The sequence below is a fragment of the Streptomyces sp. P6-2-1 genome (assembly GCF_050613165.1).
In the GTDB taxonomy this organism is placed as follows: Bacteria; Actinomycetota; Actinomycetes; order Streptomycetales; family Streptomycetaceae; genus Streptomyces.
This window is the reverse complement of the sequence record NZ_CP192513.1, coordinates 5,733,012-5,789,288: the sequence shown is the minus strand read 5'-3', so window position 1 is coordinate 5,789,288 and position 56,277 is coordinate 5,733,012. Positions and strand designations below refer to the sequence as shown.

Here is a 56,277-nt window from a genome sequence, read left to right as displayed (position 1 = left end):
GCGGCTGGACGGCCTTCGCCCTGCTCGGCGACTCCTGGTGGCAGCTCGCCGTGGCCGCTTTCCTCGCCCTCGTCTTCGGTCAGATCGCCCTGGTCGCGCATGATTTGGCGCACCGTCAGGTCTTCCGCACCCGGCGTCCCAGCGAGATCGGGGGGCGGCTCTTCGGGAATCTCGGCATCGGCATGAGCTACGGCTGGTGGATGAACAAGCACACCCGCCACCACGCCAATCCGAACCACGAGGAGCTGGACCCCGACGTGGCCCCTGACATCCTCGTGTGGTCGAAGGAGCAGGCCCGGCACAGCAGGGGCATCGCCCGGCTGATCGGCGGGCACCAGGCGCAGTTGTTCTTCCCGCTGCTGACCCTGGAGGGCTTCAACCTCCACGTGTCGAGCCTGCGGGCGCTGCGCAGGCCGGAGATGAAGCAGCGGGTCCTGGAAGGGGTGCTGCTCTTCGCGCACCTGGCGGGATATCTCGCCGCGCTCTTCCTCGTCCTGTCGCCCGGCAAGGCGCTCGCCTTCCTCTTCGTGCACCAGGCCCTCTTCGGCATCTACCTCGGCTCCACCTTCGCGCCCAACCACAAGGGGATGCCGACGCTGAGCGGGAACGAGCGGCCCGACTTCCTGCGCCGCCAGGTCCTCACCTCGCGCAACGTGCGCGGCGGGCTCGTCACCGACATCGCGCTCGGCGGTCTCAACTACCAGATCGAGCACCACCTCTTCCCGAGCATGCCGACCCCGCACCTGCGCAGGGCCCAGCCCCTCGTCCGCGCCTACTGCGCCGAACTCGGCATCCCGTACCACGAGACGGGGCTGCTCCGCTCGTACAAGGAGGCGCTGACGCACCTGCACCGGGTGGGCGAGCCCATCAGGCGCGGCGTCGTGGCCCCGGCGGCGACCGAGGACTGAGCGAGGACGGGACCCGGCGGGGCGCGGGTACGGGCCCCGGCGAGGCGCGGGTACGGGACCCGGCGAGGTGCGAGCGCGGGTACCGGGCCGGGCGGAGTCCGGACGGAGCGGGCGGGCCCTGCGGAAGACGGGCCCCCGGAAGGCGGGCCGGCCTTCCGGGGGCCCGCTCAGGCGTGCTCGGCGAGGGGGTGCTCGGGCTCGGTCGCGGCGCGCGCGGCGCGCTCCAGGAGGCCGGGGTCGCCCCGCCGTCCGTACAGCGCGGGGAGGACGAGGCGCCACCACTCGTAGAGCCGCTCGCCGACGATCTGCCCGCGCCGCCTCCCCACCCCTGCGCCCGCGCCGAAGCCCTCGTCCCCCGCGAGCGGCGCGGTGAGGACGGAGACGCCGTAGAAGGCCCGGACCAGTGCGGGAGCGGTCCGGGCCGGGCTCACGCCCGGGCTGAGCGTGCCGCCGTGACGGGCCCTGGCGAGCAGCCGGGTCGCGGCGAAGGTCCAGGCGCCGAAGGGGTCGGGGAGCGGGGCGGCGATCGTGGCGCGCTCGGCCCACAGGCGCGCCCCCGCGCGGGCCACCGGGTCGTCGGCGAGGCTCCCCGCGATGGTGAAGCTGAGTGCCACGAGGTTCTCCAGGGGGCACACGTCACGCGCCGTATACCTGGAGCGCAGGTGCCCCCAGTCGGCGAAGCGGTCTCTGACGACGGCGAGGGCCACACCCTCCTTGTTCGTGTAGTGGAAGTAGACGGCGCCACTGGTCCGGCCGGACCTGGCGCTTATGTCGTTGATGCTCGTCGCGGCGTAACCGCGCGTGGCGAAGAGGCCGGCGGCCGCTTCCAGCACCTTTCTCCGGGTCGCCTGCGCCCTCTCCTGCAATGTGCTGTCCACCTTCGCTCAACATGGTTGTGACACCCGGGAAATCTAATGCGCCCGCGTACGCCGGGAATACGAACCGACCGCTCGCGCCCGGAAATTGTTCCTTTCTTTCGGGCATGCACGCTTCCGGGTGATTGCGCGCGGCTTCCCGCCCGCTCCCCCGCAGCTTCCCGATCACCTCGCCGAGGGGGCGCGTTCGAGGCCAACTCGGCTGCGCTGGCCCCTCGTTGACGCCTTTCACGGAATACCCGAAAGCCCTTCGCCACTTCCCCCGGACGAGCGCTTCGCACACACAACCGCAACTCCGGGCGATTGCGGGGGATTCACGGGCGGAAATAACGTAGTGCGCATGATGTTTTGCACGAGAGCCGCCTGAATCGCGCCCACCCAGCGCGAGCGCCCACGCCTCGTCGTCCGTCCGGAGACGCGCCGTTCACGGCACCGGGACCCCGGGTCCCGGCCACGCGCCTTCCCCGTCATCACCGCCTGACTCCCCCGCACCCGCGCCTCGCGACCGCCGTGCGACTCCCCCCGCTCCCGTGCACCCTTTTCCTCCCGCTTTCTCCCCGTTCGCGCGAGTCCTCGCGCACCGTCCCCTCCCCGAAAGCGCACCACCATGAACGACTTCACGCACCCCCTGCTCTCCTGGACCCCCGAGGCCGCCGTGCTCGACTGCGACGGCACCCTCGTCGACTCCGAGCGGCACTGGCACGAGGCCAGGGTCGCCACACTCGCCACGCTCGGCCTGCGCCCGAGCCCCGGATTCGCCGCCCGCGCGCTCGGGCTCCACTACGCCGACTGCGGGCGGCTCATGGCCGAGGAGGCGGGAAAGCCGGAACTCACCGAGGAACTGACGGCCGAACTCCTGCGCCGCTTCACCGCGCTCGCCGCGGCCGACCCCGTCCTCATGCCGGGCGCCGCCGCCTTCGTGCGCGCGCTCGCCGAACGGATGCCGCTCGCCGTGGCGAGCAACTGCCCCCGCGAGGTCGTCGAGACCTCGCTCGGACGCGCCGGGCTGCTCGGCCACTTCCGGCACGTCGTGGTGCCCGACGCGGAGGTACGGGCGAAACCGGAGCCCGACGTGTACCGGACGGGCGCCGCCCTGCTCGGGGTCGATCCCGGCCAGGCCCTCGCCGTCGAGGACACCCTCACCGGCGTGGAGGCGGCGCGCGCCGCCGGGCTGCGGGTGCTCGGCGTGGGGGCGAGGCCGGCGGAGGCGGAGCGGGCGCACCTGTGGGTGCCCGCCTTGGACGCGCCCGTGCTGATGGCGTGGGTACGGGCGCATGTGACCGGGGACGGCGCGGGGTCGCGGCCCTGACCCGCGCGGGGCTCCGCCCCGCGCCCGGGGCCCGCCGCTCACAGCAGCGGCGCCAGCTCCCGTACCTCTCCCCCCGCCGAGGCGAAGAACAGCGCCACGCCCACCGCTCCCGGGTCCGGGACCCCCGTGGCCCTGTCGCCGAGGTAGCTGGAGCGGCCCATGCGGGCGCGGAGGCCCGCCGTGCGGTGGACCCCGGCCCAGCCGGCCTCGGCGGCCGCCGCCAGGGCGGAGCCCGGGGTCCTTGCGGGGTCGTCCGCCGAGGCCTTCAGGGACTCGGCCGCCGGGTGGAGGGCGTCGACCAGGGTCTTGTCGCCCGGGGCAGCGCCGCCCACGCGGCGGATCGCGGCGAGGCCCTCGCCGACGCCGCCGGAGAGCGCGGCGACCGTCCAGCCCCCGTCCCGCACCGACTCCGCCATCGCCTGGAGCAGCAGCCCGAAGAGCGGGCCGCTCGTGCCGCCGACCTCGTCGAGGAACGCCTCGGCGAAGTGCTCCAGCGTGTCCGTTCCCGGGTCGGCGTCGGCGCGGCGCAGCGCCGCGCCGACGCCCGCGCTCAGGTTCGTACCGAAGTCGCCGTCCCCGACCCGCTGGTCGAGCGCGGTCAGTTCGGTCTCGGTGGCCTGCGCGGAGGCCGCGAAGCGGCGCATCCAGCCGTCCGCGTCCGGCTCGGGCCCCGTCCAGGTCCTGGCTCGCTCCGTCACGACACCACTCCCTCTCCTCGTGGCCGCGAGGCGGCCGCGGCCCACGTCACCACCGCAGCGCGGCCGTCCGCACCGGGGCGTCCCAGCGGCGCAGGGTCTCCTCGTCGGCGAGCAGCAGGCTCACCGAGAATCCGCGCATGTCGAGTGCCGTCACGTAGTTCCCGACGAGGCTGCGGGCCGGGCGCACCCCCTGCGCGTCGAGGTGGCGCGCGACCTCGCCGTACACCCCGTACAGCTCCAGCGGGGTCGTCGCGCCGAGCCCGTTGACGAGGACGATCGCCTCGCTGCGGGCGCCCGGGTCGAGTGCGGTCAGCAGTTCACCCGTCATCCGCTCGACGAGCGGGGCGAGAGCGCCGCGCGGCACGGTGCGGCCCGCGCGCTCGCCGTGGATGCCGACCCCGTACTCCAGCTCGCCCTCGCCCAGTTCGAAGGCGCCCTCGCCCGTCGTGGGCGAGGTGTGCGCGGCCGAGGCGACGGCGAGGGAGCGGCAGCGGGCCGCGAGGGCGGCGCCGAGCGTCGCGAGGTCGTCGAGGCCCAGACCCTCGTCCGCCGCGGCGCCGAGCACCTTCTCCAGGAGCACGGTGCCGCCGGTGCCGCGCCGTCCCGCGGCGATCTCCTCGGAGTCCGAGGCGAGGTCGTCGTCGATGAGGACGCGCGCGCAGGCGATGTCGTCGTGGGCGAGGCGTTCCGCGGCGATACCGAAGTTGATGCGGTCGCCCGTGTAGTTCTTCACGAGGTGCAGGACGCCGTCCGCGCGTGCAGCGGCCCGCGAGGCCCCGTACACCTGCCGGTTGTGCGGCGAGGCGAAGACACGCCCCGGCACGGCGACATCGAGCATCCCCTGCCCCACGAAGCCCGCGTGCAGCGGCTCGTGCCCCGATCCGCCACCGGAGAGCAGGCCGACCCTGCGCCCCGGCGCCGTGTCGCGCGCGAGCAGGAAGCCGTGCTCGGGGTCGAGCGAGAGGAGGTCCGCGTGGGCGCGCGCGAAGCCGTTCAGCGCGTCCGGTACGAGGCGGTCACCGTTGTTCTCGAAGTAGGGGGCCATCGGGTCCTCCAGTGTCGAAAGCCGGCGCTCCGGGTGCGGCTCGCCCGTTCGCCTCGCGCCAGGGTTTCCATGCTGCGGCGGGAGGTGGGGATCGGCAACCGGCGCACCACCCGTACGGACCGGCGTGCGCGGCCCGCGTACCGCGCGTTCCGCACCGCGCACGCCCCTGTGCGCGCGGCGTGTTCCGTATCGCGCACGCCCCCGCGGCCCACTGGTCACCCGCGTCCCTTCGCGTGCCGCACATACGAACACATGTTCCGTTCAGCGAACAGTTCCGGTCCTTACCGAAGCTTTCGCGCCACGCTGCCGCTCACGCACCGGAGCCGCTTGACTGCCCCTCGGCGACCTCCCCATATGGACATAGCCCGCGCACAGGGTCACCTCCTGGCACCTCAGGGCAATTCACCGCCTTCCCGGCGTCGCCCCAAGGCCCCCGCGGCCCCGAGGCCCCAAGGACCCGCCATGAACATCGCCCTGCTGATCCACAACGCCTACGGGATCGGCGGCACCGTGCGCGCCGTCGCGAACCTCTCCGCGGCCCTCGCCGGGCGCGGGCACGCCGTCGAGGTCGTGAGCGTGCACCGGCCGGCGGACCACCCCGCCCTCGCCTTCGACCCGCGCGTACGGCTGCGTGCGCTGCTCGACATGCGCGAGGACGCCCCCGGCCACGCGGGCGCCGACCCGCTCACCGAGCGGCCCAACACGGTCTTCCCCGACGCGGGCGTCGACTTCGGCAGGCTGCGCTACACGGCACTGCACGACGCGCGCGTCGCCGCCTGGCTCGACGGCACGGACGCCGACGCGGTCATCGCGACGCGCCCCATCCTCAACGGCTACCTCGCCCGCCACGGCCGCCCCGGGCTCGTCCGCGTCGGCCAGGAGCACCTCGCGATGGACGCGCACAGCCCGCAACTGCGCACCGACCAGAACGCGACGCTCGACGGGCTCGACGCCTTCGTCACCGTCTCGGAGGCCGATGCCGCGCAGTACCGGGCAGCGCTCCCCGGCGTCCGCGCCGAGATCCTGTGCGTCCCCAACGCCGTCCCGGCCCCCGCCGTCGCGCCCGCCACGCTCGCATCCCCCGTGATCGTCGCGGCGGGGCGGCTCGTCGCCGTCAAGCGCTACGACCGCCTCCTGCGCGCCTTCGCCGAGGTCGCGCCCTCCTTCCCCGAGTGGAGCCTGCGGCTGTACGGGCGCGGCCCCGACAAGGCGCGGCTGCACGGCATCGTCGACTCCCTCGGCATCTACGAGCGGGCCCGCCTCATGGGACCGGCCTCGCCCCTGGAGACCGAGTGGGTCAAGGGCTCGATCGCCGCGGTGTCGTCGGACCGCGAGTCCTTCGGGCTCACCCTCGTCGAGGCGATGCACTGCGGCGTGCCCGTCCTCGCGACCGACTGCCCCCACGGCCCCGGCGAGATCATCAGCCACCGCGACACCGGAGTGCTCGTCCCGCTCGAAGGCGAGGAGGACACCGACGTCGCCGCCTACGCGACGGCGCTGCGCGACCTCATGGGCGACCCGGGACTGCGCGCCAAGCTCGGCGCGCGCGGCCGCGAGCGCGCGGCGCGCTACGCGCCCGAGCGGATCGCGCGCGAGTACGAGGAGCTGCTCACGCGCCTCGGAGCGGGCCGTCGCCGCCGCGGCCCGCTCGCCGCGCTCCGCTCGCTCCTGCGTCCCCCCGCCCCCGCCGCGCCCGCGCCGCCCGCCCGGCCACCGCACGCGGTGGCCGTCGCGCTCCCCGGCGGCGCGCTCGCCTTCACGCTGGAGCCCGACGGTCTCCCCGAGGGCCCGCTCGACCTGCTGGTACGCCTGCGCAAGGACCCGGATCGGCGGTCCGTACGCGTGCCGCTCGACGGCACGGGAGCCGTGCTCACCGCCGCCGCGCACCCGCTCGCCGAGGGCCGCTGGGACTGCTTCGTGGTGCCGCGCGGGGCGGCCGAGTACGCGCGCACCCGGCTGCGGGCCGTCCGCGCCGAGCAGGCCGCGCTGCTGGGCGCGCCACCGCTCGTGGACGCCGAAGGGCTGCGCACGCGGGTCCCTTACGCGACGAGTGACGGCTTCCTCGCGGTACGGGCGTGGGCGCGGCCCCGGCACGCGGAGGTCACCCGCGTGCGGGTGGGCGCGGAGCACGTCGAGGTCGACGCCAGGTTCCTCGCCCCCGCCGGGGCGACTCCCGACGGCGCCGTGGTGCGGGCGCGCGCCCGCGGCTGCGGGCGGTCCTTCGACGTCCCCGTGGTTCGCGACACCACCGGGGACGGCGCCTTCGGCTTCGTCCTCCCGCTCCCGCGCGCGGGAGACGTACCGCTGGCGGGCGAGGAGGCGCCGAAGGAGGTGTGGGACCTGGAGTTGCGTACACCGGGAGCGGACGGGGCGCCGGTCACGCTCGGCCGGGTCACGGGCGACGGCACCGACCGCAAGCGCACCGACCGCTACCCGGGCGTCGCCGTCCCGCACCCCGAGCACGGCACGGCGACGGTCCGCCCCTTCTTCACCTCGGCGCACGACCTCGCGCTGATCGTGCGGCCCCCGGCGGCGGCGAGGGGCTGAGCACGGGCGGGGCCCGGGTGGCCTGGTCCTGGCCAGGGCGTCCTGAGCCGGACGGGTCACCCGGATTGCGGAGCCCGCGCGGGCCGCCAAGCGTGGAGGCAACGCGCCGCCGCCACGGGGGCGCGGCTTCGCGCGAGAGGAGCCCGCGATGACGCACGGCGAGGGCGGACCGTACGGGGGCGGGCCCCACGGGGGCGGACCGTACGGGGGCGGGCCGTACGGGGGCGGGCCCCACGGAGGCGGGCCGTACGGAGGCGGCGGGCCCTGGGGGCAGGCGGGGGCCGCCGCCCCGTACCCGCCGGAGAGCGCCTTCGAGCGGCTGCCCGCGCTCGACCTGCCCGGGCCCGGACGCCAGCGGCGGTGGACCGTCCTGCTGCGGCTGCTGCTCCTCGTGCCGCACGCCGTCGTGCTGTTCCTCCTCGCCGTCGGCGCCTTCTTCGCCGCGCTCGCGGGGTGGTTCGCCGCGCTCGCCCTGGGGCGGCTGCCCGCCCCGGTCTTCCGCTACCTCGCCGCGTATCTCGCGTACGAGGCCCGCGTGGGCGCCTCGGCGATGCTGCTCGTGGACCGCTACCCGCCCTTCGCGTTCCTCCGCGACCCCGGCCACGAGGGCCACGAGGTGCGCTTCGCGAACCGGCCCACGCGCCTCAACCGGCTCGCGGTGCTCTTCCGGATCATCCTGATCATCCCGGCGTGGATCATCGCCTCGCTCGTGATGAGCGGCTGGTGGACACTCGGCCTCGTCTGGTGGCTCATCACGCTCGTGCTCGGCCGCATGCCCGGCCCGCTGTACGGGGCGAGCGCCGCCGCGCTCCGCTACCACCTGCGGACCTCCGCGTACTGGCTGCTGCTCACGCCCGCGTACCCGAAGCGGTTCTTCGGCGACGAGCCCGGCGTGACCGACCCCGTGGAGCGGTACTCGGCCACGCGCCCGCTGCTCGTGTCGACGGGCGGGAAGTGGCTGCTCGTGCTCTTCCTGGTGGCAGGGGTCGTCGGCGGCGGCCGGGGCAGTACGTACACCTCGCCGCATCAGGAGACGGACACGGCGCGGACCGGGAGCACGGCAGGGCACTGAGGCGAGGGCGGCCGGGCGCGGGGGTGGGTGGCGAGGGGACGCGGGGGCTGGGTGGCGAGGGGACGCGGGGCGGAGTGACGAGGGGGAGCGAGGAGGCGCGGGGGCCGGGCGACGCGGTTTCGCGCGCGGCTTCGTATGGTGGAGAGAGACGTCCCCCCGGGCACCCCCCTGCGCCCGCGTCCCCCGCACCACCCGAAACGGAACCCCGTCGTGCCGGATACCGCCGCCATACGCTCATGGCACCGCACGCTGCCGCACAGCCCGCAGGCCGTCCCGCTCGCCCGTGCCCTCGTCCGCGAGGCCCTCGCGGGCCTCGACCAGGACACCGCCGAACTGCTCACCGCCGAGCTGGTCGCCAACGCCGTCGAGCACACCGCGGGACGCGAGCCGATCGAGCTGTACGTGGAGCTGCTCGCGAGCCACTGCCAGGTGGAGGTACTGGACAGCGACCCCGCGCCTCCCGGCGGTCTCAGCTCCCCCGCTCCGCTGGAAGCCCCCGACCCGCTCGCCGAGGGCGGCCGCGGTCTCCTCCTCATCCGGGCCCTCGCCGCCGCCTGCGGGCACCGCCCCACGGAGTCGGGCAAGGCGGTGTGGTTCAGGGTGGCGGCACACGCGAGGGTGCCGGTGCAGCGGCAGGCGCCGCCGCGGGCCGACCCCACCGCCCGGTGAGAAGCGGGGGGTGGGGGTCCGCGCGCCTACTCGTCCGCGGCGACGCGCCCGGGGCCCGCCAGCGTCGCCACGAGGACCGCCTTGATCGTGTGCAGCCGGTTCTCGGCCTCGTCGAAGACCACCGAGTGCGCTGACTCGAAGACCTCGTCGGTGACTTCGAGCGAGTCGAGGCCGAACTCGTCGTGAATGCGCCGCCCCACCCCTGTGCCGAGGTCGTGGAAGGCCGGGAGGCAGTGCAGAAACTTGACGTCCGGGGTGCCCGTCGCCCGCAGGACGTCCATCGTCACGGCGTACGGGCGCAGGGCGGCGATCCGCTCGCCCCAGACCTCCTGCGGCTCGCCCATCGAGACCCACACGTCGGTGACGACGAAGCCCGCGCCCCGTACGCCCTCGGTGACGTCCTCGGTGAGCGTGACGCGCGCGCCGCTCGCCTCGGCCAGCTCCCGGGCCTTCGCGACGATCCCGGCGGCGGGCCAGTACGCCTCGGGGGCGACGATGCGGACGTCCATGCCGAGCAGGGCGCCGGTGATCAGGTAGGAGTTGCCCATGTTGAAGCGGGCGTCGCCGAGGTAGGCGAAGGAGATCTCCTCCAGGGGCAGCGGGCTGTGCTCGGTCATGGTGAGCACGTCGGCGAGCATCTGGGTGGGGTGCCACGCGTCGGTGAGCCCGTTGTAGACCGGGACCCCGGCGTGCGCGGCTATCTCCTCGACCACGTCCTGCTCGTCGCCCCGGTACTCGATCGCGTCGTACATCCGGCCGAGCACGCGCGCCGTGTCCTTCGCCGACTCCTTGTGCCCGATCTGCGAGCCCGCGGGGTCGAGGTACGTCGTGTGGGCGCCCTGGTCGGCCGCGGCGACCTCGAAGGCGCAGCGCGTACGGGTCGACGTCTTCTCGAAGATCAGCGCGACGTTCCTGCCCCGCAGCCGCGGCACCTCGGTCCCTGCCCGCTTGGCGGCCTTGAGCCGCGCGGCGAGATCGATCAGCGAACGGAACTCGGCCGCGCCGAAGTCCAGCTCCTTGAGGAAGTGACGGCCGCTGAGGTCGATCGCGTCGTGGGCCATGAGGGCGCTCCCGGGGTGCCGCGTACGGGGAGGTACGGAGGCGACGATGACGAATGGAAGTGTATACGGTATCAGGAATTTCTATACGGTCGGTAGGGCGGGGGCCCGGTCGTACGTCACACCGCGTCCCGTTCCACGGGGCAGCTCATGCACCGGGGCCCGCCCCTGCCCCGGCCCAGCTCGCTGCCGGGGATCTCGACGACCTCGATGCCCTGCTTGCGCAGGTACGCGTTGGTCGTCGCGTTGCGCTCGTAGGCGAGCACGACGCCCGGTTCCACGGCGAGCACGTTGCAGCCGTCGTCCCACTGCTCCCGCTCCGCGGCGTGCACGTCCTGCGTCGCCGTGAGCACCCGTACGGAGTCGAGCCCCAGCGCGGCGGCGAGCGCGCGGTGCATGTGCGCGGGCGGGTGGTCGGTGACCTTGAGGTCGCGCGGGCCCGCCCCGGGCTCGATGGTGTACGAGCGCAGGTCGCCGAGGCCCGCGTACTGCGTGAACGTGTCGCCGTCGACCATCGTCATGACGGTGTCGAGGTGCATGAGGGCGCGTCTCTTGGGCAGGTCGAGCGCGACGATCGTGCGCGCCGACCCGGCGGCGAAGAGCTTCGTGGCGAGCATCTCGACGGCCTGCGGCGTCGTGCGCTCGCTCATGCCGATGAGCACGGCGCCGTTGCCGAGGACGAGGACGTCGCCGCCCTCGATCGTGGACGGATAGTCGGGCTGCCCCTCGGACCACAGGCGGAAGTCGCCCGCGCCGGGGCCCGTGAAGAGCGGGTGGTGCCGGTAGATCGCCTCGAAGTGCACGGTCTCGCGCTGCCGCGCGGGCCAGCGCATCGGATTGATGGACACGCCGTCGTAGATCCAGGCGGAGGAGTCGCGCGTGAAGAGGTGGTTGGGCAGCGGGCCGATGAGGAAGTCGTCGGGCTCCATGACGTGGAAGCCGACGGAGACCGGCTCGGGCCAGCGGTCCAGGTACTCGCGCTTGGTCATCCCGCCGATGAGCGCCTCGGTCAGCTCGCCCTCGCCGAGCCCGTCGAAGGAGGCGCGCAGGCGGTCGGTGGCGAGCGGCCCGTACTCCTTGTCGTCGAAGACGCGGTCGAGCACGAGCCGCCGCGCCGCTGGGAGCGCCATCGTCTCGCGCAGCAGGTCGGCGAAGAGGTGGACCACGACGCCGCGTTCGCGCAGCGCGGCGGCGAAGGCGTCGTGCTCCTCCTTCGCGCGGCGCACCCACAGCACGTCGTCGAAGAGGAGGGCGTCCTTGTTGCTGGGGGTCAGTCGCTTGAGTTCGAGGCCGGGGCGGTGCAGGAGGACGCGCCGCAGCCGGCCGGTCTCGGAATCGACGTGGAAGGCCATGCCTGTCATCTTGTCCGCCGAGCGGCCCCCGCACCCGTCACGCCACGAGGTGCGCGGCGGTACGGGTGCGGGGGCCTGCCTTCGTACGGGCGCCGGGCCGCCCCGGTACGGGTGCCGGGCCGCCCCGGTACGGGTGCCGGGGTCGCGCAGGTACGGGTGCGGGGTCGCGCAGGTACGGGTGCGGAGCCTGGCTCACAGCCGGGGGTCGACCGGCTCCGACTCCAGCGCGAGGACCGCGAAGACGGCCTGGTGCACGCGCCACAGCGGCTCGCCGTCGGCGAGGCGGTCGAGCGCTTCGACGCCGAGCGCGTACTCGCGCAGCGCGAGCGAGCGTTTGTGGCCCAGGTGGCGCTCCCGCAGCCGCTTGAGGTTGTCCGGGCGGGTGTACTCGGGCCCGTAGATGATCCGCAGGTACTCGCGGCCCCGGCACTTGACGCCCGGCTGGGCGAGCCCCCGTTTGCCCGAGCGGGCGAGCGCGTCGACCGGCTTGACGACCATGCCCTCGCCGCCCTCCGCCGTCAGCGCGAGCCACCAGTCGGTCCCGGCGCGCACCGAGTCCTCGTCGGTGGTGTCCACGAACACACGGCGTGTCGTCCGCAGCAGCCCCGACGTGTCGGCGGCCACCATGCGGTCCACCCAGGCGAGTTGGGCGTCATGCGGCACTGCGGCGAGGGAGCGGCCGCGGACGGCGAGGAGCTGGAACGGCGCGAACTCGACACCCTCGAGCCCCTTCACCGGCCAGCAGTACCGCCGGTAGGCCTCGGTGAACGCGGCGGCGTCGCTCGCGCGTTCGCGCTGCCGCTCGCCGAGGCCGCCGAGGTCGACACCGCGCCGCGCCGCCGCGTCGAGCGCCGCGAGCGCGCCGGGGAAGACCGCCCCCGCCGCGGCGCCCACGGCCGCGTACTGCGCGCGGAGCAGCCCCGTCGACTTGAGCGACCACGGCAGCAGTTCGCCGTCCAGCAGGAGCCAGTCCGTGTCGAGTTCGTCCCACAGCCCGCTCGCTTCGACAGCGCCGCGGAGCCGCGCCAGCACCTCCTCGGTGACGGCCCTGTCGTCGAAGAAGGGGCGCCCGGTACGGGTCACGAGCGCGCCCGTCGGGGTCGCCCCGCCCTCGTCCGCGAGGCCGAAGCGCTCGACGGCCGTCGCCGCGTCGCGGCACACGAGCGCGACCGCGCGCGAGCCCATGTGCTTCTCCTCGCACACGACGTGCGCGATGCCGTCCTCGCGGTAGGAGGCGAAGGCGTCCTCGGGGTGTTCGAGGTAGCCCTCGCGGTGCGAGGTCGGCGTGGGCGCCATCGTCGGCGGCAGGTACGGCACGAGGCGCGGGTCGACGGCGAAGCGGCTCATCACTTCCAGGGCCGCGGCCGCGTTCTCCTCGCGCACCCCGATCCGGCCGAGCGTGCGGGTCTCGACGACACGGCGGCCCGCGACGTCGGCGAGCGCGAGCGGCCGACCCTGGTGCCCGCCCGGCGCGGCGGATTCGAGGGGCCGCGCGGGCTCGTACCACTGCTGGTGCGCGGGCACGTCGACGAGTGCGCGCTCCGGCCAGCGCAGCGCGGTGAGGTGGCCGCCGAAGACGACGCCCGTGTCGAGGCAGATGGTGTTGTTGAGCCAGGTCGCCGCGGGCACGGGGGTGTGCCCGTACACGACGGTGGCGCTGCCCCGGTAGTCCTCGGCCCACGGGTAGCGCACGGGCAGGCCGAACGCGTCGGTCTCACCCGTCGTGTCGCCGTAGAGCGCGTGCGCGCGCACCCGCCCCGAGGTGCGGCCGTGGTAGCGCTCGGGAAGCCCGGCGTGCGAGACGACGAGCTTGCCGCCGTCGAGCACGTAGTGGCTCACGAGGCCGCGCACGAACTCGGCGACCTTCTGCTTGAACCCGGGCTCGTCGGCCTCGGCGCGCTCCAACTGCTCGATGGTCTCGGCGAGTCCGTGCGAGACGGTCACCTTGCGGCCGCCCAGGTGGCGGCCCAGCTTGTTCTCGTGGTTGCCGGGCACGCACAGCGCGGTCCCCGCCGCGACCATCCCCATGACGCGGCGCAGCACGGCGGGTGTGTCGGGGCCGCGGTCCACAAGGTCCCCCACGAACACGGCGGTTCGGCCCTCGGGGTGCCTGCCGTCCTCGTAACCGAGCTTGCCGAGCAGTTCCTCCAGCTCGGCGGAGCAGCCGTGCACGTCGCCGATCAGGTCGAAGGGCCCGGTGAGTTCACGCAGGTCGTTGAAGCGCTTCTCCCGCACGACCTCGGCGGAGTCGACCTCGGCGACTCCCCGGAGCACGTGCACCCTGCGGAAGCCCTCGCGTTCCAAACCCCTGAGCGAGCGCCGCAGTTCGCGCTGGTGGCGCTGGACGACCCGGCGCGGGACACCGGCCCGGTCCGCGCGCTTCGCGTTGCGCTCGGCGCACACGTCCTCGGGCACGTCCAGGACGATCGCCACCGGCAGGACGTCGTACGCGCGTGCCAGGTCCACGAGCTGCTTGCGGCTCTCGCGCTGCACGCTCGTCGCGTCGACGACCGTGAGGCGCCCGGCGGCGAGCCGCTTGCCCGCGATGTAGTGCAGCACGTCGAAGGCCTCGCCGCTCGCGCTCTGGTCGTTCTCGTCGTCGGCGACGAGGCCGCGGCAGAAGTCGGAGGAGAGCACCTCGGTCGGCTTGAAGTGCCGCCTGGCGAAAGTGGACTTGCCGGAACCCGTCGCGCCGACGAGGACGACGAGCGAGAGGTCGGGGACGGGGCAGCGGCGGCCTTTGCGCCCGGCGGCCTCCGGAGTGTCCGCGGAGCGCGGGGCGGCCTCGGTGGCGGCCTCGGTGGCGGTCTCCGCGACGGCCTCGGCTGTGGTCTCGGCTGTGGTCTCGGTGGTGGTGTTCTCGCTCATGCCGCCGCTCCTTCCTTGGTGGTGGGGCGAGCCGTGGTGGCGCGGGCCGTGGTGGCGCGGGCCGTCGCGGAGCCGGTCGTCTCCGTGTCGGTCGTCGCGGTGTCGGTGCGGGTGAAGCGGGCGAGTTGCGTCGGCGGGCCCACCTCGGGGTCCTCCTCGCCGACCGGCCCGAAGGTGACGGAGTACCCGTACTCCCCGGCCACCTCGTCGGCCCAGCGCCTGAACTGCGCGCGGTCCCACTCGAAGCGGTGGTCGTGGTGGCGCACGTGCCCGGCGGGCAGGGTCTCCCAGCGCACGTTGTACTCGGCGTTCGGCGTCGTCACGACGACCGTCGCGGGGCGCGCGGCGCCGAAGACGGTGTACGCGAGCGTCGCGAGGCGCGGCGGGTCGACGTGCTCGATCACCTCGCTGAGCACGGCGGCGTCGTACCCGTCCAGGCGTGGGTCGGTGTACGCGAGCGAGCCCTGCGCGAGCGTGAGCCTGGCCGCCTGCCGCTCGGGCATCCGGTCGACGCGCAGGCGACGCGCGGCGATCTGGAGGGCGCGCTGCGAGACGTCCATGCCGAGGACGTGCGTGAAGCGGGAGTCCTTGAGCAGCTCCTTGACCAAGGAGCCCTCGCCGCAGCCGAGATCGAGGACGCGCCCGGCGTGCGCGGAGCGGAGCGCTTCGATGATCGCGGCACGGCGTCGCGACGCGAGGGTCACGGGGCGGGGCGTGCCGACGCCGCCCGCGCCCGCCCCGGTGGCCCCCGCCGCCGTGGCTCCTTCGGTCTCCTCGGTCTCCGCCGCCTCCGCGCCTTCGTCGGCCGCGTCCGGCACCGCGTTGTCGATGTTCTTCGCCTCGGTGTCGTCGGACTCGGCGAGCCTGAGGAGTTCGAGGCGTTCGCTCGCCTCGCGCGTGAGCGAGGAGCGGTAACGGAGGTAGCGGCGCGTGATGTACGTCTGCTCGGGGTGCGTGGGCAGCCAGCCCTCCCCGGCCCGGAGCAGCTTGTCGACCTCGTCGGCCGACGCCCAGTAGTGCTTGGTGCCGTCGAGGACGGGCAGCAGCACGTACAGGTGGCGCAGCGCCTCGGCGAGCACCTGCTCGCCTTCGAGCACGAGCCGTACGTAGCGCGAGTCGCCCCACTCCGGGAAGGCGGTGTCGAGCGCGACGGACTCGGCGGTCACGGTCCAGCCGAGCGGGGCGAAGAGCCGCTCGACGAGGCCGGGGTCGCCGTTCGCCGGGACGGCGGGCAGCTCGATACGCAGCGGCAGGGCGCGCCCGGCCAGCTCGGGCCTCGCCTTGCAGTCGCCGTGCATGGCGGTCTTGAAGACGGTGCCGAGCGCGACGGTGAAGAGCGAGGAGGCGGCGTACGGGCGGTCGTTGACGTACTGCGCGAGCGAGGCGTCGGGCCCCTTGCCGCGCCCCTTGCCCTTGCCGCGCCGCACGAGCGCCACCGGATCGATGTCCAGGAGCAAGGCCACCGTGCACCGCTCGGCCCCGGCCTCGGGGTAGAACACGTGCGCCGTCCCGTGCGCCGTGTCGAAGCGCTGCGCCCGCTCAGGATGCTTGTGCAGCAGGAAGCCGAGGTCGGAGGCGGGGGCTTCGGGGGTACCGGTGGTCGTCAAGGTCATGAACACCCCGCGATTATGCGTTCTCCGCACCTGGGCGGACGACCGGTTTAACCGGAACGCCCGGTGCTTCGCGCGGGGCGGCGAGCGCTTCTCCGGGGGACCCGAGCGGGCGGGGGGCGCGGCCGCGCGGGAGCGGGGGGGTGCCGCCGCGCGCGGGCGAGGGGCGCGCGGGCGAGGGGCGCGGACGCGCGCGGGCGAGGGCGGTGCGGTGCGTACGTGTGACCCGTACCGCCCCCGCGCGCGTTCAGCTCAGCTGGCTTCCCACCTGCGAGGAGATGAGTTCCAGGTGGTCGAGGTCGTCCAGGTCGAGGATCTGGAAGTAGATCCGCTGGGAGCCGGCCGCCGCGTACTGGCCGATCTTGTCGACGACCTCGGCCGGGGTACCGGCCAGGCCGTTCTGCTTCAGCTCGTCGACCTCGCGGCCGATCGCCGCGGCACGGCGCGCCACCTCGGCGTCGTTCGCGCCGACGCAGGCGACGAGCGCGTTCGAGTACACGAGCGCCTCGGGGTCGCGGCCCGCCTCCGTCGCCGCCGCGCGCACACGCCCGAACTGCCGCTCGGAGTCCTCGATCGAGCCGAAGGGCACGTTGAACTCGTCCGCGTACCGCGCCGCGAGCTTCGGCGTACGGCTCGCGCCGAACCCGCCGATGAGGACGGGAAGGCGCGACTGCGCGGGCTTCGGGCGGGCCGGGGAGTTCTCCAGCTGGTAGTGGCGGCCCTCGTAGCTGAAGGTGTCGCCCGGCTTCGTCTCCCACAGGCCCGTGATGATCGCCAGCTGCTCTTCGAGGCGCGAGAACTTGTCCTTCGGGAACGGAATCCCGTACGCCTTGTGCTCCTCGTCGAACCAGCCGGCGCCGATGCCGAGTTCGACGCGCCCGCCGGACATCTGGTCGACCTGCGCGACCTCGATCGCGAGGACGCCGGGGAGCCGGAAGGTCGCGGCGGTCATGAGCGTGCCGAGCCTGATCCGCTTCGTCTCGCGGGCGAGCCCGGCCAGCGTGATCCAGGCGTCGGTGGGTCCTGGGAGGCCGTCGCCGCCCATGTGCAGGTAGTGGTCGGAGCGGAAGAACGCGTCGAAGCCGAGGTCCTCGGTCGCCTTCGCGACGGTGAGGAGTGTGTCGTACGTGGCGCCCTGCTGGGGCTCGGTGAAGATACGCAGATCCATACCCCCCATCCTGCCTCCTCGCTCCCGCGCCGCCCGCCCCGCACCCCGCCGCGCGCCCGCCGCACGGTCGGGTGAAATCCGGAGCGGCGGAGCGCGGGGGGCCACGGCCCGGGAGAAGACCACGCCCGGTGCGCCCGGTGCCGGTCCCGGTGCCGGTGCCGCAGGGGACGACAGTCTTCGCCGAGGGCTCAGGGCGGGGGAGCGTCCTTGTACGGGACCGGCGCCCCGGTCAGCGCGTCGAGCAGGACCCGCCCGCCCAGCGGCCTCCTCAGCCGTACGCGGACCGGGGTGAGCCGCGACTGCTTCGTGCACGGCCCGGGCCGCGCCTTCGCGACGGAGCCGGAGAGCACGACAACGCCTCCCGTCTCCCGCACGGCCACGCGGGGGCCGTCGTCGCACACCCCGTGCCTCGCGATCACGGTGACCGTCCGCCCGTTCGCGCCGATCCCCACGAGCCGGTCAAGTCGCTCGCCGGGGACGGAGCGGGTCGGGGCGATCGGGGGCCTGGGAGCGGGCGAGGGGGTCACGGCTGCGCGCCTGAGCGGGGTGTCATAGCCGTCGAGCGAGAAGAGCCAGGCCGGTACGGTCGCCGGGCCACGCGTGGTGGCGACGGTCATCGTGCCGAGCCGTGCTCCGGTCACCGTGAGGCCCGGCTTCCCGCCGCGGGCCATCGCCGCGTACGAGACCGACGCCGCCACGAGAGGCCGGGCGACGGGGGCCTGCCCCGCCCACGTGACCGGAACCTCCTCGGCCCGGCCGCCGGGCAGCTTGCCCCGCAACCGGAACATCCCCCGCTCATAAGCCCGTTGATCACCCGCACTCCGCCAGCCCCCGCGCGGCAACCGCACCGCGCCGCCCACCGGGTGGTAGCCGGCCCGCCACGAAGCCGCCGCCTCCGAGCCCTCCCACGCCGCCCCGACCCGCCGCGCCCGCTCCCGCGACGCCTCCCCGCCGTCCCCGGCCGGTCCTCCGCAAGCAGCACCGGTCACGACCACGACCACGAGCAGGACAACCGCCTGAGCCACCCGCGAAACCCCACGCCGTGACACACCCATCCCCGCCTCCGCACCGGGCGGCGACACCCTGCCCCCGCCCGGTCCCTGGACGCCCCCACACCCCACAACGTTCACCCAGCGTCCACGACGCTCCGGCCCACCGCACAGCACCACCCGAAGGGCCCCGAGTCGGCCCATCACCCCGCCCCCCGTCACCACCACCCGGAACAAGGCGTATCGCCATACCCGTGGACTCCAGCGCCGCACCCGCGCCCCCATGAGGCGCCCCCCTCCGCGCGCCCGTCCAGGCATACCACGGGCCCTGGTCCGGCAGCCCCGCGCGTCGCCCCGCCCCCTTGCGCGCCCCGCCGGACCGGCGTCCGCCTCGGTCAGAAAGGCCACCCCGGACAACGCGACCCCACCCCGACGTCCCCCCTCCTCTCGCGCGGCCCCCTCACAGCAGAGAGCCCGCCCCACCACGCGAACCACCGGCCGCCACCCCACACTCCCGATCGGAGAAGCCCCGGGCAAAGAAGAACCCGCCCGATACAGCCCCACCCTGACCTTCCCGCCCCTCTCGCCCAGCCCCCTCACCCCGTGCCACCGGCCCAGCCGCCCCCACGGCACAGGCCGCACCCCCGGCCGGCCCGCTCCCACGCCCCTCTCACCCAGCCGGGACCGACCCACACACCCACGTGTCCGCGCCACCCCCAGCACCCCCGCAACCCCCGCCCCCCCGCAGCCCCGCCCAGCCGTTCCCGCGCCCTACTCCCCCTTCGTCCCGTCCAGCAGTTCCCGCAGGATGTCCAAGTGGCCGTTGTGGCGGGCCGTTTCCTCGGTGAGGTGCAGGAGGAGCCAGCGCAGGTCGGCGTGCCGGCCGTCGCGCAGGGGGCGATGGGCCCGCTTGTCCAGCGGGGTGGCCGCGACCAGTTCGCGGTAGCGGGCGCTCTGTTCCGCGTAGGCGGTGAGCAGCTGCGGGAGCGGGAAGTCGACGGCGATGCGCATCTCGCGGTCGGGGTCCTCGTCGGTCCAGGGGCCCTGGTCCTCCTCGCCGAGGAAGACCACCTGGAACCAGTGGTACTCGACCCACCGCAGGTGGTTGATCACTCCGCTCATCGTCATCAGCGGGGAGCCGGGCAGGGGCGCTGTGCGGGCGTGCTCAGGCGAGACACCCTCGCACTTGGCCCGGGCGGTGTCGCGTGCGTAGTCGAGGAAGGTGGTGAGCTGGGTCCGCTCGTCCCACGCGGTCGGTGTGTCATCGATTCGTGTCATCGCGCGAAGCCTCCCGGATCATCCCTGCCGGTGTCGATCGCGTTTCCCCGCACGGCACTTCCCCGCGGCTCTCTCCACAGCCCCCGCAAGGCCCTCACCGCGTCCCGGCAGTTGCCCAGGACCTCCATCGCTTCCATGCAGTCCGCGTACGTGCCGCTCTCCGCCGCCGTCGCAGCGAGCGGGATCAGGGCGTGGCCCGACTCTTCGAGGAGTGCGTCCAGCGCTTCGAGGGCGCGGGGCGGGTCGGCGACGGAGGTGAGGCGGCTCGCGCGGGGCCGGGCGCAGGGCGGTGCCCCCGTGCCGCCGGTCTCGTGGAGCCTGCGGGCCTCGGTGCGCCGGTCCTGCGGGCCCGTCGCCGCGAGGACGCCGCCGACCGCACGGGCCAGGGCCTGGGCCTGCCACGCCTCGCGTACCACCTCCCTTTCCGTGCGTGCCGCGCCGAGCGCCGCGGCCGTCACCACCGCGAGCCGTGTCGCGTCCATCCGTCCATCCCCCGTCGTCCGTCCAGCCGTTACCTTTCGCTACTCAGCGTGCTGGACGGAAAGAGGGGCGGGAAGCCATCACGGCAAATCTGTGGATAACTTCGGCGAAGTCGCACAACGGCTCACTCCGAAGAGTGACGAGATTTTCGTTTCAGCCGTTCTCGCCCACGGGAAACCTCTCCTCGTTCCTGTCGATCTTCGCGTGCAGGGCCCGCACGGGGTCGATACCCAGGACGTGACAGAACTGGAGGAGATAGGCAAGGACATCGGCGACCTCGTCGTGCACACGGAAGCCCGTCGCTGGATCGTCCAGGACCGCCGCCGACTGTTCGGGCGTCAGCCACTGGAAGATCTCCAGGAGTTCCGAGGTCTCGACGCTGAGCGCGGCGGCGAGGTTCTTCGGTGTGTGGTACTGCTCCCAGTCGCGGGCCGCCGCGAAGGCCGTGAGGCGCTCGCGCAACTCCTGGAGGGCCGTGTCCCAGGCGGTTTCCTGTGCCCCGGGCGGGGGTGTCTGGCTCGTCACCGCTCCGGTGTACCACGGAGCGGTGTGCCCACTTCCACGAGCCGTACCCCGGGGAGCGTGCCGGGCGGCCCACCCGGCGCCGTGTCCGGGGGCGCGGCGAGGAGTGCGGCAGGGCGGGAGAGGGCACCGATGAGGCGGATGTGGCCGCGCGCGGCCATCCGCGAGGCGAGGGAGAGGAGCAGGGCGGCCTGGCGGTCGTCGAGGTGGAGGTCGAAGTCGTCCGCGAGGACGGTGAGCGCCTGGAGCGCGCCCGGCACCTCGCTCGCCGGGTCCACGTCGAGCACTCCGGGCCCGGTGAGCAGCACCAAGGTGAGGGCGAGGTACCGCAGTTCACCGTCAGCGAGGCGAGCCAGCGGCGTCCCCGGCCCCTCGGGGCGCAGCAGCCGCGCCTCGACGTCGCCTCCGGGCAGCAGCTGGGCGGCGAGGCCGTCGACCGGGCCCGCGCAGCCCTCCCGTACCGCGGCCTCCAGGAGCCCGTACCGCGTGCGGCACTCGCGCGCGGTCCGGCGCAGCACCTCGGCGAGGTTGGCGCAGTCACGGCGCAGCAGCGCGTTGCCGCCGGAGGCGGGTGGGCGCATCGCCGTGGGGTCGGGGGTGCACGGGTAGAGGGCGCGCAGGGCCAGGACGGTCTGCTCGGCGGCCGCGAGGACACGTCGTTCCTCCTCCGTGCGGCCCGCGACGCGCAGCGGCAGGAGGGCTGTGCCGAGAACGTCGTCAGGGAGCGGGGCCCGGGTGACGGCGGCGTTGCCCGCCGTGTGCCAGGCGGCCTGCACGGTGCGGCGGGCGGGGTCGCGCAGGGCGGTTTCGAGGTGGACGACGCCGTCGCCGCTGAGGCGTTCGCCCACGATGCGCAGTGCGGGCTCCGCCTGTACGGCGAGGTCGAGGCGTACGGCTCCGGCGGGGCCCTCGGACACGCAGCCGATGCGGAAGCCGCGCCGGCGTTGCGGGTCGGGGGGCGCGGTCTCGGGGACCGCGGCGAGCGGGTCGGGGAAGACCTCGGCGAGGGAGGAGCCGTTGCCGAGCGCGGCGAGCGCGGCGCAGGCGGCGAGGGCGGTGGACTTGCCGCCGCCGCTGGGCCCGGTCAGGAGGGTCACGGGACCGAGCCGCAGGACGGTGCCGCGGTGCCCGGCGAAGGCCGAGAGGCGCAGTTCGGTCAGGTGCGGACGCGCCGGTGTGGCCGCCGCCCGGGCGGCACGGCTCGCCTGGCCGGGCACGCGGGCCGCCCGCGAGGCATGGCCGTCGTCGGCGTCACTAGGACCGGGCGGGCCGGGGTGTGCCGGACCGGCGTCGGGCACGGCGGGGGCGGGTCCTGAGGTGGGAGGCATGTGCGGAAGATAGGCACGAACCTTCGAGGCGAACCGTTTCAGCGTGGGCAGCTTCCCACCATCGGGGGACGCCCGCGAAACACCTCGTACCTCACCCCACCGGGCACGCGGACGGACTCCAGCCGTGCGGCACACGCGAGCCGGGCGAGGAGGCGTCACGCGGCCTCGCGGTCGGCATCCCCGGAGACGAACCGTTTCACCTGCCGCAGGTCCCGCCTCGCGCGGCTCTCCCGCCGCCGCTCTCCTCACGCCGCTCGTCCCGCCGCCGCTCGCCCCCCATACGGCTCTCGCCGCGAGGGCTCGGCCCGTCGGCCGGCGCCTCAGCCGATGGTGCCCGTGCCCCGTACCCCCTCCACCAGGCTCTGCACCTCGGTGCCGGGAGGGGCGAGGAGGAAGACGTTGCGGTCGACGCGGTGCATGCCGCTGCCGAGGCCGAAGACCACGCCGCTGCTGAAGTCGAGCACGCGCTTGGCGGTGTCGCTCTCGGCGCCGCTGAGGTCGAGCAGGACAGGGATCTGCGCCATGAGCGTCTCGGCGACCTCCCGCGCGTCCGCGAACACGTTCACGCGCAGCACGACGAAGCGCCGCCGCGAGGCGGCCTCCGCGTCCGGGAGCGCGCGGTGCCCCGGCCAGGACGGCCAGGCGTCGCTGCTGCGCAGCGGTACGACCTGGGCGAGCCCTTCCCACTGCTCATCAGTGACGTCGTGGCTGTTCACTGCCCCACCCCGTCCGGGCTCGTACGATTGTCTGCATTCGTTCATTCTCGCCCGCCTCACTCGTTCGGCGGACCAGCGACACACCCGCCCGCGGCCCCCGGCGGCACGCCTGACGGTACGTCGGCACCCTGGGGGTGCCCTGGGAAACCGTACCCAACAACCGGGGTGGTGCGGCGCGGCGGGGCCCGCGGCGGACGGCCCGCATAAACCCTTGTTCCCGAATTCCCGCCCCGGGAACAGATACGCACGGCTTTTCCGCGGGCTTTTCGTGGCTTTTCTTATTCACCGTGAAAAGTCGCGGCCGAGGAGGAGAGTCGGCTGGTCAGCGAAGGGAAGCAGGCTGCGGACCGGGAACTTCCACTCCCTCGCGGGGGTGATGTCGGCGACTCCGGCCCACCCTCTTCTGGCGATTTCGGGCCGTTTCCCGATCGCCGCGTTTCCTCGTGTGTGACGTCGAAGGGCGGGGGCAGGCGGGGCCATGTCGAGGTTCTTCGACCGCAACCGACTGCAAAGGTGCTACTCGTGACGATCTCCACGCACAGCACGGGCACGTCCGGCCCGGCGGCGGCCGAGGCGGACGCCGCCGGACTGCCCTGGATAGAGGACGCGGGGAAGATCGCCCCGCAGGACGCCCGCGAGCTGTCCCGGCTCTTCTTCGACCAGCTCGTCGTCCTCGACGAGGGCACGCACGCCTACCAGTACGCGCGCAACACGCTCATCGAGATGAACCAGTCCCTCGTGCGCTTCGCCGCGCGCCGCTTCCGCAACCGGGGCAACGGCGACATGGAGGACATCCTCCAGGTCGGCACGATCGGCCTCATCAAGGCGATCGACCGCTTCGACCTCACGCGCGAGGCCGAGTTCACCTCCTTCGCGATCCCGTACATCGTCGGCGAGATCAAGCGGTACTTCCGCGACAGCACGTGGGCGGTGCACGTACCACGGCGGCTCCAGGAGCTGCGCGTCGACCTCGCGCGCGCCAAGGAGCGGCTGGCGGTCGAGCTGGACCGCGACCCGGGGGTCAAGGAGCTGGCGGCGGAGCTGGACATCAGCGAGGAGGAGGTCATCGACGGGCTCATCGCGGCCAACGGCTACATGTCCGACTCGCTCGACCTGCCCGCCGACAGCAGCACGAGTGGCAAGCCCGACCAGAAGACCGCGACGACCTACGCCGACTTCCTCGGCGACTGGGACCCGGCGATGGAACTGGTCGAGAACTTCACGGCGCTGCGCCCGCTCCTGGGCACACTCGACGACCGCGAGAGGTATCTGCTCGAACTGCGCTTCGGCCAGGAGCTGACGCAGTCGCAGATAGGGGCCGAGCTGGGCGTCTCGCAGATGCACGTCTCCCGGCTGCTGAGCCGGACACTGGGGAAGCTGCGGGAAGGGCTGCTGTCGGAGAGCTGAGATCCGGGGGCGCGCGGTGAGCCGGGGTTTCCCACAGGGCCCGTACGAAGAACGGGTCTTCGTACGGGCCCCGAAGCCGGGCGGCACCTCGCCGCGCCGGGCGCTGCGTGATCACCCCGGGGCCGCACGTCACCGCGCCGTGCGCGGCACGTCACCGCCCCGGGCGGCGGGTCAGCCTGCCACTCGGCGGCTGGTCACCACCCCACCGCCACCGCGAGCCACTGCGGGTCCTGGTGCGAGACGAAGGACGACTGGCCCGCGTAGTCGTCGTACGGGAAGCCGTACGCGAGGTGGTCGATGCTGTGGTCGTGCCAGAACTTCGCGTAGTAGTTCGCCGGGCTGTCCTTGTAGTAGAGGTCCGGCGTGGACCACTGGTCCTCGGGGAGATCGGCGACGTGGCGGTTGAGCGCCGAGCACATGCCGGGGTCCTCGGAGAGGACGCCCGCGCAGCCGGTGATGTCGGAGGTGGGCGCGTTGACGCCCTGCGACTGGGCGTAGGCGGTGAAGTAGTCCGCGTACTGGCCGCCCTCACGGAAGTCGGGCGAGCTGCCGGGGGCGGGGATGCGGGTCGGGTCGTCGGCGAGGCCCTTGAACTCGGTGGGCACCTCGTCCTTGAACTCCTGGAAGGTCTGCTCGCGGGACTGCTGGAAGGTGTCGTAGTCCTCGCCGACCTGCACGTCGTAGCCGTCCTCGGCGTGCAGGCGCATCGCGAGCTTGAGGCCGAAGGCGTCGACGCGGGTCGTGTTGCCGTTGAAGACGTTGTCCCCGACGGTGAACTCGATGAAGTCCTGGTACTCGCTGTCGGGCGAGCCGAGGTAGAAGTACATGCGGCCCGCCGAGTTCGCCGGCATGTCGACGTAGGGCTGTTCGGCGATGGAGTGCGTCTGGCCGTCGAAGCTCCAGTAGACCTCACTGTCGGGGTACTGGCCGTTGGTGCGGTTGAGGATCGCGACCGTCACCTCGTTGCTCGGCGCGGGGAAGGCGGAGGTGTCGCCCCAGAAGGAGTCGGGCGGGGCCTCGCCCGGCGCGGCCGCGACGACGGGCGCGGGGGCGGGCGCCGCGCCCGCCTGGGGGGCGGTCGCGAGACCGCAGAAGGCGGCGGCGAGGAGCGCCGCCCCCGCCGCGAGCGGGCGTCCCGCTCTGCGGCGCGGGGTGCGCGGGGTTCCGGGGGTACGGGTACGGGCTGCTGCGGGCATGACGGTACCTCCCTGGCGAGTGGGGGTACGGCGGGCCGCCCGCCAGGTGCGCGGCCGCGCCGCCGGGGGCGTGGGGCCACCCGGACGGGCACGGTCCCCGCGCGCGACCCGTGGGAGCCGGTGGGGTGCGAAGGGACCTGTGCCGCCTTCGAGGTTCGGCCGGGCCGCGCGCGATGTCAATGCGAAGGTACGAACCTTCGCTACGGATTCTTTACGCACACGGCCCGTCAACCCGCCCACAGCGTCCGCCTGTTGAAGGAGCAAGGGGGAGGATTGCGGCGGTACGGGGCAAGTCAGCCCCGCGTGTTCGCCACCAACTGCACGGGCCCGCCGAAGGAGTTGGCGGAGCAGCCGGGACCCTCGGTGCGCAGCCCCGAGCCGACGACCGAGAGCGGTCCTTCGACGGTCGTGCCGCACACGTACACCGTCCGCGCGTCCACGGCCTGCACGGGACCCGTGATGTCGGCGCCGAGCGCGACGAGCGAGGCTCCGGCCCGTACGACGACGGGACCTGTCTGGCGCGCGTTGTCGAGGCAGGTGACACCGGAGTCGACGACGAGCGGGCCCGTGCGGGGGCCGCGCAGGGTGGTGGTGCAGCGGGGCGGGGCGACGACGCGGGAGCGGTAGTCGAGGGCGAAGGCGAGTTTGCCCGGCTTCTCGGCCGTGAGCGGCTGCGAGAGCTTGCCGAACTCGCCCTTCTCGGGCTTCTTGCCGTCGTTCCACTCGTCGAGACGGCCGAGTTCGTCGGCAGTGCGCCCGTCGGCGATGACCTCGTCGGGATCGGCGGCGACCATCAGCTCGGAGGCGTCGCGGATCGCCTGGAGGTACGAGGCGGGGTCGTTCAGGTCGTAGTCGGCGAGGTCGAGCCGCTCGCGCAGCCAGCCGCCCCACAGGAACTCCAGGTACTCGGCGGCGTCCTCGGGCGCCGAGTAGCCGATGTCGCGCGTGAAGTACACGAGCGAGCGGTAGGGGTCGTCGTGGAAACGGGAGAGGCCGAGGCGGGCGGGCAGCTGGTCGACGGTGATGGCGTCGCCGTTCTCGTCACTGAGCCAGACCCAGTGGTGGGCGCGCATCTCGTCCCAGAAGGCGCTCTGGCTCAGAGCGCTGTAGTCGGCCTGGACGCGCAGCCTGATGGTCGTCGACGGACCGCCGTCGGGCGCCTCCCAGAAGGAAGTGAGGCTGTGGTGCCCGTCCGTGAGGTAGAGGCTCCCGCCGGGCCCGATGACGACGGTCTTCATCGCGGCAAGGCTCTTGGAGGTCTCGTCGCCGAGCGGGATCGTGCACGAGAAGCTCGCGGGATCGTCGAGCCGGGCGCCCGAGGGGACCTTCGCGGCCTCGCCCTGCCCGTTGGTCTCGCACCAGTCGTCGAAGCGCTTGTTGACGTTCCCCGCCTGCTCGTCCTTCGTGCTCCCGTACCGGCCGAGCTTGTAGAAGACCTGGTCCTTGCCGACGGAGGGCTGGGTGGGCCGCAGCTGATCGAGACGGACGGTGAGCAGGTCACCGGCGCGCGCGGAGGAGGTGGTCGGCCCGGCGGCGCCCGCCTGCGGCGCGGCGGCGACGAGCGCGCCGAGCGCGGCGGCGGTGGCGAGGCCGGCGGTGAGACGCCGGGCGGCTCGGGGGGTACGGGGCGGGGTGGCGGTGGGCACGAGGGCTCCCGGTGCGGGGGGGGGCGGGTGGACGGGGACATCCACGCACGCGGGAGCGGCCGTGCGGTGGCGGCGGGCCGAAGGCGCGGTGAACGCGCGGGAACCCGTTCTCGCGCCGGGGACGTCACACCGGCCCGCGCGTCCCGCGGCACACGCCGCCTTCGCGCGCTCCGGGCGGCCGCGCGGGGACCGACACGGCTGCCGCCACCGGGGTGCGGCCGCCGAGGCCGATCGGTGGGGAAGGGCGGGGCACCGGCGGCGCGGAGGCAGGCGGCGGGAGCGCGCGGGGAGGGCGGACCCGGCGGTGTGGGTGAGGACGCGGATCTCGGTACGGGCGTCGCGAAGGCGGTCCAGGCGCCGCGACGATGACGCGGGACACGGTGGTCCCGGCCCGCACGCACACCCCCGCATCGCCCTCGTCGCCCCCCGTCCCCGGCCACGCGCGGTGGCCCGCCCGCGCGTGCCGGAGGGCGGAGCGGCCACGCCCGGCTACACACCCCGCGTCGGCCACGCCCTGTCGTCGACGGCGAGCCACGGCTCCCGTACCGCGAGCCCGGGAGTCGTCCCGGCGAAGAGGCGGACGTCGTGGTGCAGGTGGGACTGATCGGCGTACCCGTGCCCGGCGGCGGCCTCCGCCGGGCTCTCGCCGCGCAGCAGCCCGTGCACGGCGTGGTCGAAGCGGACGAGCATGGCGGCGCGCTTGGGCGTGACCCCGAGTTGAGTGCCGAAGCGTTCCCAGAGCCGCCGTCGGCTCCACCCGGTCCGCTCGGTCAGCTCCCCGACCCGTACCCGTCCCCCGCTCACGACGATCCGCCGCCAGGCGTACGCCACTTCGGGAGCGACCCCGCTCCCGCCGAGCGCCCGCCGGGCCAGTTCCGCCTCCACCAGCGCGAACCGCCGCGGCCAGTCCGCCGCTTCCGCGAGCCGTTCCCTGAAACGCTCGGCGCCGGTCCCCCACACCGCGTCGAGCGGGACGACACCGCGCCCCAACTCCCCCAGGGGAATGCCGAGTACGGAGCGGGCGAGCACGGGCGAGAGCCGCGCCTGCACGGCCGCGACCCCCTCGGCCCGCGCCCTGAAGACGCCGAATCCGAGCCCGGCGGCGAGGCTCCCGGCACGCAGGTCGCCGCCCTCCGACCGCACGTCGAAGGCCCGTTCACCGAACTCGACGGCCAGCGTCACCGCCGGGTGCGGCAGCGCGCGCAACTCCACGGCGGACCCCTGGGGTACCCGGAACCCGGCCATCGCGAAGCCGCGCCCGCCCCGCTCCCGCGCGATCTCCCACCGGCTCGTGTCCTCCATGTCCCGACTGTACGAACATTCCTCCAATACGGAACAGAGCGGGACGCCGATCCTTTCGGCATGACTTCCACCGATGCTCCCAAGCGCCTCGGGCGCAGGCGGAGCGGGGCCGGGGGCGGCAAGCCGCGCACCCCGGCCCCGCACGACCCGGCCCCGCGCACCCCCGCCGCGCACACCCCCGTCCTGCACTTCGCCGAGTCCCCCGCTCCCCGTTCGGCGGCCGCCCCTCTCGTCCTGATCCACGGCCTCGCCGGTTCCGTCGCCTGGTGGGACCCCGTGCTTCCCGCCCTCACCGGGCTCCGCGTCCTCCGCTTCGACCTGCTGGGCCACGGCGCCTCACCCAAACCCGGGGCGGCGGACTACGGCATGGCGGAGGAGGCCCGCCTGATCGCCGCACGGCTCGACGCGCTGGGCATCCGCAGGGCGACCGTCGTCGGGCACTCGACGGGGGGCTGCGTCGCGATCGCGCTCGCCGAGGCGCGCCCGGATCTCGTGGCGGGGCTCGGCGTGATCGACACGGGCCCGAGCATGGACGCCTTCCTCGGCAACGCTCTCCCCGCCCGCCTCCTCGCCACACCCGGCGTCGGGAATCTGCTGTGGGCCCTGCGCACGGACGGGATGATCCGCGGCACGCTGGCGAGCGCCTTCACGCGCGAGGTCGCGATCCCCGGCCGGCTCGTCGCCGACGTCAGGGCGATGACGTACCAGGGCCTCACGAAGACGGACCGCGCGTCGACCGCGTACCTGGTCGAGCGGCCGCTCCCCGCGCGTCTCACCGCGCTCGGGCTGCCCACGCTGGTCCTCTTCGGCGGCGCCGACAAACGCTGGCCGCCTTCGTGCGTCGACGCGTACCGTCCCGTGCCCGGCTGCCGCGTCGAGGTCCTGCCGGGCGTCGGCCACACGCCGATGTACGAGGACCCCGCCACGACGGGCCTGCTGCTCCACGACTTCGCCTTCGCCGCCGGGAGCGACTGAACGCGCCGGACGGACAGGCCCGTGCCCCGGGCGGTGGCAAGTCCGCCCGGGGCACGGGTTCTTGGCGCGGGCAGGGGTCCACCAACCCCGCGCCGGTCTGGTGGGGCCCGCCGTGACGAGGGCGCGCCCCGGGATCACTCGGTGGCCTGCGGCCCTCCCGTGATCGTGAACTGCGAGCCGGGCTCCACGAGTACGTCGCCGTCCCGCGAGCCGCTGATGGTCACGTCCGTGAGGCTCGCGTCGCCGCGTGCCCCGCCCATCGCGAGAATCCCCGAGCCGTTGTTCGACTTCTCGATCGTCACGTCGCTGATCCGCGCGCCGGGCACCGCGCCGCCACCGGACTTGAACTGGATGCCGTCGTAGGTGGAGTCGTGGATGTCGGTGTCCTCGATGACCACGCCGGGGATGTCCTGGCTCGCCGGGAAGATCGTGATCGCGCCGAACTCCTGGGCCTCGCCCCAGAAGGCGCCGCCCGTGCGGTGGAGGCTGTTGCCCGAGATGAGGGTCTCGCCGGAGAAGGGCAGCGGGTCGTGATCGGTCGCGAGCATGATGCCCGGGTAGTTCATCGTGTCGGAGACAAGGTTGTTCTCGATGCTGTTGCCGTAACCCCCGTAGATCGCGAGGCCGTTGGCCCGCCAGGGCAACTGGATGGTGTTGCCGGCGAAGGTGTTGTCGTGGCCGATGTCGGTGGCCGGGTCCTTGACGTACCGGCTGGCCCAGACGGCGAGCGAGTCGTCCCCCGTGGTGCGGAAGGAGGAGTTGGTGACGCTCGAATTGCTTGTGCCGTTGGTGAAGTTGATGCCGTCCGCGTACGTGTCACGGATGCGCATCCCGGTGAACTGGAGCCCGTCCGCCGGGTTCCACAGGTCGGGGATGTTGGAGTAGTCGCGCCCGACCCACACGCCGACGTTCGCGTGCTCGATCCACACGTTCGAGATCTTCGTGTTCTTGCCGAAGCGGCCGTTGAGCCCGACGCCGCCCTCGGCGTTGCCGTCGCCGCCCCTGATGCGCCCGGAGCCGAAGATGGCGATGTCCGAGATCTGGGTGTTGTCGTCGATGTCGAAGCCGAAGTTGCCCTCGTGCGGGTGGTTGATGCCGCCCGCGTCCTGCGGCTCGGTGAGCGTGTAGAGCTGCGAGTACCACATGCCCGCCCCGACGATCTTGACGTCGCGGATGCCGACCTGGTTGAACTCGCCCCGGTGCTCGGGGTCCTCGGTGAGGATCTTCTGCTCCTGGCGCCACTGCCCCGCCGGTATCCAGACGCAGTCGATGTCGCCGTTCTGGTCGGCCGTGACGGCGGCCTGGAGCGCCTCGGTGTCGTCCTTGCCGTCGTCGGGCACGGCACCGTACTCGGTGATCGAGGTGCACTCGGCGGGCTTCTCGGCGGGCGGGGCGACCTGCTCCAGGTCGACGAGGTCCACGACGTAGTACGCGGCGTCGTCCCCCTCGTCCTTCTTGAGCTGGAACGTCGTGCCCGCCGGGTAGCTCTTGTCGAGGAGCGTGTGGCTCTCGTCGAAGAGCCGCCGCGCGTCGCCGCCCGGCGTGTTCGTCAGGCCCTCGGGGTCGTCGGTGTTCCCGTAGAGCCAGGAGTGCTGCGAGGACAGGTCGAGCTTGCGCACGAACTGGCCGTCCGCGTAGAGGCTCAGCGTCGCCTCCTGGCCACCGCCGCCGGGGGCGTCGGGGATGGAGTTGCGCACGACGAGCGAGTTGGTGGGCACGGTCGACGTGAAGCCCGCGTAGTCGCCGTTCTCCTCCAGGCGCACGGAGCTGCGGCCGCTCGACTCGGTGGCGAAGTTGGTGTGCCCGAAGGTCCGCTCCGCGTCGGCGGTGAGCAGGGTGCCCTGGTAGTCACCGTCCTCCAGTTCGTACTCGGTGTACGGGACGTCGGCGCCCTGCGCGGCGGCGGCGCGGCCCTGGGCCGCCCCTGCCGGTGGAGCCGCGGCGGCGGAGCCCGCCGGCAGCAGCCCGCCGACGAGGAGTGCCGCGACCGGGGCCGCGGCGAGCAGGCATCTGGCCCGGCGCCGTCCGCCGCGCGGGGACCGGGGTGTCGTGTGGGTCATGAGTCCTCTGTTCTGTGGGGGTAGACAGAGTCGCTTACCGTTTTTTGCAGGAGAAGCGCGAAGTTTTTGAGTCAGCTCGTCGCTCTCCTGCGTTCCAGCACGAAGAGTTTTCAATCATGTGATGTGCTTGTCAACAGTTCGGACATTGACCCATTCGATGGAATCCGAGTTGCGGGAGGGGAGATGACGGTTCATCGGGGGAAGTCTCGGTGCGAACGACCCACCTCAACGAGGAGTTTGCATGCGCCTTCGCACCGCCTTCGCCGCCACCGCCCTTGCCGCCACCGCCGTCCTGGGTGGCGCGAGCCTGGCTTCCGCCGACGAGGGCCCGTCCTTCGTGGCCGGCCAGGCCAAGTACACCCACGCAGAGCTGAACGGCGGCTACCTGAACGTCGGCGGTCACGACGGCATCACCGTCGCCCACCTCAACGGTGAGTACACCGACGGCGAGCTGCAGTTCGTCGCGGGCAGCTGACCCGGCCCGGCCCACCCCGTGCGCGGCCCCGGCATCCCTCTTCGGAGGGGTGCCGGGGCCGCGGCATGTGCGCACACCCTGACCCCGGGGAGGCCCGACGCCTCCCGGAAACCCCCGACCCGGCAGGCGTGACGCCCGCCCCCTCACGGAAACCCTTTTTCGAACATCCGTTTACGCCCGTTCGACACGGAAAGGGGGATTATGGAGGGAGCGGAAGCCGGAAGAAGGAGTTGCCGGGAAGCGGAAGGCAATGAGGGGAGGCGGGGATGGCCCGGAGTCGTTCACGCTACGCACCCGATCAGGGGCTCACCGTGCGCATGGTGACCACGATGTTCCTCATCGGTCTGCTCTACGTCGTCCTCGTGGGCGTGCTGCTCGCGGTGCTGCGCGGGGCGTGGCCCATCATCGTGATCGCGGTGGGCGCGCTCTTCGTCGCGCAGTTCTGGTTCAGCGACCGCATCGCCGCCTTCGGCATGGGCGCGCACGAGGTGAGCCCGGAGCAGGCCCCCGAGCTGCACGGGGTCGTCGACCGGGTCTGCGCCCTCGCCGACCTGCGAAAGCCACGCGTCGCGATCGCGGACAGCGATGTCCCCAACGCCTTCGCGACCGGGCGCAACGAACGCTCGGCGCTCGTCTGCGTCACGACGGGGCTGCTGAGACGCCTGGAGCCGGAGGAGCTGGAGGGCGTGCTCGCGCACGAGATGTCCCACGTGGCGCACCGGGACGTCTTCGTCATGACGATCGCTTCCTTCCTCGGCGTGCTCGCCGGGCTCATCACCCGGATGGCCCTGTGGACCGGCCTTTCCCGCGGCGGGAACAGGAACGACCCCGTGGGCGTCGCCCTGCTCCTGATCCCGCTGGTCAGCGCGGCCGTCTACACGATCGGTTTCCTCCTGACGCGTCTCCTGTCGCGGTACCGCGAGCTGTCCGCCGACCGCGCGGCAGCGCTCCTGACCGGGCGACCATCCGCGCTCGCCTCGGCGCTGACGAAGGTGAGCGGGCAGATGTCCCGTATCCCGACGCAGGACCTGCGCAAGGCGGAGCCGTACAACGCCTTCTTCTTCGTCCCCGCCTTCTCGTCGAAGGAGAGCCTCGGCCGCCTGCTCTCCTCGCACCCGACGCTTCAGCAGCGCCTCGACCAGCTCTCCCGCATCTCGGCCCAGCTCTCCCGCTGAGCCGCGCCGTCACCGTCCCGACTGGAGGTCGCGTGGGTTTCCTCGACGCGCTGCTCGGCCGTTCGAAACCGGTCCGCCCCGATCTCGACCAGCTCTTCGCCGTCCCCTCGGCTGCGCTCACCCTCCAGGCGGCGACCGGTTTCCGGCCGACGGGACGCGGCTCGGTGTGCTTCGCCGCCGCCGAGGGCGCCTCCTTCGCGCGCGTGCGCGACGACGTGCGGGCACTGCTCGACGCCGATACGGGGCGGGGCGGCGTCCCCGTCGAGTTCAGCCGTGACCCGTACGGGTACACCTGGCTGCTCGCGACGCAGCCGCCCGAGGACCTGAGCGGCCTCGTCACCGATCTGCACGCGGTGAACACCCTCCTGGAGGAGGGCGGTTTCGGCCCTCAGCTGCTGTGCTCGCTCCTCGCCTTCCAGGACGAGCACGGCCGGTCCCTGGGCCTCGTCTACCTCTACAAGCGCGGCAGCTTCTACCCCTTCGCGCCGCTCCCCGGAGCGCGGGAGAAGCGGGACAACCAGTTGGAGCTTGAGGTGCGCGCCGCCCTCGGCACCGAGCTGCGCGTGGAGGAGGACCTGAGCCGGTGGTTCCCGGTGTGGGGGGCTCCGGGACTGTGAACGGGGCCCGCCCTGTGCGGGGCGGCGCGCCGCGGGGGGACCACGCGGGAACACCCGGCTGAACGGTGCGGAAACCCTCCGTACGGACCCTGTCACGTACCGCGTCGCGCGTCCTACCGTGCGCGTGTGACGACTCATGAGGACGCCCTCAGACCCTCCGCCGCCGACCTCGCGCACCCCCGCCGCCGCACGGTCGTGAAGGCCGCCGCCGTCTCCGCCGTGCTCGCGGGGACGCTCGTACCGGCCGCGCGCGCCGCCTCGCCGCTCTTCCTCCACGGCGTCGCCTCGGGGGACCCGCTCCCCGACGGCGTCCTGCTGTGGACCCGCGTGACGCCCTCCCCCGAGGCGACCCCTGGCTCGGGGCGCGGGGCAGCCGGCGAAGTCGGCTGGGAGGTGGCCGAGGACGCCGCCTTCATTCACGTCGTGGCGCGCGGCACCGTGCGGACCGGCCCCGAGCAGGACCACACCGTCAAGGCCGATGTGCGCGGACTGCGCCCCGCGACGACGTACCACTACCGCTTCACGCGCGGCGGCGAGCACTCGCCCGCGGGCCGCACCCGGACAGCCCCGGCGCCGGACGAACGGGTCGGCGGCGCCCGGTTCGGTGTCGTGAGCTGCGCGAACTGGGAGGCGGGCTACTACGCCGCGTACCGGCACCTCGCCGCGCGCACGGACCTCGACGCGGTGCTCCACCTCGGGGACTACCTCTACGAGTACGCGAGCGGCGACTACCCGGAGAAGCCGGTACGCCTCCACAGCCCCCGCAACGAAACGCTGACGCTCGCCGACTACCGGCTGCGGCACGCCACGACGAAGACCGACGCCGATGTCCAGGCGGTGCACGCGCGCCACCCCTTCATCGCGATCTGGGACGACCACGAGTTCGCCAACGACGCCTGGTCGGGCGGCGCCGAGAACCACACGCCCGGCACGGAGGGCGACTGGGCGGCGCGGGTCGCGGCGGCGAAGCAGGCGTACTTCGAGTGGATGCCGGTCAGGCCGTCGACGGCGGGGACCGTGTACCGGCGGATCGGCTGGGGCGCGCTCGCCGAGCTGCACATGCTCGACCTGCGCTCCTTCCGTTCCGAGCAGGCGAAGACGGGATCGGGCGCGGTCGACGACCCGGAGCGCTCGATCACGGGTCGCGCGCAACTCGACTGGCTCAAGTCGGGGTTGAGTGCCTCGGCGGCGCAGTGGCAGCTGATCGGCACCTCGGTGATGATCTCCCCGCTCGCCTTCGGCGCCCTTCCCGCCGAACTCCTGGGCCCCTTGCGTGAGTTGCTGGGAATACCGGCGGGCGGTCTCGCGATCAACCCGGACCAGTGGGACGGCTACACCGACGACCGCCGCGAACTCCTCGCGCACCTGCGTGCGGAGAACATCCGCGACGCGGTCTTCCTGACCGGCGACATCCACAGCGCGTGGGCCAACGACGTGCCGGTCAACGCCGCCACGTATCCGCTGTCGGCGAGCGCGGCGACGGAGTTCGTCGTGACCTCGGTGACCTCCGACAACATCGACGACATCCTCGGCATCCCGCCCCAGTCGCTGTCGCCCCTCGCCGTGGCGGCCCTGCGTGCCGCGAACCGTCATGTCCACTGGGCCGATCTCGACTCGCACGGCTACGGTGTCCTCGACGTCACCGCGGCCCGCGCGCAGATGGACTACTACATCCTGTCGGACCGCAAGGACCCTGCGGCGACGAGCAGTTGGGCGCGCTCGTACGCGACGCGCACGGGGGCGCGGAAGCTGGAGCGGGTCGGCGCCCCGGTCGCGTGACACACCGGCCGGGCCCCCTGAGCGGCACGGGGGACCGGCCGGCTGTCCCGTGGGGGTCAGGCGGCTCCGGCCTGGCGGTACAGGTCCAGGGCCTCATTGCCGAGCACGGGGTGGTACTCGCTGCTCCCCGCGCTCACGCTGATGTCGCCCACGAGGTAGCCGCCCCCTGAACCGGCGTCGAAGTCGGCGAGGAAGGCGCCGCCGCTCGAACCCCCGGTCTGCACGCAGTCGATGCCCCACATCGTCGAGCCCTCGCGCCCCGCGTCCGGGTACTCGACACCGGAGCAGTGGTTGAGCCGTTCGCCGTTGCCCTCGGCCGCCGAGCCGCCGTAGCCGAAGGAGTGGACCTCGCGCCCCGTCGCCGCGTTGAAGGCGATGCCCTGCGCGCCGACCGTGTCGCCGAGGCTGCGTCCGTCCAGCGGGGCGAGGCGGGCGAAGGCGAGGTCGTAGTTGGCGTTGCCCGCCGTGGCGACGTACTGGTCGAGGTGGAAGAGGGACGAAGCGGTGAAGGTGCCGTGGGGGCGGTCGCCGTTCGCGTAGCCGGGGATGAAGACCCAGTTGCGGTAGACCTCGCCCGTGCCCGCGTCCACGACGCAGTGGCCCGCCGTCAGGACGAGCGATTTGTTGTCCGCGTTGGCGACGGTCGCCGAGCAGGCGAAGGTGCCGCCGCCGGCGTTCTGGAAGAAGACCTTCCCCGCGGTCGTGGAGATGAGACCGCCGCCGGTCCACGGAGTGGGGTCCGAAGCGGCGAGCGCGGGGGCCGCGGCGGCTGCGCCCGGTGCGGGCAGGGGTGCCACCCGGACCTCCTCGCCGGTCCCGGGGGCCGCCTGCCGCCCACCGGCGGCGGAGGCGGCGGGCGGGGTGGACGCCGCGGGCGGGGCGTCGAGGTCCCGCGCGGACCGCAAGCGGGCGTCCGTCCAGAACCGCAGCGCCGTCGCGCGCTCGGCCGCGCCGATCGTCGTGCGCTGAACGCCCTCGGCGGGGGCGGCGCTCACGGGGGCCGCGGACCAGATGACCGCTCCCAGGACCAGGGCGGCGATGCCGCCTGCTCTCGCTCTCATTCGGCTGTTCCCTTCTCGCCTGCGTGACTGCGGGGGCCGCCGCCCGCCTGAAAGGGCGAGCGGCGGAGTCACCGGCCTGACAACGTTGTCCAACGGAAGTCGTCAGGAGCGGCGCAGTTCAGCGTGGGCGTTCGGGGCGCGGCTGTACAGGTTCTCAACAAGCCAAATGGGCAACGAAGCGGGAAGCGCCGCAGGGCCTGCCCCTTCGGCGCTTCCCGCGTCACCCGGGCCCGCCCTGGGCGGCCCCGGGCGGGTCGTCGTCCGGGCGCGGCGCTCAGCCCACCGGCACAGGGGTGGGGAACGCCGTGTGCAGGGCCCTCGCGAAGGTGTCCGTGACCTGGGTGAGGGCTTCGTCGGTGGGGGCGGAGACGGTGAGGGTGCCGTCCGGGTTCACCGTGAGGTCCTTGTCGACGACGAACCAGCCGGGGACGACGTGGGCCGCGCCCATCGAGGTGAGGACGGGACGCAAGGCATAGTCCAGGGCCAGGACGTGCGCGGTGGAACCACCTGTGGCCAGAGGGAGAACGGTCTTCCCCGCAAGCGCGTACTGCGGCAGCACATCGAGGAGAGTCTTCAACAGACCCGAATACGCCGCCTTGTACACAGGCGTGCCGATCACGACACCATCCGCGTCCGCGAAAGCACGCGTCGCACGAACGATCTCCGGATGGCCGAACTCAGCACCCAGGAGCGGCCCCGCGGGCAGGGAACGAACGTCCAGGACCGCCACCTCATGCCCCCGCTCCCGCAACCGCTCATCGAGATGACGCAGGAGACGAGCAGTACGCGAAGTCGCGGAGGGACTGCCGGAAACGGACAGGATACGAGCCATGACGGTGCCTTCCGTGGGAGGAAAAGCGGGTCACCACGCGCTGGACTGCACGGCGACACGCGGAACGAGCTGTTCACGCAAGGTCTCCAGGAAACCGGCGACTTCGGCGGCCACGGAGCGATGCTGAAGATCGTTGAGAACATCGTGGTGAGCACCACGCACGAGCACATACCGAGCGCGCCCAAGAGACTTCGCCAGACCGGCGAGCGCGGCATGATCGGCGAGAGGGTCCAGCTCACCACTCAGCACAAGCGTCGGAACGGCGGGACGAGCGGCGTAGGCGGCGGCCAGGAGCGCGGGCGGGACGGGCTCGGCGAGCGCACCACGCCGCACCCCCACGTCCCCGGTCAACCGGCCCCGGTGCGTAGGACAGGCCGTACGGATACCGAGTTCCTCGTCCCAGGAGGCAGCCTCCGGAACAACCGGCCCGGGGGCAGGAAGCCCCGCGAGAACCAGCGCGTCGGCCCCGGGGACGTCCCCCCTCGCATACAACGCCGCCAGAGCCACCGCGCCCGCGTCCACACCGAGCAACACGACCGGAGCGGTGCTCTCCGCGGGGAGCGCGTCCGTCAGGTCCCGGGCCGTCAACGTCCCCCCGGGCGGCGCGAGCACCCGCACCCGATAAGCGTCGAAAGCCAGCCGGGCACCCAGACGCGTATACGTCTCCGGGGTCTCACCCCGACCCGGCACGACAAGCACCGTGCCACGTGTCAGCAAACCGTCAGGGGCATGGAAGTCGAGCAGGTCACTCATGTGCGTACTCCTGAAGGGGCGTGGGCCGGACGGGTGTGCGCGGACGGGTGTGCGCGGCGGGGGCGGTGTGCGCGGCGGCCGGGTAGGCACGCCGGGAGGTTCGGCGCCGGGCACGGCGGGCCCGCGCGGGCGTCGGGGCAGGCGGGCCCGGGGCGCGAAAGGCGGGAGGGGAAAGCGGCTCGGGAGGGGAGCGACCGGAGCACCGGGGCGGCGGGAAGGGGCGGCCGCCGGGCCGGGAGGGCGGTGGATCAGCGACAGAGGGCGCTGGAAGTGCGCCGCAGGTCCACGTAGCGGCACACCACACCGGGGTGAGTCGTGTGCATGTCCCACATCCTGCGGCGGGGGCCGCGGGGCTGTCAATGGACACCTGGGGGTGTCTCATGGGCCGGGACCGCGGGGTGAGCGGCGGGCGGGCGCGCCGTACGGGCGGGTGCCCGAGCCCCCGTCAGGGCCGAACGGGCTCGGGCGCCTCCCCGCACGCGGTCCCGCACGCCACACGCGGGGCGGCCGCACGCCACACGCGGGGCGGCCGGGCGGCAGGCCACGGGCGGCCGGGCCCGCCACGCGTTCCCGAGGACGCCGGGCGTTGTGCCGTCAGCCCGCCTGGACCGTACCGGCCCCCGTACGCGCCTTCTTCGACGCCTCGGTGCGCTCGCCGCGCCGTCCGGCGAGCCGGCAGGCGAAGCACCCGGGGTGGCCCGCGCGTGCGGCGGTGTCCCGCACTCCCCACTGGTCACGGGGGCGCGGTCCCGCGGCTTTGCCCCAGCCCGCGAGGTGCAGTATCCAGGTGACCACGGCGGACACCACCAGGAGGACGAGGCCGACGTACCGGCCGGGCGTCCACCCGACGACCGCCACAGCGAGGCACGCGGAACCGGCGACCGCGATGGCCGCACCCGTCCACCCCGCGACCGTATGACCCTCGTCGTACTGGCTCATCTCACGCTTCCCCCCGTCGTCGTGGCCTCCCATGATCGGTCAACTCGTCTACGGGGAAAGGGAGAACGGCGCGCAAGAGAGCCACGTCACAGCGCGGGCGCCGCCTCTCCGCCCCGCACCTCGTCCGCCACCCTGCCCAGCAGCCTCAGGACCTCGCCGACCGCGCGCCGTGCCGTCCGCTCGGGGCGGTGGAGGACGTCGACGTTCCGCAGGGCGTGCACTCCGTCGAGCGGTCTGAGCACCACGCCGGGGTGGGCGGCGACCGTCCAGCGCGGGAGCAGCGCGAGTCCGCCGCCCGCCGCGACGAGCGCCGCCGAGACGGTGAACTCATTGACCCGGTGGACGAGTCGGAGGGGACGCCCGGCGACCGTCGCGAGCGCGTCGACCGTCGCGAGGAGCGGGAAGCCGTCGTGGACGGCGATCCACGGCTCGCCCGCGACCTGGGCGGGCGTGAGGGTGTCGTGCGCGGCGAGCGGGTGCCCCGTGGGGAGTGCCACGTCGAGGGGTTCGCGCAGGAGGGTCGTCGCCGTGACCGTGGGCGGCCAGGGCGGGGCGTGGTCGAGGCGGTGGGCGAGGACGAGGTCGTGGGCGCGGGTCAGCGGGGGGAAGCGGTCCTGGGCCACGTCCTCGTCGGTGAGGGCGAGCCGGGGTGCCTCCGGTCCCGTGCAGGCGCGCAGGAGCGGCGGGAAGAAGGCGGCGGCGGCGCTAGAGAAGGCGGCCACGGAGACCTCGCCCGCGACCTGTCCCGCGTAGTCGGCCAGGGTGTGCCGGGCACGGGCGAGCGCGCTCTCGACCTCGGCCGCCGCGCCCGCGAGCACGCGTCCCGCCTCGGTCAGCACGACGCTGCGGCCCGCGCGTTCGGTGAGCGGAAGCGGCACCGAGCGCTGGAGCAGGCGCAGTTGCTGCGAGATCGCCGAGGGGGTGACGCGCAGGGCCTCGGCGACGGCGCTCACGCTGCCGAGTTCGCCGAGTTCACGCAGAATCCGTAGCTGTCGCTCGTCCACGCGGACATTTTAGCGCTACTACACCTTCGATGAAGAAACTGGTCCCTGGTCTTCAACGTACGAGGTGGGGCAGCGTGGGACCCATGCTCGCCGTGCGCCGTACCGATGCGGTACTCGTCCTCGTCGCCCTCGTCTGGGGCTCCAGCTATCTCGTCGCGAAGTCGGCGACGGCCGTCCTGCCCGTCCTCGCCGTGCTCTTCGCCAGGTACGCGCTCGGGGCCCTCGCGTGCGGGGCCGTGACCCTTGTGCGGCGGCGCGCCTGGACGCGTACGGAGGTACGGGCGGGCGGGCTGCTCGGTGTGACGCAGGCGGCGGTGCTCGTCCTGGAGACGTACGGGGTCGCGCACACCAGCGCGGCGCACGCGGGGCTGCTCATCAGCCTCACGATCGTGCTCACGCCCCCGCTCGACCGCACCAGGCCGCCGCTGCCCGCGCGTTTCTACGCGGCCGCGCTCCTGTGCGTCCTGGCGGTCGGGCTCATCGGGGCCGGTGGCGAGGGGCTCGGACTGCCGCGTGGCGGCGACCTGTTGATGCTCGCCGCGGCGGTCGTACGGGCCGGGCACGTCGCGCTCGTCGGCAGGGTCACCGCGCGGCACCGCGTGGACGCGCTGCACCTCACCACGGTGCAGATGGTGACCGGGACCGTGCTGCTCCTGCCCCTCACCGTGCCGCACCTGGGGGCGCTCGCCGCGAGCGATCCGGCGACGGGCGCGCGGCTGCTGTACCTGGCCCTGCTGTGCAGTGTGTTCGCTTTCCTCGCGCAGACGTGGGCGGTGCAGCGGACCTCGGCGAGCCGCGCGAGCCTCCTCCTCGGCACGGAGCCCGTGTGGGCGGTCGTGACGGGCCTCGCCCTCGGCGGCGAGCACCTGACGGCGTGGGCGGCGGCGGGCGCCGCGCTCCTGCTCGCGGGGACGTACTGGGGGCAGGCGGTGGAACGCGCGCACCGCGACAAGGGCGCCGTGCGGCCCCCGTACGACGCGGGGAAACCCCTGGCGGGGAACGTGTCCGCCCCTTAGCCCGGCGCCCGTGCCCCACCTCGCGCCGACGGGACCGACTTCCGCTCGGGCCTGTGGCGCCTCGACATCGACGCGGGCGCCCAGGGGCGTGGCTACGGGCGCTTCGCGGTGACGGCGGTAGGTGAGGAGCCGCGCCGCCGGGGCAAGGACCTCCTGACGACGACCTGGCACCCGGGCCCGGACGGCCCCGAAGCCTTCTACCTGCGGCTGGGCTTCACGCCGACGGGCGAGACCAGCGAGGACGAGACGGTGGGGGCGCTGCGGCTGGGGTGGGGGACGGTGGTCACGGGGCGCACGCCCGCGGCCCCCGCTCCGCGTCGCGTCACCGCGCGATCGTCTTGTACTCCAGGTACTGGCCCAGTCCCACCGTCCCGAACTCGCGCCCGATACCGCTCGCCTTGAAACCGCCGAAGGGGGCTTCGTAGCCGGGGGCCGCGCTGTTGACGAGGACCATGCCGGTGCGGACACGGCGGGCGAGGGCGAGGCCCGCGTCGGGGTCCGTGGTCCAGACGCCGCCGCTGAGGCCGAAGGGGGAGTCGTTCGCGATACGGACGGCGTCGTCCTCGTCCTCGTACGGGATGAGCACGAGCACCGGGCCGAAGATCTCCTCGCGCGCGACACGCCAGGAGTTGTCCACGTCCGCGAGGACCGTGGGCCGCACGTAGTTGCCGCCCTCCAGGTGCGCCGGGACGTCGAGGCCGCCGACGAGGAGGCGGGCGCCGTCGTCGAGGCCCGAGCGGATGTAGCCGCGCACGCGTGCGCGCTGCGCCGCCGAGACGAGGGGCCCGACGAAGTGCGCGGGGTCGGCGGGGTCGCCGTACGTGACCTTCTCGGCCGCCGCGCGGACGGTCTCGACGACCTCCTCGTACCGCGAGCGCGGCACGAGCAGCCGCGTGTGCCCGGCGCAGGACTGGCCGTTGTTGCTGAAGGCGAGGAAAGGGACACCGGCGGCGAGCGCGTCCAGGTCGGCGTCCTCGCGGACGATCGACGCCGATTTGCCGCCGAGTTCGAGGCTCACGCGCTTGAGCTGTTCACCCGCGAGCGAGGCGATGCGGCGGCCCGCGCGCGTCGAGCCCGTGAAGGCGATCTTGTCCACGTCGGGGTGGCGGACCAGGTGTTCGCTGGTCTCGCGGTCCGCGGGCAGGATGCTCACGACGCCCTCGGGGAAACCGGCCTCGGTGAACAGCTCGCCGAGCAGCAGCCCGTCGAGCGGTGTCTCGGTGGCGACCTTCAGGACCACCGTGCAGCCCGCGAGCAGCGCGGGGATCACCTTGACGAGCGCCGACTGGTGCGGCGCGTTCCACGGGATGACCGCGGCGACGACCCCGACCGGCTCGCGCCGCACGAGGCTGCCGTCCCTCAGTTCCTCCTCGTGGTCGAGGACGGCCGAGGCCCGCAGGAAGGCCCCGGTCTGCTCGGCGAGCGAGGTCTGGAGCGAGCCCGTGAACCACGCGGGCGTGCCGTTCTCGGCCGTGACGAGCCGCGCGATCTCCTCCGCACGGGCCGCGTGCAGGATGTTGAAACGCTCCACGAGCGCGCGGCGCCGCTCGGGCGCGAGCCCCGGCCACTCCCCCGCGTCGAAGGCGCGCCGCGCCGCGGCCACCGCGGCGTCCACATCGGCGGGCGCGGCGAGCGGCGCGCTGCCGACGGGCGACCGGTCGTGCGGCGAGCGGACCTCGACGCGGTCGGAGGTGGCGGGGGCGGTCCAGCGGCCGCCGATGTAGAGCGAGTCGTAGGTGAGCACGGGTCCTCCCGGACGGATCGGAAAGGCAAGTAAGTAACTGCCTACTTTCTCGACCGTAGAGCGCCGGAGGGACCGGCGCAAGTGGCTGCGGGAAGGATGCAGGTGGGCGCCTACTTAAGTCCTCGGTACGCTGGTGTCATGGCGCGCAACGCGGAGGAGACCCGTCGCAAGATCCTCACCGCGGCCACCGATGAGTTCGCCCGCCACGGCATCGCCGGAGCGCGGGTCGACCGCATCACCACGGTGGCCGGGGTGAACAACGCCCTGCTCTACCGGTACTTCGGCAGCAAGGTGGACCTCTTCGACACCGTGTACAGCCGTGTCGTCACGGAGCTGACCGAGGCCGTCCCGCTCGACGCGGACGACCTTCCCGGCTACGCGGGGCGCCTGTTCGACTACCACGAGGCGCACCCGGCGGCGGTCCGTCTCGCGGCCTGGCGCGGCCTCGAACGCCCCGATTCGCCCGTCCCCGAGGTCGTGGTGCGGGCGCAGGACGACAAGGCCGAGCGGATCGCCGCAGCCCAGCGCGCGGGCACCGTGCCGAGCACGCTCCCGCCGGAGTCCCTGCGCGACCTCCTGGTCCTGCTGACCCTGAGCGGCTCCCCCCTGGGAACGGCGGGCGGCGGCCCGGCGGGCGCGGAAGGCGCGACGGAGACCGCCGGCGCGGGCGCCGCGCCGGCGGGCGGGGACGAGGAGCGGGCGCGGCGGCGCGCGACGGTGGTGGCGGCGGCGCGGGCGCTGGTGGGGGGCTGAGGACGGGGCGCGGCGACGGGGAGGCCGCGCGGGTACGGGGTACGGGGCCGCCTCTTCGCGTACCGGCCCGGCTTCGCGCCGGGTCCTGCCCCGCACCGGCCCGTCGCCGCTCGTTCGCCGCCGGGTTGTCCGACCCGGGCGCTAGGCTCACGCACGCCTCTCGTGCCCCGCGCGAGGGCCGCATCCGCCATGCCGTGGAAAGGATCTCCTCATGCCCGCCATCGGACACCTCGCCTCCGTCACGCTCGACGCGCCGGACCCGCGAGCACTCGCCTCCTTCTACTCCGCTCTCACCGGCTGGCAGACGCTCCACGCGAGCGACGACTTCGTCTTCATCGGCACGCCGGACGGTGCGCAGCGCCTCGGCTTCCAGCGGGCGGCCGGGTTCCGCAGCCCGTCCTGGCCGGGGGACGACAAGCAGATGCACCTCGACTTCGGCGTGGCCGACATCGCCGTGGCGGTGCGGGATCTGACCGCTGTCGGGGCCACGAAGCCGGAGTACCAGCCCGGTGGTGACAAGTGGGTCGTCCTGCTCGACCCCGCGGGTCACCCGTTCTGCGTCACGACCGCGGTCTGAGCCCGTGCCCGGGACGACACTCTCGCTCCGCGCCCTCAACCGGGCTCTTCTCGCCCGCCAGTTGCTCCTCGCGCGCGAGCGCATCCCGGTGCCCGACGCGCTGCGGCGGCTGTTCGCGCTCCAGGCCCAGGTGGCGAAGGCGCCCTACATCGGGCTGTGGTCGCGGCTCGAAGGCTTCACCAAGAACCAGTTGGCCGGCGCTCTGGAGGAACGTGACGCCGTCCGCGCCACGTTCCTCCGCGCGACGCTCCAAGTCCTCGCCGCCGACGACTACTTGGCGCTGCGCGCGAGCCTGGAGCCCGCGCTGGTCAAGGCGATGCGCGGCTTCATGGGCACGCGCGCGGAAGGGCTCGACATGGCCGCGCTCGCCGCCGAGGCACGCGCCCTGCTCGCCGAACGGCCGCGCACCCTCGGCGAGATGGGTGAGGCGCTGCTTCCGGCGCACCCGGACAGGGACGCGGCCGCGCTCTCGTACATCACGCTGCGCTGCCACCTGCCCGTCGTGCAGAGGTTCCCCGGCGGCGCGTGGAGTGCGGGCGGTCAGGCCACGTACGTGACGCCGGAGGAATGGCTCGGCGGCCCGCCCGCCGCCGCTCCCGATCCCGGGGAACTGGTCCGCCGCCACCTCGCCGCCTTCGGCCCCGCCACGGTCAAGGACGTGCAGTCCTGGTCCGGGCTGACCGGCCTCACGGCGGTGTTCAGGCGCCTGCGACCCGAGTTGCGCGTCCTGCGCTCGCCCGAGGGCACCGAACTGTACGACCTGCCGGGTGCGCCGCTTCCCGAGGAGGACGGCCCCGTGCCCGTCCGGTTCCTCCCCGAGTACGACAACGTCCTTCTCGCGCATCAGGACCGCACCCGCGTGCTCGACCCGCAGTACCGCTCGGAGGTCTACCGGCCCGGGGGGCGCGTCCGCCCCGTCGTACTGGTCGACGGCTTCGTGGGCGGTGTGTGGGGCGTCAAGAAGGAGAAGGCCGGGCGGACCAGGCTCACGGTCGACCTCTTCGCCGGTCCCGGCAGCGCGCGGGAGCGGGACGCGGTGGCCGATGAGGCGGCGCGGCTCCTCGCCTTCATGACGGACGAGGAAGGTCACCCCGTGGACGTACGGGTACGGGACTGACCTCGCGTACGGGGACCGGGACCGACCTCGTATACGGGGTACGGGGCCGAGGTCGCGTACGGGTACGGGACTGATGTCCCTCGCGCGGGGGAAGGGACCGCCCCATGACGGACGAAAAGCCCCGCGGCACCGCGCTCACCCCCGCCGCGTACGGCGCCTCGCGCGCGGCGCTGTGGACGGGGGTGAGCGCGCTCTTCACGGACGTACGCGGCCGCGTACTCCTCGAACGTGTCGACTACCGCCCGCACTGCCTCCTCCCCGGCGGCGCGGTGGACGCGGGCGAGGCCCCCTCGGCCGCGATCGCCCGCGAGGTGCGTGAGGAACTGGGCCTCGCCCGCGTCTTCCCGCGCGTCCTCGCCCTGGAGTGGGTCCCGCCCACGCTCCCCGGGACGCACCCGGCCATGCGCTTCCCCGGCGAGCACCTCTACGTGTACGAGGGCGGCGTCCTCTCCCCCGCCGAGATCGCCGCGCTCGTCCTGCCGCCGCAGGAGGTGACGGGCCTGGAGTGGGCGCGGCCCGATGACCTGGACGCCCTCATGGTCACGAGTGACGCCCGCCGCGTGCGCGCGGCGCTCGGGGCGCGGGAGTCGGGTGTCCCCGTCGTCCTGGAGGACGGGTGTCCGCCCGGCCGTGCGGACATGCGGGGAGGTCACACGGATACGTGACGTGCCCCCTTACCATCGGGAGCCCGAACCCCGAGGATCGGAACCCGTATGCCCCCCGTCACCACGCCCCGTACCGCTCTCCTCGTCGGCGCCTCGCGCGGCCTGGGACACGCCCTCGCCGCCGCCTTCGTCGACCGGGGCTGGGACGTGATCGGCACCGCCCGCGATCCCGCGGCCCCGGGTCCCCTCACCGACCTCGCCGAGCACTCCGCGGGGCACCTGACCGTCGAGAGGCTCGACGTGGACGACCCCGGGCAGGTCTCGGCGCTGCGCGAGCGCCTCGCCGACCGCCGGCTCGACCTGCTCTTCGTCAACTCCGGTACCACGAGCGACGAGGACACTCCGGTCGGCGTGGCCCCGACGGAGGACTTCGTCCGGGTCATGGTGACGAACGCCCTGGGCCCGATGCGGGTCATCGAGGCCCTGGAGGACCTCGTGGCCGACGACGGCCTCATCGGCGCGATGTCCTCGGGCCAGGGCAGCATCACCAACAACACGACGGCCGGGCGCGAGGTGTACCGCGGCAGCAAGGCCGCGCTCAACATGTTCATGCGCGGCTTCGCCGTCCGGCAGTCCGGGACCCGGCGCTCCATCCTGCTGCTCGCGCCCGGCTGGATTCGTACGGCGCTCGGCGGCTCCGAGGCCCCGTACACCGTCGAGGAGAGCGTCCCGCTGCTCATGGACGTACTGGAGTCCCGGCTCGGCAGGCCGGGACTCGCCTACCTGGACCGCGAGGGGCGGGTCGTGCCCTGGTGAGGGGGTGGGGCGGTCGCGGGTCGTGGGCGGTGAGCGGGCCGGGCGGGGCGGCGTTCAGTCCCTGTTGATCCGCCCCCGTGCGACGAGTTCGAGGGTCACCGAGACCGCGAGCGACTGCACCGCCATGAGCGCGAGCAGAACGAAGAGCTGGACCGCGCCTGCGGCGAGCGGGCTCGCGCCCCCGAGGAGGACGCCGACGAACGCGCCGGGGAGCGTCACGAGGCCCACGGTGCGGGTCTGGTCGAGGCCGGGGAGCAGCGCGTCCGAGGCGGCGGGGCGGGCGATCTCGACGCGCGCGTCGCGGTCGGCGAAACCGAGTGCGAGCGCGGCCTCCACCTCGCCCTTGCGCGTGCGCAGTTCGTCGAGCGCGCGCCGTCCCGCGAGAACCGTCGCGGTGAGCGCGCCGCCGAGCAGGATGCCGGTGAGCGGCACGAGCGAAATGCCCTTGAGCGGCACCAGACCGGTGAGCAGCAGCGCGAGCACGGCCGGTACGACGCCGACGGCGAGCGGGGCGGCGGTGAGCCACCACGTCCCGTTGGGCGTCAGGCGCCGCCCCGCCGTCCGTACCGCCACGGCGAACATCACGAGCAGGAAGGCGAAGAGCCCGAGGACGTTCGCGACGGCCCACGTGATGACGAGGGACACGACACCGAGCTGCACGGCGGCCCGCACCCCCGCGACCAGCACCTGTCGCGAGCGGTCCGTCCGCTCGTCGGGGCTGAGGTGGAAGACCCGGACGACGACGGCGGCGAGCACCAGCAGGACGCACATCAGCACGCCGAGCGTGACGTTGACGGGCAGCAGGGACCGCGAGGCACTCAGGAGCACGGGCCTCACAGTAGTCAGGCCCCGCTAAGGGGCGGGCGGGTGTCCGGCACCGTTCGGGCCTTCGCGCGGGGCGGGCCCGCCCGGTGGGGGCCCGCCCTGTGTCGCTGTCGGCGTCCTCACCCCACCGGGAGCGGGCTCGGGAACGCCGTGTGCAGGGCCCTCGCGAAGGTGTCCGTGACCTGGGTGAGGGCTTCGTCGGTGGGGGCGGAGACGGTGAGGGTGCCGTCCGGGTTCACCGTGAGGTCCTTGTCGACGACGAACCAGCCGGGGACGACGTGGGCCGCGCCCATCGAGGTGAGGACGGGACGCAAGGCATAGTCCAGGGCCAGGACGTGCGCGGTGGAACCACCCGTGGCCAGAGGGAGAACGGTCTTCCCCGCCAGCGCGTACTGCGGCAGCACATCGAGGAGAGTCTTCAACAGACCCGAATACGCCGCCTTGTACACAGGCGTGCCGATCACGACACCATCCGCGTCCGCGAAAGCACGCGTCGCACGAACGATCTCCGGATGGCCGAACTCAGCACCCAGGAGCGGCCCCGCGGGCAGGGAACGAACGTCCAGGACCGCCACCTCATGCCCCCGCTCCCGCAACCGCTCATCGAGATGACGCAGGAGACGAGCAGTACGCGAAGTCGCGGAGGGACTGCCGGAAACGGACAGGATACGAGCCATGACGGTGCCTTCCGTGGGAGGAAAAGCGGGTCACCACGTGCTGGACTGCACGGCGACACGCGGAACGAGCTGTTCACGCAAGGTCTCCAGGAAACCGGCGACTTCGGCGGCCACGGAGCGATGCTGAAGATCATTGAGAACATCGTGGTGAGCACCACGCACGAGCACATACCGAGCGCGCCCAAGAGACTTCGCCAGACCGGCGAGCGCGGCATGATCGGCGAGAGGGTCCAGCTCACCACTCAGCACAAGCGTCGGAACGGCGGGACGAGCGGCGTAGGCGGCGGCCAGGAGCGCGGGCGGGACGGGCTCGGCGAGCGCACCACGCCGCACCCCCACGTCCCCGGTCAACCGGCCCCGGTGCGTAGGACAGGCCGTACGGATACCGAGTTCCTCGTCCCAGGAGGCAGCCTCCGGAACAACCGGCCCGGGGGCAGGAAGCCCCGCGAGAACCAGCGCGTCAGCCCCGGGGACGTCCCCCCTCGCATACAACGCCGCCAGAGCCACCGCGCCCGCATCCACACCGAGCAACACGACAGGGGCCGCGACACCCCCGTCACCAGGCGCAGTGCCCGCCAGCGCGTCGGACAAGTCCCGGGCCGTCAACGTCCCCCCGGGCGGCGCGAGCACCCGCACCCGATAAGCGTCGAAAGCCAGCCGGCCACCCAGACGCGTATACGTCTCCGGGGTCTCACCCCGACCCGGCACGACAAGCACCGTGCCACGTGTCAGCAAACCGTCAGGGGCATGGAAGTCGAGCAGGTCACTCATGTGCGTACTCCCGTGGAGGTGTTCAGGCGCGGGCGGCGGTGTGGCGGTTCTCGGGGATCGGGAGGCCCAGGTGGCCGCGCAGGGTGTCGGCCTCGTAGGCGGTGCGGAAGAGGCCGCGCTTCTGGAGGAGCGGGACGACGCCGTCGACGAAGAGGTTCAGCTCCTCGTCGGTGCGGAAGGCGAGGTTGACGCCGTCGAGCGTCCCGGCCTCGAACCAGTGCTGAAGGGCGTCGGCGACGGTCTCGGGGGCGCCCGTGAAGGGGCCCTCCTTGTAGGCGTTGAGGCCCTCGGCGACCTGGCGGAGCGTGAGGTTCTCCGTGCGGGCGCGCGCGATGATCTTCGTGGCGGTGGTGCGTCCGCCCTTCTCGGCGAGGTGGGCCACGTCGGGGAAGGGCGCGTCGAGGTCGTACTGCGAGAAGTCGTGGGCGCCGAAGGAGCGGCCGAGGAGGCCGAGGCTGCGGCCGAGGTCCTTGTCCTCCTCGTGGATCTCGCGCTCGCGGCGGCGGGCGGCCTCGTCGGTGGCGGCCACGACGGGCGCGCCGTGGATGAAGACCTTGATGTGCTCGGGGTCACGGCCGTAGGCGGCGGTGCGGCGCTTGATGTCGGCGTAGTACTCCTGGGCCGCGGCGAGGGTGCCGCCGGGCGCGTAGATGCCCTCGGCGACACGGGCGGCGAGGTCGCGGCCCTCCTCGGAGACGCCGGCCTGGAAGATGACGGGCTGGCCCTGCGGGGAGCGCGAGAGGTTGAGCGGTCCGGCGATCTTGAAGTGCTCGCCCTCGTGGTCGAGCGCGTGGAGCTTCGTGGGGTCGAGGAAGACGCCGCGTTCGACGTCGGCAGGGAAGGCGTCGTCCTCGTAGGAGTCCCACAGGCCGCGGGCGACCTCGACGAACTCCCGGGCACGGCCGTAGCGGGTCGCGTAGTCGAGGTGTTCGTCGAGACCGAAGTTGCGGGAGGTGCCGGTGTCGAAGCTCGTGACGACGTTCCAGCCGGCGCGTCCGCCGCTGATGTGGTCGAGGGAGGCGAAGCGGCGGGCGAGGTTGAAGGGCGAGTTGTAGGTGCTGCTCGCGGTGCCGACGAGACCGACGCGGGAGGTGTGCGTGGCGACGGCGGACAGGAGGGTGAGGGGTTCGAGGCGGTTGAGGTAGTGGGCGGGGTAGGTCGCGTTGATGAACTGGCTGTCCACGATGAACAGGGCGTCGAAGAGCGCGTGTTCGGCGGCCTGGGCCTGGCGTATGTAGTAGCCGATGTCGATGCTCGCGTTCTTGGCGACGCGGGGGTCCTTCCACAGGCCGTGCTGGCCGGGGCCGCCGACGCCGTAGGGGTGCAGGGCGAGGTGGAGGCGGCGGGGGGCGGTGGTCATGGCGAACTCCTTGGTACGGGGCGGGACTTCGGGGGCGGTCGGCTCAGGAGGTGAGGGCCGCGCGCAGGCGGGCGCGGGTCGCGCGGTCACCGCCGGCGCCGCGCAGGGTGGGGGCGGAGGCGAGCAGCAGCTTGGTGTAGGGGTGCTGGGGGCGGGTGACGACGTCGCGGGCGGGTCCGTCCTCGACGAGGGAGCCGTGGTGGAGGACGGCGACGCGGTCGGCGGTACCGGCCACGGAGCCGAGGTCGTGTGAGATGAAGAGGAGCGCGACGCCGTGCGCGCGCAGGTCCTTGAGGATGTCGAGGATCTTCACGCGGTGCGCGGCGTCGAGCGCGCTCACGGGTTCGTCCAGGAGGACGAGGCGGGGTTCGGTGACGAGCGCGCGGGCGAGGACGGCGCGCTGGCGCTGTCCTCCGGAGACCTCGCCGGGCAGCCGGTCGAGCAGGTCGGGGTCGAGGTGCACGCGCGGCGCGAAGTCCCGTGCCCTCGCCGCCGCCTCCTTGCCCGGGAGGCCCTGGAGGAGCAGGGGCTCGGCGAGCGAGTGGCCGAGGGGCAGGTCGGGGTCGAGGCTGCGCAGGGGGTCCTGGAAGACGTACGAGACGAGGCCGCGGCGGCGCAGCGTGCGCCACTGGCGGGCCCCGTAGGCGCTGACGTCCTCGCCCGCGACGGAGAGGGTGCCGGACGTGGGGCGGACGAGGCCGAGGACGGTGCGGGCGAGGGTGGACTTGCCGGAGCCCGTCTCGCCGATGAGGCCGACCGTCTCGCCGGGGGCGAGATCGAGGTCGACGCCGCGCAGCGCGGCGCGGCGGGCACGCCCGCGGCCGTAGTGGACGTCGAGTCCGCGCACGCGCAGGACGGGTTCGGCGCTCACGCGTCCTCCCCGGAGGTCTCGTCGCTCAGGAACTTGTCGAGTCCGTACTGCTCGTGCTCCTCGACGAGGAGACGCGTGTACGGGTGCCGCGGGTGGTGCAGTACCTGCGCGGTGGGGCCCTGTTCGACCACGTCGCCGTCGCGCATGACGAGGACCTCCGCGCAGACCTGGGCGACGACGGCGAGGTCGTGCGAGACGACGAGGAGGGCGAGCCCCGTCTCCTCGCGGAGGTCGGCGAGGAGATCGAGGATCTCGGCCTGGACGGTGACGTCGAGCGCCGTCGTCGCCTCGTCCGCGATCAGGACACGGGGCCCGGCCGCGAGCGCGGTGGCGATCAGGACGCGCTGGAGCATCCCGCCGGACAGCTCGTGGGGGTACTGGGAGCGGACCCGGGCGGGTTCGCGCAGGTGGACCTGGGCGAGGAGTTCGGTGGCGCGCTCGCGGGCGGCGCGGCGGGCGAGGCCCTTCTTGACGCGCAGCACCTCGGTGAGCTGACTGCCCACGGTGAGCGAGGGGTTGAGGTAGGAGGCGGGGTCCTGGAAGACCGCGCCGAGGGTGGAGCCGCGCAGCGCGGTCCACTCGCGCGGGGTGAGGCGCGCGGTGTCGGCCCCGTCGATCTCGACGCGTCCGCCGGTGAGGGCGAGGGGCGGGGGCAGGACGCCCAGGGCGGCACGGCAGGTGAGGGTCTTGCCGCTGCCGGACTCGCCGACGATGCCGAGGGTCGCGCCGGGGGCGAGGGCGAGGCTCACGCCGTGGACGAGGTCGTCGCCGCCGGGCCGCCCGATGCGTACGTCGTGGAGCGCGAGCACGGGCGGGGCGGGCGGCGTGCGCTGCGGCGTGGGGGCCAGGGAGGGGGACGGGGCGCTCAACTCGTACCTCCTGCGGGGGCTTGGGCGCTACGGGGGCGGGGCGCGTCGGGCGCGGGGGCGCCGGAGACGTCGCGTACGGCGTCGGCGAGGAGGTTGCAGGCCCACACGGTGAGGGTGATCAGGAGGGCGGGCACGAGGGGCGCCCAGGGGCGCTGCGCGAGGAAGCCGAGGTCGGTGGCGAGGAGGCCGCCCCACGTGGCCTGCGGGGGTTCGACGCCGATACCGAGGAAGGTGAGGCTGGAGACGATGACGAAGCCCGTGCCGACCGTCTGCGCGAGGGCGACGGCGAGCGGCGGGAGCGCCTTGGCGAGGACGTGGCGGCGCACGATCCAGCCGGTGGACGCGCCCGCGAGCTGCGCGGCCTCGACGTACGGGGAGCGGGCGATGCCGAGCGTCGCGGCGCGGGCGACGCGGTAGAAGAGGGGCGAGACGAGGACACCGGTGACGAGCATCGCCTGGGTGAGGCCGTTGCCGAGGAGGGCGATGACGGCGACCGCGAAGAGGAGGAACGGCAGGGCGACGAGCGTGTCGGCGAGGCGCAGGGTGAGCCACTCGAAGACGCGCCCGAGGTGGACCGAGAGCAGTCCCGGCACGGCGCCCACGACGAGCGCGGTGAGCGCGACCTCCAGGGCGCCGACGACGCTGACCCGGGAGCCGTCGAGGAGGCGGCTGAGCACGTCGCGGCCGAGGTTGTCGGTGCCGAGCGGGTGCGCGCCGGAGAGCCCTGCGAGGGTGTCCTGACTCGTCGCGAGCGGGTCCTGCGGGGCGAGCACGGGGCCGAGCACCGCGAGGAGCGCGATCACGGCGAGGAGCGCGAGGGCGAGGCGGCCGGTACGGAGGCGGAGCAGGCGGCGTACCACGGTCACACCCCCCGTCCGGCGGCCGGGACGAGTCGGCCGAGCACGAGGTTGACGAGCAGGTTGAAGCCGACGACGAGAACGATCGAGACGACGAGGACGCCCTGTACGGCGGGGACGTCACCGGCCTGCGCGGAGTCGTTGGCGAAGCGGCCGAAGCCCTGGAGGCCGAAGATCCACTCGGTGACGACCGAGGCGCCCACGAGGGCCGGGAACTTGAGGCCGAGGGTGGCGAGTGCGGGTCCGACGCCGTTGCGCAGGACATGGCGGAAGAAGATCCGGCGCGGGCTCAGGCCGCGGACGACGGCGCCGAGCACGTAGTTCTCGCGGTACGCGGCGATGAGGCCGCCGCGCAGCTGGCGGGCCACGTCGGCGATCACGTCGCAGCTCAGCGCGAGGGCCGGGAGCGTGATGTGGGCGAGCCAGGGACCGAGGCCCTGTTCCGGCGGTACGTAACCGGCGGAGGGGAAGAGGCCGAGGCCGACGGCGAGGACCGTGACGAGGACGATGCCCACGACGAAGGCGGGCATGACCGAGATGACGGTGACGAAGCCCGTGACGGCACGGTCGAGCGGTCCGCCGCGCCGCAGCGCGGCGAGGGTGCCGAGGGCGAGGCCCACGACGACGCCGATGAGGAGCGCGAGCCCCGCGACCGAGAGGCTCACGCCGAGCCCGAGGCCGATGAGCGTGGAGACGCTCGTGCCGTTGGTCCAGCTCGTACCGAGCTGCCCGTGGAGGACGTCGCCGAACCAGTCCGCGTACTGGACGAGGAAGGGCCGGTCGAGTCCCCACTGTGCCTCGACGCGCGCGATGGCCTCGGGGCTCGCCTGCTCGCCGAGCTGGAGGCGGGCGGGGCTGAGGCCGCTGAGGGCACGCAGCGCGAAGGTGACGAAGGTCGCGACGAGGAAGACGGGCACGAAGACGGCGACGGTGCGGGCGAGTACGGCGAGGGGGCGGCCCGCGCGGCGGCGGGGCTTGGGAGCGCCGGTCGGGGCGCCGGGGGCGGCGTCCGGCGGGCCGGTGCGCGGGGGCGGTGCGGCGAGGGCGGTCAACGGGGTCTCCTCTCCGGGTGGTTGCGGGTCTCCGGGTGGTTGCGGCTCACTTGGCGGCGCCGATGGTGACCCCGGTCCAGTTGAGGTGGGCCGGGTTCTTCGGGAGGGCGGAGACGGTGGGGCTCTTGGCGAGGAGGTTGGGCGCGGAGTACGTGAAGACGAGGGCGCGGCTCTCCAGGCCCGCCCGGGTCGCCGCGCGCAGCACCTTGGGGTAGTCGGGCGCGTCGATGGGGGTCTCGCGCACCTTCGCCGCGGCCTTCTCGAAGCCCTTGGGCTCGTAGGGGCTGCTGAGGTTGAGCGGACCGTTGGGGCCGAAGTGGGCGGTGAGAGTCTGGAGTGCGGAGTCGCGACCCGTGGTGCTGTAGAGAGAGAAGGTGAGGTCCTTGGCGAAGAAGGGCGTCGCCCAGTTCTTGTCGATCTTGATGCGGACCGTGATGCCGACCTTGGCGAGCTGCGACTGCACGATCTCGGCCTGCGGGTCCTCGGTGGGGATGACGAGGTCGAGCTTGAGCTTCCCGGCGGGGTAACCGGCCTGCTGGAGAAGCTTCTTCGCCTTCGCCGGGTTGTACGGCCAGGCGTTCGCCGAGGCGGAGTCGTAGGCCACGTACCCCTTGGGGAAGGGCTGGTCGGTGGTCTCGCCGTAGCCGAAGGTGAGCTTGTCCACGAACTCCTGGCGGTCCACGGCGTAGCGGACGGCGTCGACGACCTTCGGGTCCTTGAACGGCGCCTTGTTGATGTTGAGGCTGATGTTCGAGGCGTTGAAGCCGGGCTGGACGAAGACGTCGAGTCCGGCCTGCTTGGCGGCCTTGGCCTGGCTCGGTTCGATGTCGGCGAAGTTGTAGACGCCGGTGCGCAGTCCGGAGACGACGGTGGCGGGGTCGGGCGCGGAGACGAGTTCGACGGTGTCGATGTGGATGTGCTTCGCGTCCCAGTAGTCCGGGTTCTTGGCGAGGACGGCCTTGGTACCGGGGATGAGCTGCTTGACGAGGAAGGGGCCCGCGCCGACGGGGTGCTGGTCCAGCTTCGCCGGGTCCGCCGCGGCCTTCGGGCTCGCGATCTGGAGGACGCGCTCGCCGAGGAGCTGGGGTATCTGGTGGTCCACCTGGGTGAGGTGGACCACGGCGTCGAGGCCGCTGGCGGTGACGGACCTGATCGAGGTGAGGTCGCCGAAGAGGGCGGAGTTCTTCTGCTTCTTGGCGCGCTCGATGGCGGCCTTGACGGCGCGCGCGTCGACCGGTTCGCCGTCGCTGAACTTCAGTCCCGGGCGCAGGTGGAAGGTCACCTCGTCGCCCTTCGTGTTGTACTCCCAGCTCTTCGCCAGGTCGGGGACGGCGTTCCCCTTCTCGTCCACCTTCGTCAACGAGGCGTAGGTGAGGGCGAGTTCACGGAACTGCGCGCCACTTCCCGAGACCACGGGGTCCCAGTGCGCGGGGAAGTAGGAGGTGGCCCACTTGAGTGTCGCCGCCGTGCCGCTCGCGCTGGAGCCCGAGCCCCCGCAGGCACTCAGCGCGGGGACGAGCAGGGCGGCGAGCGCGGTACCGAGGGCGGTCGCGGTACGGGGCAGGCGGCGGGCGCGGGGCGCCGGGGCAGGGGACAGGGGGCGTCCAGGCATGGCGGTCTCTCTGTGACGGCCCGGCAGGGCGCACGGGGGTACGAGCCGGGGGGCGGGGCAGCGCCGCGCGGCGCTCGCCGCCGTGCGGGCGGACGGCGGAACCTGCGACGGGGCGGGTACCGTCCGGGCACGGCGGGGCCGGGCGGGGAAACAAGGGGAGGGCGGGCTCCGCGGGGGAGCGACCGGGACACCGGGCGGCACGGGGGAGGCGCCGCCGGGCCGGGAAGGCGGGGTGGATCAGCGACAGAGGGCGCTGGAAGTGCGCCGCAGGTCCACGTAGCGGCACACCACACCGGGGTGAGTCGTGTGCATGTCCGACATCCTGCGTGCGCCGCGCCCGAGCTGTCAATGGACACCTTGAGGTGTCTCATCCGGCGGGACGGAGCGGGGAGTTGTTTGGGCAGGTGGCGGGGGTGAGCGCGGGGGGGTGAGCGCGGGCGCGGGGCGGGGCGCGGGGGTCACGGGGGGGGCGGGACGCGGAGGCGTGCGGGCGGGCAGGGCGTCGAGGCATGCGTGTGGGCGGGGCGCCGGAGGGCCTTCGGCGGGGCGGCGGGGCCGACCGCCGGGCGCCTTCGGAGGGACGGCGCCAGGTCGGCCGGGGGCCGGGGGTGACGGCTCCCCGCGGCGTTCCCGGTGCCGTCAGCCGCGTACGGTCCGCAGGGCCGCCTCGTACGCCTCCTCGGCTCGCCACCCGGGGACGAGCACGTCGCCGCCCGGCCCGCGCAGGCGCAGGGTCGGCAGGGCGTAGCGCCACTCCCCCGCCGGGGTCTCCTTCGCGCGGCCAGGGTGCGGACCGCCGTCCGTGACGGCGAAAGCCGCGGCGACAGGACGGCGCGCCTCCGCGTGGTCGGCGGCGACAGCGGCGCGCACCGGTGCCGAGGCCGCGTCCGAGGCGAGCCGCGCGGCGTCCAGGCCCGGGGCACCGCGCGCCGCCGCGAGCGCGAGCGGCAGGGTGTCGGCCGGCTCGCCCCGTACGAACATCGAGGCGCGCAGGCGGCGCAGCACCTCCTCCGCGAGGTCCGCGCCCTGCCGTTCGGCGGCC

Annotated in this window: 51 protein-coding genes and 1 pseudogene (2 of these 52 running past the window's edge); 18 read left to right on the top strand and 34 right to left on the bottom strand. The window is 73.6% G+C overall.

The window, feature by feature from the left end; translation table 11 throughout:
* Positions 1 to 908: the 3' portion of a fatty acid desaturase family protein gene (locus ACQYWQ_RS24615; protein WP_431037535.1), read on the top strand. 175 nt of this gene lie to the left of the window's left edge; the window shows 908 of its 1,083 coding nt (coding positions 176-1,083); the start codon falls outside the window, past its left edge; it ends in the stop codon at positions 906 to 908.
* Positions 909 to 1,075: 167 nt separating this feature from the next.
* On the opposite strand, the gene ACQYWQ_RS24610 is transcribed toward ACQYWQ_RS24615, so the two are convergent.
* Positions 1,076 to 1,741, bottom strand: a complete 666-nt coding sequence (locus ACQYWQ_RS24610) for a TetR family transcriptional regulator (protein WP_431039332.1) — start codon at positions 1,739 to 1,741, stop codon at positions 1,076 to 1,078.
* Positions 1,742 to 2,390: 649 nt separating this feature from the next.
* On the opposite strand from ACQYWQ_RS24610, the gene ACQYWQ_RS24605 reads away from it, so the two are divergent.
* Complete coding sequence (locus tag ACQYWQ_RS24605) at positions 2,391 to 3,092, top strand: HAD family hydrolase (RefSeq protein ID WP_431037534.1); 702 nt, start codon at positions 2,391 to 2,393, stop codon at positions 3,090 to 3,092.
* Between the two features lie 38 nt (positions 3,093 to 3,130).
* On the opposite strand, the gene ACQYWQ_RS24600 is transcribed toward ACQYWQ_RS24605, so the two are convergent.
* Entirely contained in the window at positions 3,131 to 3,736 is a 606-nt protein-coding gene (locus ACQYWQ_RS24600) for a DAK2 domain-containing protein (protein ID WP_431039331.1), read from the bottom strand.
* Between the two features lie 100 nt (positions 3,737 to 3,836).
* Positions 3,837 to 4,835, bottom strand: coding sequence for a dihydroxyacetone kinase subunit DhaK (locus tag ACQYWQ_RS24595; RefSeq protein ID WP_431037532.1), 999 nt, complete (start codon positions 4,833 to 4,835; stop codon positions 3,837 to 3,839).
* Between the two features lie 462 nt (positions 4,836 to 5,297).
* On the opposite strand from ACQYWQ_RS24595, the gene ACQYWQ_RS24590 reads away from it, so the two are divergent.
* From ACQYWQ_RS24590 to ACQYWQ_RS24580, 3 genes are all read left to right on the top strand, one after another.
* A complete protein-coding gene (locus ACQYWQ_RS24590) occupies positions 5,298 to 7,382 on the top strand; it encodes a glycosyltransferase (protein ID WP_431037531.1) in 2,085 nt (694 codons plus the stop codon).
* Positions 7,383 to 7,701: 319 nt separating this feature from the next.
* Positions 7,702 to 8,454, top strand: a complete 753-nt coding sequence (locus tag ACQYWQ_RS24585; protein WP_431039330.1) for a DUF4389 domain-containing protein — start codon at positions 7,702 to 7,704, stop codon at positions 8,452 to 8,454.
* Between the two features lie 210 nt (positions 8,455 to 8,664).
* Positions 8,665 to 9,123, top strand: coding sequence for an ATP-binding protein (locus ACQYWQ_RS24580; RefSeq protein ID WP_431037529.1), 459 nt, complete (start codon positions 8,665 to 8,667; stop codon positions 9,121 to 9,123).
* Between the two features lie 26 nt (positions 9,124 to 9,149).
* Here the strand turns inward: ACQYWQ_RS24580 and argF are convergent, their stop codons facing one another.
* From argF to ACQYWQ_RS24525, 11 genes are all read right to left on the bottom strand, one after another.
* Positions 9,150 to 10,184 (bottom strand): ornithine carbamoyltransferase, encoded by a 1,035-nt coding sequence (argF, locus tag ACQYWQ_RS24575; RefSeq protein WP_431037527.1) that lies wholly within the window; start codon positions 10,182 to 10,184, stop codon positions 9,150 to 9,152.
* A gap of 116 nt (positions 10,185 to 10,300) precedes the next feature.
* On the bottom strand, positions 10,301 to 11,533 hold the full coding sequence (locus ACQYWQ_RS24570; protein WP_431037526.1) for an arginine deiminase: 1,233 nt from the start codon (positions 11,531 to 11,533) through the stop codon (positions 10,301 to 10,303).
* A gap of 192 nt (positions 11,534 to 11,725) precedes the next feature.
* Positions 11,726 to 14,401 (bottom strand): polynucleotide kinase-phosphatase, encoded by a 2,676-nt coding sequence (locus ACQYWQ_RS24565; RefSeq protein ID WP_431037524.1) that lies wholly within the window; start codon positions 14,399 to 14,401, stop codon positions 11,726 to 11,728.
* Positions 14,398 to 16,014 (bottom strand): 3' terminal RNA ribose 2'-O-methyltransferase Hen1, encoded by a 1,617-nt coding sequence (locus ACQYWQ_RS24560; protein WP_431039329.1) that lies wholly within the window; start codon positions 16,012 to 16,014, stop codon positions 14,398 to 14,400. The genes ACQYWQ_RS24565 and ACQYWQ_RS24560 overlap by 4 nt, the downstream gene beginning before the upstream one ends.
* 244 nt (positions 16,015 to 16,258) lie before the next feature.
* Positions 16,259 to 17,179, bottom strand: coding sequence for an LLM class F420-dependent oxidoreductase (locus tag ACQYWQ_RS24555; protein ID WP_431037522.1), 921 nt, complete (start codon positions 17,177 to 17,179; stop codon positions 16,259 to 16,261).
* Between the two features lie 188 nt (positions 17,180 to 17,367).
* Positions 17,368 to 17,967 (bottom strand): hypothetical protein, encoded by a 600-nt coding sequence (locus tag ACQYWQ_RS24550; protein ID WP_431037520.1) that lies wholly within the window; start codon positions 17,965 to 17,967, stop codon positions 17,368 to 17,370.
* 972 nt (positions 17,968 to 18,939) lie between these two features.
* Complete coding sequence (locus tag ACQYWQ_RS24545) at positions 18,940 to 19,446, bottom strand: DinB family protein (RefSeq protein ID WP_431037518.1); 507 nt, start codon at positions 19,444 to 19,446, stop codon at positions 18,940 to 18,942.
* On the bottom strand, positions 19,443 to 19,928 hold the full coding sequence (locus ACQYWQ_RS24540; RefSeq protein ID WP_431037516.1) for a DUF6099 family protein: 486 nt from the start codon (positions 19,926 to 19,928) through the stop codon (positions 19,443 to 19,445). Before ACQYWQ_RS24540 ends, ACQYWQ_RS24545 begins: the two co-directional genes overlap by 4 nt.
* 151 nt (positions 19,929 to 20,079) lie before the next feature.
* Complete coding sequence (locus ACQYWQ_RS24535) at positions 20,080 to 20,451, bottom strand: nucleotide pyrophosphohydrolase (protein ID WP_431037514.1); 372 nt, start codon at positions 20,449 to 20,451, stop codon at positions 20,080 to 20,082.
* Complete coding sequence (locus ACQYWQ_RS24530; RefSeq protein WP_431037512.1) at positions 20,448 to 21,776, bottom strand: biotin transporter BioY; 1,329 nt, start codon at positions 21,774 to 21,776, stop codon at positions 20,448 to 20,450. The genes ACQYWQ_RS24535 and ACQYWQ_RS24530 overlap by 4 nt, the downstream gene beginning before the upstream one ends.
* Before the next feature lie 320 nt (positions 21,777 to 22,096).
* A complete protein-coding gene (locus ACQYWQ_RS24525) occupies positions 22,097 to 22,492 on the bottom strand; it encodes a cell division protein SepF (RefSeq protein ID WP_431037510.1) in 396 nt (131 codons plus the stop codon).
* Positions 22,493 to 23,014: 522 nt separating this feature from the next.
* On the opposite strand from ACQYWQ_RS24525, the gene ACQYWQ_RS24520 reads away from it, so the two are divergent.
* A complete protein-coding gene (locus ACQYWQ_RS24520; protein WP_431037508.1) occupies positions 23,015 to 23,899 on the top strand; it encodes a SigB/SigF/SigG family RNA polymerase sigma factor in 885 nt (294 codons plus the stop codon).
* Positions 23,900 to 24,093: 194 nt separating this feature from the next.
* Here the strand turns inward: ACQYWQ_RS24520 and ACQYWQ_RS24515 are convergent, their stop codons facing one another.
* The 3 genes from ACQYWQ_RS24515 to ACQYWQ_RS24505 form a co-directional block, all read right to left on the bottom strand.
* Positions 24,094 to 25,095, bottom strand: coding sequence for a glycoside hydrolase family 64 protein (locus ACQYWQ_RS24515; RefSeq protein WP_431037506.1), 1,002 nt, complete (start codon positions 25,093 to 25,095; stop codon positions 24,094 to 24,096).
* Positions 25,096 to 25,388: 293 nt separating this feature from the next.
* Positions 25,389 to 26,741, bottom strand: a complete 1,353-nt coding sequence (locus ACQYWQ_RS24510) for a ParB/Srx family N-terminal domain-containing protein (RefSeq protein ID WP_431037505.1) — start codon at positions 26,739 to 26,741, stop codon at positions 25,389 to 25,391.
* Positions 26,742 to 27,230: 489 nt separating this feature from the next.
* A complete protein-coding gene (locus ACQYWQ_RS24505; protein WP_431037503.1) occupies positions 27,231 to 28,043 on the bottom strand; it encodes a helix-turn-helix domain-containing protein in 813 nt (270 codons plus the stop codon).
* A gap of 60 nt (positions 28,044 to 28,103) precedes the next feature.
* On the opposite strand from ACQYWQ_RS24505, the gene ACQYWQ_RS24500 reads away from it, so the two are divergent.
* On the top strand, positions 28,104 to 29,018 hold the full coding sequence (locus ACQYWQ_RS24500; protein ID WP_431037501.1) for an alpha/beta fold hydrolase: 915 nt from the start codon (positions 28,104 to 28,106) through the stop codon (positions 29,016 to 29,018).
* A gap of 134 nt (positions 29,019 to 29,152) precedes the next feature.
* On the opposite strand, the gene ACQYWQ_RS24495 is transcribed toward ACQYWQ_RS24500, so the two are convergent.
* The gene (locus ACQYWQ_RS24495) at positions 29,153 to 31,078 is read right to left on the bottom strand and encodes a glycosyl hydrolase family 28-related protein (RefSeq protein ID WP_431037500.1); all 1,926 of its coding nucleotides are present in this window, start codon (positions 31,076 to 31,078) and stop codon (positions 29,153 to 29,155) included.
* Between the two features lie 241 nt (positions 31,079 to 31,319).
* Here ACQYWQ_RS24495 and ACQYWQ_RS24490 point away from each other — a divergent pair, with 241 nt between their 5' ends.
* The 4 genes from ACQYWQ_RS24490 (at position 31,320) to ACQYWQ_RS24475 (ending at position 35,124) form a co-directional block, all read left to right on the top strand.
* Positions 31,320 to 31,553 (top strand): hypothetical protein, encoded by a 234-nt coding sequence (locus ACQYWQ_RS24490; protein ID WP_431037499.1) that lies wholly within the window; start codon positions 31,320 to 31,322, stop codon positions 31,551 to 31,553.
* A 266-nt stretch (positions 31,554 to 31,819) separates the two neighbouring features.
* Positions 31,820 to 32,728, top strand: a complete 909-nt coding sequence (gene htpX / locus ACQYWQ_RS24485; protein WP_431037498.1) for a zinc metalloprotease HtpX — start codon at positions 31,820 to 31,822, stop codon at positions 32,726 to 32,728.
* Positions 32,729 to 32,760: 32 nt separating this feature from the next.
* Complete coding sequence (pspAB, locus tag ACQYWQ_RS24480; protein ID WP_431037496.1) at positions 32,761 to 33,345, top strand: PspA-associated protein PspAB; 585 nt, start codon at positions 32,761 to 32,763, stop codon at positions 33,343 to 33,345.
* Positions 33,346 to 33,471: 126 nt separating this feature from the next.
* Positions 33,472 to 35,124, top strand: coding sequence for an alkaline phosphatase D family protein (locus ACQYWQ_RS24475; protein WP_431037495.1), 1,653 nt, complete (start codon positions 33,472 to 33,474; stop codon positions 35,122 to 35,124).
* Positions 35,125 to 35,180: 56 nt separating this feature from the next.
* Here ACQYWQ_RS24475 and ACQYWQ_RS24470 read toward each other — a convergent pair whose 3' ends face one another.
* From ACQYWQ_RS24470 to ACQYWQ_RS24450, 5 genes are all read right to left on the bottom strand, one after another.
* On the bottom strand, positions 35,181 to 36,185 hold the full coding sequence (locus tag ACQYWQ_RS24470; protein ID WP_431037494.1) for a trypsin-like serine peptidase: 1,005 nt from the start codon (positions 36,183 to 36,185) through the stop codon (positions 35,181 to 35,183).
* Between the two features lie 274 nt (positions 36,186 to 36,459).
* Positions 36,460 to 37,017 (bottom strand): NADPH-dependent FMN reductase, encoded by a 558-nt coding sequence (gene ssuE, locus ACQYWQ_RS24465; protein ID WP_431037492.1) that lies wholly within the window; start codon positions 37,015 to 37,017, stop codon positions 36,460 to 36,462.
* A 30-nt stretch (positions 37,018 to 37,047) separates the two neighbouring features.
* Positions 37,048 to 37,770 (bottom strand): alpha/beta hydrolase, encoded by a 723-nt coding sequence (locus tag ACQYWQ_RS24460; protein WP_431037491.1) that lies wholly within the window; start codon positions 37,768 to 37,770, stop codon positions 37,048 to 37,050.
* Between the two features lie 594 nt (positions 37,771 to 38,364).
* On the bottom strand, positions 38,365 to 38,709 hold the full coding sequence (locus tag ACQYWQ_RS24455) for an HGxxPAAW family protein (protein ID WP_431037490.1): 345 nt from the start codon (positions 38,707 to 38,709) through the stop codon (positions 38,365 to 38,367).
* Between the two features lie 86 nt (positions 38,710 to 38,795).
* On the bottom strand, positions 38,796 to 39,713 hold the full coding sequence (locus ACQYWQ_RS24450; protein ID WP_431037488.1) for a LysR family transcriptional regulator: 918 nt from the start codon (positions 39,711 to 39,713) through the stop codon (positions 38,796 to 38,798).
* An 83-nt stretch (positions 39,714 to 39,796) separates the two neighbouring features.
* Here ACQYWQ_RS24450 and ACQYWQ_RS24445 point away from each other — a divergent pair, with 83 nt between their 5' ends.
* Entirely contained in the window at positions 39,797 to 40,729 is a 933-nt protein-coding gene (locus ACQYWQ_RS24445) for a DMT family transporter (protein WP_431039328.1), read from the top strand.
* A 27-nt stretch (positions 40,730 to 40,756) separates the two neighbouring features.
* A pseudogene (locus ACQYWQ_RS24440) lies at positions 40,757 to 41,131 on the top strand (GNAT family N-acetyltransferase); the annotation flags it as partial.
* Here ACQYWQ_RS24440 and ACQYWQ_RS24435 read toward each other — a convergent pair.
* Positions 41,052 to 42,473 (bottom strand): aldehyde dehydrogenase, encoded by a 1,422-nt coding sequence (locus ACQYWQ_RS24435; protein WP_431037486.1) that lies wholly within the window; start codon positions 42,471 to 42,473, stop codon positions 41,052 to 41,054. The pseudogene ACQYWQ_RS24440 and the gene ACQYWQ_RS24435 sit on opposite strands and share 80 nt — an antisense overlap.
* A 138-nt stretch (positions 42,474 to 42,611) precedes the next feature.
* Between ACQYWQ_RS24435 and ACQYWQ_RS24430 the strand changes: the two genes are divergently transcribed.
* From ACQYWQ_RS24430 to ACQYWQ_RS24410, 5 genes are all read left to right on the top strand, one after another.
* Positions 42,612 to 43,226: a TetR/AcrR family transcriptional regulator gene (locus tag ACQYWQ_RS24430; RefSeq protein WP_431037484.1), complete on the top strand. Its 615-nt coding sequence runs from the start codon at positions 42,612 to 42,614 to the stop codon at positions 43,224 to 43,226.
* A gap of 211 nt (positions 43,227 to 43,437) precedes the next feature.
* Positions 43,438 to 43,803: a VOC family protein gene (locus tag ACQYWQ_RS24425; protein WP_431037483.1), complete on the top strand. Its 366-nt coding sequence runs from the start codon at positions 43,438 to 43,440 to the stop codon at positions 43,801 to 43,803.
* 4 nt (positions 43,804 to 43,807) lie between these two features.
* Positions 43,808 to 44,920: a winged helix DNA-binding domain-containing protein gene (locus tag ACQYWQ_RS24420; protein WP_431037481.1), complete on the top strand. Its 1,113-nt coding sequence runs from the start codon at positions 43,808 to 43,810 to the stop codon at positions 44,918 to 44,920.
* A gap of 104 nt (positions 44,921 to 45,024) precedes the next feature.
* Positions 45,025 to 45,585 carry an NUDIX domain-containing protein gene (locus tag ACQYWQ_RS24415; RefSeq protein ID WP_431037479.1) on the top strand — a complete coding sequence of 187 codons (561 nt, stop codon included), beginning with the start codon at positions 45,025 to 45,027 and terminating at the stop codon, positions 45,583 to 45,585.
* 48 nt (positions 45,586 to 45,633) lie between these two features.
* Positions 45,634 to 46,341 (top strand): SDR family oxidoreductase, encoded by a 708-nt coding sequence (locus tag ACQYWQ_RS24410; RefSeq protein WP_431037477.1) that lies wholly within the window; start codon positions 45,634 to 45,636, stop codon positions 46,339 to 46,341.
* 54 nt (positions 46,342 to 46,395) lie between these two features.
* On the opposite strand, the gene ACQYWQ_RS24405 is transcribed toward ACQYWQ_RS24410, so the two are convergent.
* The 10 genes from ACQYWQ_RS24405 to ACQYWQ_RS24360 form a co-directional block, all read right to left on the bottom strand.
* Positions 46,396 to 47,169, bottom strand: a complete 774-nt coding sequence (locus ACQYWQ_RS24405; RefSeq protein WP_431037476.1) for an ABC transporter permease — start codon at positions 47,167 to 47,169, stop codon at positions 46,396 to 46,398.
* Positions 47,170 to 47,285: 116 nt separating this feature from the next.
* Positions 47,286 to 47,843, bottom strand: coding sequence for an NADPH-dependent FMN reductase (gene ssuE / locus ACQYWQ_RS24400; protein ID WP_431037474.1), 558 nt, complete (start codon positions 47,841 to 47,843; stop codon positions 47,286 to 47,288).
* A 30-nt stretch (positions 47,844 to 47,873) separates the two neighbouring features.
* Positions 47,874 to 48,614, bottom strand: a complete 741-nt coding sequence (locus ACQYWQ_RS24395) for an alpha/beta hydrolase (protein WP_431037473.1) — start codon at positions 48,612 to 48,614, stop codon at positions 47,874 to 47,876.
* A 22-nt stretch (positions 48,615 to 48,636) separates the two neighbouring features.
* Positions 48,637 to 49,974, bottom strand: coding sequence for an NtaA/DmoA family FMN-dependent monooxygenase (locus ACQYWQ_RS24390; protein ID WP_431037471.1), 1,338 nt, complete (start codon positions 49,972 to 49,974; stop codon positions 48,637 to 48,639).
* 43 nt (positions 49,975 to 50,017) lie between these two features.
* Positions 50,018 to 50,845: an ABC transporter ATP-binding protein gene (locus tag ACQYWQ_RS24385; RefSeq protein ID WP_431037470.1), complete on the bottom strand. Its 828-nt coding sequence runs from the start codon at positions 50,843 to 50,845 to the stop codon at positions 50,018 to 50,020.
* Positions 50,842 to 51,714, bottom strand: a complete 873-nt coding sequence (locus tag ACQYWQ_RS24380; RefSeq protein WP_431037468.1) for an ABC transporter ATP-binding protein — start codon at positions 51,712 to 51,714, stop codon at positions 50,842 to 50,844. The genes ACQYWQ_RS24385 and ACQYWQ_RS24380 overlap by 4 nt, the downstream gene beginning before the upstream one ends.
* Entirely contained in the window at positions 51,711 to 52,574 is an 864-nt protein-coding gene (locus ACQYWQ_RS24375) for an ABC transporter permease (protein ID WP_431039327.1), read from the bottom strand. The genes ACQYWQ_RS24380 and ACQYWQ_RS24375 overlap by 4 nt, the downstream gene beginning before the upstream one ends.
* 2 nt (positions 52,575 to 52,576) lie before the next feature.
* The gene (locus ACQYWQ_RS24370; RefSeq protein WP_431037467.1) at positions 52,577 to 53,623 is read right to left on the bottom strand and encodes an ABC transporter permease; all 1,047 of its coding nucleotides are present in this window, start codon (positions 53,621 to 53,623) and stop codon (positions 52,577 to 52,579) included.
* Positions 53,624 to 53,669: 46 nt separating this feature from the next.
* A complete protein-coding gene (locus ACQYWQ_RS24365) occupies positions 53,670 to 55,235 on the bottom strand; it encodes an ABC transporter substrate-binding protein (RefSeq protein WP_431037466.1) in 1,566 nt (521 codons plus the stop codon).
* Positions 55,236 to 55,874: 639 nt separating this feature from the next.
* Positions 55,875 to 56,277, bottom strand: the 3' portion of a protein-coding gene (locus ACQYWQ_RS24360) for a DsbA family oxidoreductase (protein ID WP_431037465.1). 302 nt of this gene lie beyond the right edge of the window; the window shows 403 of its 705 coding nt (coding positions 303-705); its start codon lies beyond the right edge, outside the window; it ends in the stop codon at positions 55,875 to 55,877.

Coding starts and splice junctions, on each gene's coding strand:
- ACQYWQ_RS24515 (WP_431037506.1), bottom strand. CDS start 25,095: ATGCCCGCAGCAGCCCGTACCCGTACCCCCGGAACCCCGCGCACCCCG.
- ACQYWQ_RS24365 (WP_431037466.1), bottom strand. CDS start 55,235: ATGCCTGGACGCCCCCTGTCCCCTGCCCCGGCGCCCCGCGCCCGCCGC.
- ACQYWQ_RS24505 (WP_431037503.1), bottom strand. CDS start 28,043: ATGGAGGACACGAGCCGGTGGGAGATCGCGCGGGAGCGGGGCGGGCGC.
- ACQYWQ_RS24540 (WP_431037516.1), bottom strand. CDS start 19,928: ATGGACGCGACACGGCTCGCGGTGGTGACGGCCGCGGCGCTCGGCGCG.
- ACQYWQ_RS24590 (WP_431037531.1), top strand. CDS start 5,298: ATGAACATCGCCCTGCTGATCCACAACGCCTACGGGATCGGCGGCACC.
- ssuE (WP_431037492.1), bottom strand. CDS start 37,017: ATGGCTCGTATCCTGTCCGTTTCCGGCAGTCCCTCCGCGACTTCGCGT.
- ACQYWQ_RS24460 (WP_431037491.1), bottom strand. CDS start 37,770: ATGAGTGACCTGCTCGACTTCCATGCCCCTGACGGTTTGCTGACACGT.
- ACQYWQ_RS24415 (WP_431037479.1), top strand. CDS start 45,025: ATGACGGACGAAAAGCCCCGCGGCACCGCGCTCACCCCCGCCGCGTAC.
- ACQYWQ_RS24570 (WP_431037526.1), bottom strand. CDS start 11,533: ATGGCCTTCCACGTCGATTCCGAGACCGGCCGGCTGCGGCGCGTCCTC.
- ACQYWQ_RS24445 (WP_431039328.1), top strand. CDS start 39,797: ATGCTCGCCGTGCGCCGTACCGATGCGGTACTCGTCCTCGTCGCCCTC.
- ACQYWQ_RS24470 (WP_431037494.1), bottom strand. CDS start 36,185: ATGAGAGCGAGAGCAGGCGGCATCGCCGCCCTGGTCCTGGGAGCGGTC.
- ACQYWQ_RS24395 (WP_431037473.1), bottom strand. CDS start 48,614: ATGAGTGACCTGCTCGACTTCCATGCCCCTGACGGTTTGCTGACACGT.
- ACQYWQ_RS24600 (WP_431039331.1), bottom strand. CDS start 3,736: ATGCGCCGCTTCGCGGCCTCCGCGCAGGCCACCGAGACCGAACTGACC.
- ACQYWQ_RS24560 (WP_431039329.1), bottom strand. CDS start 16,014: ATGACCTTGACGACCACCGGTACCCCCGAAGCCCCCGCCTCCGACCTC.
- ACQYWQ_RS24410 (WP_431037477.1), top strand. CDS start 45,634: ATGCCCCCCGTCACCACGCCCCGTACCGCTCTCCTCGTCGGCGCCTCG.
- ACQYWQ_RS24555 (WP_431037522.1), bottom strand. CDS start 17,179: ATGGATCTGCGTATCTTCACCGAGCCCCAGCAGGGCGCCACGTACGAC.
- ACQYWQ_RS24500 (WP_431037501.1), top strand. CDS start 28,104: ATGACTTCCACCGATGCTCCCAAGCGCCTCGGGCGCAGGCGGAGCGGG.
- ACQYWQ_RS24390 (WP_431037471.1), bottom strand. CDS start 49,974: ATGACCACCGCCCCCCGCCGCCTCCACCTCGCCCTGCACCCCTACGGC.
- ACQYWQ_RS24545 (WP_431037518.1), bottom strand. CDS start 19,446: ATGACACGAATCGATGACACACCGACCGCGTGGGACGAGCGGACCCAG.
- ACQYWQ_RS24425 (WP_431037483.1), top strand. CDS start 43,438: ATGCCCGCCATCGGACACCTCGCCTCCGTCACGCTCGACGCGCCGGAC.
- ACQYWQ_RS24595 (WP_431037532.1), bottom strand. CDS start 4,835: ATGGCCCCCTACTTCGAGAACAACGGTGACCGCCTCGTACCGGACGCG.
- ACQYWQ_RS24565 (WP_431037524.1), bottom strand. CDS start 14,401: ATGAGCGAGAACACCACCACCGAGACCACAGCCGAGACCACAGCCGAG.
- ACQYWQ_RS24430 (WP_431037484.1), top strand. CDS start 42,612: ATGGCGCGCAACGCGGAGGAGACCCGTCGCAAGATCCTCACCGCGGCC.
- argF (WP_431037527.1), bottom strand. CDS start 10,184: ATGGCCCACGACGCGATCGACCTCAGCGGCCGTCACTTCCTCAAGGAG.
- ACQYWQ_RS24490 (WP_431037499.1), top strand. CDS start 31,320: ATGCGCCTTCGCACCGCCTTCGCCGCCACCGCCCTTGCCGCCACCGCC.
- ACQYWQ_RS24495 (WP_431037500.1), bottom strand. CDS start 31,078: ATGACCCACACGACACCCCGGTCCCCGCGCGGCGGACGGCGCCGGGCC.
- ssuE (WP_431037474.1), bottom strand. CDS start 47,843: ATGGCTCGTATCCTGTCCGTTTCCGGCAGTCCCTCCGCGACTTCGCGT.
- htpX (WP_431037498.1), top strand. CDS start 31,820: ATGGCCCGGAGTCGTTCACGCTACGCACCCGATCAGGGGCTCACCGTG.
- ACQYWQ_RS24605 (WP_431037534.1), top strand. CDS start 2,391: ATGAACGACTTCACGCACCCCCTGCTCTCCTGGACCCCCGAGGCCGCC.
- ACQYWQ_RS24455 (WP_431037490.1), bottom strand. CDS start 38,709: ATGAGCCAGTACGACGAGGGTCATACGGTCGCGGGGTGGACGGGTGCG.
- ACQYWQ_RS24530 (WP_431037512.1), bottom strand. CDS start 21,776: ATGCCTCCCACCTCAGGACCCGCCCCCGCCGTGCCCGACGCCGGTCCG.
- ACQYWQ_RS24550 (WP_431037520.1), bottom strand. CDS start 17,967: ATGTTCCGGTTGCGGGGCAAGCTGCCCGGCGGCCGGGCCGAGGAGGTT.